Origin of the sequence: Cellulophaga baltica, assembly GCF_018861125.1 — a bacterium.
Taxonomy (GTDB): domain Bacteria; phylum Bacteroidota; class Bacteroidia; order Flavobacteriales; family Flavobacteriaceae; genus Cellulophaga; species Cellulophaga baltica_A.
Map to the genome: position 1 here is coordinate 57,672 of NZ_JAHKQN010000004.1, position 57,671 is coordinate 115,342.

Sequence of the window (57,671 nt, forward strand, 5' to 3'; positions counted from 1 at the left end):
TGCCTTGTTTATGAAAAAGCTTTTAGCAGTACATATCTTAATTTTCATTAGTATATTATATACTTCATGTACTGTTTTACAGTGGCGAAAGACCGATAAAGAATTAAAAGAAAAGTTTGACAAATTAAATATTGAGAGTACAATATCATATTTTAAAGTTGACAGCCTCAATTTAAAAACACGTATTTTTTCGGTTACTCCAAAAGAAAATAACAACATAAATTTTGTGTTTTTTCATGGTTCTCCAAGTTCTTTATCTGCTTGGGAAGGTTATTTAGCTGATTCTATTTTAAGAACGGAAGCAAATATGTACGCTATTGACAGGCCTGGATATGGTTATTCTAATTTTGGTGATGAGATGACCTCAATTGATAAACAAGCCCAAATAATGAGTACCATAATTAATGAAAATCAATTAAAAAATGTGATTGTAGTTGGTTCTTCTTATGGAGGACCTTTAGCTGCAAGGGTAGGTTATTTAAATAAAAATGTAAAAGCTGTTGTAATGATTTCTCCCGCAATTGATCCAGATAACGAGAAGGATGTCTGGGCCGCTCGTTTTACACAGTGGTTTTTAACAAGGTGGTTAGTTCCAACTGCTTATAGAGTCGCTGGTGATGAAAAAAAGGTACATGCTGAAGAACTAGCATTATTAGAAAACGATTGGAATAAAATAACTATCCCTGTCTTACATTTTCATGGTGATAAAGATGAGTTAGTGCCCTATGAAAATATAAACTACACTAAAGAAAACTTTAAAAATATTAAAATAATTACAGTCCCTGAAAAAGGGCATGAAATTGCTTGGAAACACCGAGAAATTATTATTCCGTATTTAATACGTCTTGCCAAAAAAACACAGGTAGAAAATTAAAACAAAGCTATTTGAAGTCAACTGTTTTATATTCAATTATTTCAACTGTTATTTATCACAAATATTATTTTAAACTTATTTATTTCTATAATTAATAGTATTATTGATTTAAATTAAAAAAATCACAATTTAAATCAAGTATTAATTCTACTTATTTTAAATTATGAAATGAGTCAGAGTACCCTAAATAACAAAAAAACCAACCATGATGAAACAGGTTATAATTGTCATATGCTCATTACTTTTAGTACTTTCATGCAAAGAGAAATTACACAAAAAAATTATACTTGTAAACGACATTACTGAACTAAAAGAGAGTATAAGTAAAGTTGTTCCTGGTGATGAAATTGTATTAAAAAATGGCATTTGGAATAATGTAGAAATTAATTTTTATGCACTTGGCACTAAAGAAAGTCCTATTATATTACGTGCTGAAACTCCTGGAAAAGTTTTTATTGAAGGGGTTTCATACCTGCATTTAGGAGGAGATTATTTAATAGTTGATGGATTATATTTTAGAAATGGTTATACCCCAAAAAGTAGTATTATTAGATATAAAATTGATAATGATATTACTGCTACAAATAGTAAAGTTACTAATACCGTTATAGAAAATTTCACACAACCAAACCGATTTACCAATGACCATTGGATTGAATTTTTTGGAAAAAACAATCAACTAGATCATTGCTATATCTCAGGAAAATCTAATGACGGAGAAACATTACGGGTATTTTTTACTGGTAATAAAAATATAAATAGCCATCACCAAATAGTGAATAATTATTTTGGACCACGCCCACGAAAAGGTGGACCAAGAGCTGAAACAATTCGTGTTGGGGACAGTAAAACTCGTTTTGTTCCTGGTTATGTAAATGTTTCAAACAATTATTTTGAAGCCTGTAATGGCGAGGTTGAAATCATATCAGACAAAACAAACTTCAACTCTTATAAAAACAATATTTTTTATAAATGCGAAGGTTCACTTGTATTGAGACATGGTAGCTATGCTACTGTAGATGGTAATATTTTTATAGGCGATGATGATTCTGACTTTTACGGTGGTATAAGAGTTGTAAATGCCGGGCATTGGATTACCAATAACTATTTTTACAAAATTAAAGGAGAGGCTTTTAGATCACCATTAGCAATGATGAACGGGATACCAATGACACCTTTAAACCGTTATTTACAAGTTTCTGATGCTGTTATTGCTCATAATACATGGGTAGATTGTTCGTCACCTTGGCAAATTGGTGTTGGCCAAAACTTAAAAAGCGCTACTGTACTTCCTGCAAGTGAAATCCGTTCTGCACCGCCAATACGCAGTATTATTGCAAATAATATTATTTACAATACGCAAGAAGACAAAATACCGGTTATAAACCACAGTGAAATGAGTGGTATTTTATTTAAAAATAATTTAATTGATAATAATGGTGCTACATATACCGAATATGATGTTTTAAAAAACACATCAATAAAAATGAAAAAAATCAACGAATGGTTATATGCACCTGAATCTTCAAATAATAAATTATTAACTGAGGTTTTTGAAGGTTACGATTTTGAAACTATAAAAACAGATCTTTTTGGTACCAATAGAAATAATAATAATAATAATATTGGTGCTATTACAGATTTAGCAAACGCAGAAAAATTTAAAATAGATGAAAAGAAATTTGGTCCTAACTGGTTTAATACCGAAAAAAATATTGCTGAGCAAAAACTAATTACCGCTACTGCAGTTGATGGTGATTTATCTCAAAAAATAAAAGAAGCAAATTCAGGAGATATTATAGAATTGATTGATAGTTTATATAGACTTAAAAACACTATAAATATAAACAAAGACATTATCATCCGTTCTAAAAACAAAGACAATAAAGCAACAATAGTTTTTACTAAAAACAGTGATTCACTGGCTTTTGCTATGCATCCAGAAGGAAATTTAAAATTAGAGAATTTAATATTAAAAGGTGATGGCTCTATAACTGCATTTGCTCCATTAAAAGAAAATATGGCATCTGCATACAATTTATCTGTAGAAAACTGTTCGGTAGAAAATTTCAATTATATTTTAAAAGCAACAAAAGGTTCATTTTCTGATGCTATCTCATTCAAAAGTTCAATTCTAAAAAAATGCAAAAATGGCATTGTACTTTCTTCAGAAGAAAAAGGAGATTATAATGCTGAAATGGTAACTTTTGAACGTTGCGAATTTAAAAATATAGAACAAAATGTAATTGATTTTTTCAGAGGTGGTTATGATGAATCTACTATCGGAGGAATTTTAACGGTTACAAACAACACATTTGCTAATTGTGGTAAAAATGAAAAAGATGCTATTTTATTAAAAACAAAAGGCATTATAAATGTTGAACTCACAGCAAATACATTTAAAAATAACAGCCCTAAATACACCGCTGTTTTATGGGGAGAAAAGAACAATCATCATAAAAACAATACCATAATTAACTCAGGTGATATAAAAGTTGAAGACCAACAAAAACTAAAAATCCTATATTAACATTAAAATCTTTCTATTCAATAAAATATTTATTTAAACTAATTTTGTCTAAAACTGTATAGTATAGATATTTTTAAAAATGGTGAATAGAAAATTAGCTTTAAAAATTAGAAAAACACACCGTTATTTAGGGCTGTTTTTGGGAATTCAATTTTTATTCTGGACTATTAGCGGACTTTATTTTAGCTGGACAGATTTAGATGAGATTCATGGTGATTATTTTAAAAACTTAAACTACCAACCAAAATCCTTTAGTGGTTTAATAAGCCCTTCAGATATTGCAACAACTGAAGACATTCATACTATCGAATTAAGAGATATAAGCAATACTCCTCATTACTGGGTTAATAAAAACCAACTTTACAATGCTTTAGACGGAAGCAAAAAAAGTAACATTACGGAGCAAGAAGCATTATACATTGCCAAAAACCACATGAAAGCTGATTTAGAAATATTAGCAATTAAACAAATAAGCGAAACAGATAAACATCATGAATATCGTGGCAGATTATTACCCGCCTATGTTATATCATACAAAACTGATGAAAACCTAAAAGCTTATATTTCTACTAAAGATGGCAAATTTCAAACTGTAAGACATAAAAATTGGCGTTGGTTTGATTTTTTATGGATGACGCACACCATGGATTATGAAGGTAGGGATAATTTTAATACTATTGTTCTAAGAGCTTTTTCACTCCTTGGTTTAGTTACTGTTTTAAGTGGTTTTCTACTCTGGTATACATCATCAAAATCGGTAAAAAAAATTACTAAGAAAAAAGATTAAATCTATTTTACTAGTTTTTTACCCAAAGCAAATAAGCCAAATACGAAAGCCATTAGTAATAAACCAAAAGCTTCTCTACCTTTTTCGATATTTTTTATATCACCTTTTCCTATTTCAAAACCTTCAAATTTATCAGGAAATACATACGAAAAACCTAAGAAAGCACATAGCATAAAAATTAAAAGCACTCTCATACTTAGCATATCTATAAGAAATAAAATAGTTATTACCATAGCAACAACATAAATAAGCATCCAAATAATTGGATCAGGATCATTGTATTGTAAAACAGCGGAAACTAAGAATAATAAACAAAAAAATTATCGCTAGTGCTTTAAATAAAATACGCATAGATAACTGATTTTTACTTAAAAATTAAATTACCCTGTAAGATACTATTTTGATGTGATATTGTTTCCTTGTACATTTGAATAGAATTAAACTAGATATGTTAGGACTTAAATTACCAACGGACCCAAGATGGGTGAATATTGTTGAAAAGAATATTGACGAAATTCTTACGGATCATGCGTATTGTGAACAAAAAGCAGCAAGTACTGCTGTATCATTAATTGTTTCTTTTCCTGAATATACTGAACTAGTACAAGAAATGGTTGCTTTAGTCCGTGAAGAAATGGGTCATTTTAAAATGGTTCATGATCGTATTATTGCTCGTGGTAATGTATTGGGTAGAGATCGAAAAGATGAGTATGTAATTGCTTTGATTAAATTTTTCCCAAAAGGTGGTAGTAGAACTACGCAATTGGTACATCGTTTATTATATGCTGCTTTAATTGAAGCACGTAGCTGTGAACGTTTTAGACTATTATCAGAAGAATTAAAAGATAAAGAGTTGGCCGAATTTTACCATAAATTAATGGTTAGCGAGGCAGGCCATTATACTATGTTTTTGAAATTTGCTCGTAAATACGGTGATGAAACTGAGGTAAATCAAAAATGGAGCGACTTATTATCTTTTGAGGCTGAAATAATGAAAGACCTAAGTAAGAAAGAAAGTATACACGGATAAAAATTTATTTATCCGCGTAGTATAATGTTTTTATAATACCATCTGAAAGCCCAATTTTTGGAACATGAATTTTTTTAGCGCCACACCATTTCGCCGCTGATAAAAATATTTTGGTTGCCGGAATAATAACATCGGCTCTATCAGGGTTTAAACCTAATTCTGATATTCTTTCTTCATAAGTAAGACTATCGAGAAAATTATATTGCGCCTTTAACCACAGTGCTGATAAGGCTTCACCTTCTTTTCTACCTGAAATTTTATGTAGTTTATTAATGTTTCCGCCTGATCCAATTATAGATACCTGATCTATGGTTTTCATCTGCTCTTTAATCCATTCTTGCAGTTTTAACCAAGTACTTTCGCCTACCATATTATTTAATAAACGTACCGTACCTAATTTGAAAGATTTAGAAACTTTAATTTTCCCTTGAGTAAAAAATGTAAACTCCGTACTACCACCACCAACATCAATATACAAGTATGATTTACCATCTTGCATTAATTGTTTTAAATCTGTTGATGCAATTATTGCTGCTTCTCTTTTACCATCAATTAGCTCAATGGTAATTTCAGCCTCTTCCTTTACACGCTGAATTATTTCTAATCCGTTATTTGCTTCACGCATTGCAGAAGTAGCACAAGCCATATACTTTTCAACCCCAGCTACATTCATCAATAACTTAAACGCTTTCATAGTATCAACTATTCTATCTGCATTACGGTCTGAAATTTCCCCAACAGTAAAGGAGTCTTCTCCTAAACGAACAGGAACCCTTACTAAAGAGCTTTTCCTAAATTGCGGATTCTTACTTTTTTCTTCTATTATATTGTGCGTTAATAATCGAACAGCGTTAGAGCCAATATCAATTGCCGCATATTTTCTAACTTTCAATATATTGTTTTTAAGATTCTAATTTTGCTTGGTAATAATTATATAATTCAAATTGAGAACGCAATTCTGGCCCTTCAATTTTTCTATATGCATTGTCTTGTTCTTTAGAAAAAATTCTTGCTTTTAAATTATCTTTCCAAGTTATTTCAAAAGTTTCAATCAATTCTTGTTTAATATCTTTATCATAAATAGGGCAACCTACCTCTACTCTATAATCTAAATTACGTGTCATCCAATCTGCAGAAGATATATATACCTTAGGATCACCATCATTTGCAAAAATAAACTGGCGTGTGTGTTCTAAAAACTTATCTACAACACTTATTGCTTCAATATTTTCACTCATCCCTTTTACACCTGGTATTAAACAACAGATACCTCTAATAATTAATTGAATTTTTACACCTGCATTACTAGCTTCGTATAATTTGTCTACCATTTTATACGATGTAAAGCTGTTCATTTTTATTTTAATGTACGCCTCTTTACCTGCTTTAGCATTTTCAATCTCTGTATCAATTAATTTTCTAAATACATTTTTAGTATAATGTGGTGATACTATTAAGTGCTTGTATTTATTAATTTTATAAGTAGTTTCAAAAAAGTCAAATACTTTATTTAATTCTTTCAACAACACATCATCTGCAGTAAACAAGGTGTAATCTGTATAAATACGCGCTGTAGCCTCATTAAAGTTACCTGTACTTACAAAACCATAACGCTTAATTTCATTGTCTTCTTCACGCTCAATCAAACAAATTTTACTGTGTACTTTTAATCCCGGAACACCAAAAATTAATTTAACACCTTCAGCCTGTAATTGCTCCGCATATTCAATATTAGCTTGCTCATCAAAACGAGCTTGCAATTCAATTTGCACGGTAACTTGTTTCCCATTTTTAACTGCATTTATTAATGATGCCGCTACTTGAGAGTTATTTGCTAATCGATAAACTGTTATTTTAATTGCTTTTACTTTTGGGTCTAATGCCGCTTCACGTAAAAATTTAATGATGTATGAGAATGTGTGATACGGTGTATATTGTAAATAATCCTTTTGAGCAATACTCTCAAACAAGCTACCTTCTAAACTAAACCCTTTTACTGGCAATGGTTTTATTTTCTCATACAGTAAATCTTGCCTACCTAAACTTGGGAAGCCCATATAGTCACGCCTATTATGGTATTTACCACCAGGAATAACACTGTCTGTACCTTCAATATTCATTTTCTCTTTCAAGAAACAAAGTGTATCTGCAGCTATATTTTTATCGTAAACAAAACGAACAGGATCACTTATTTTTCGATGCTCTACACTGCTTGATATTTTCTCAATAAAACTTTTACTTAAGTCATTATCAATATCTAATTCTGCATCACGGGTAATTTTTATCATGTGTGCAGATATCTCTTGATATTCAAACATTGTGAAGATACTATCTAAACAATACCTAATTAAATCATCTAAAATGATAATATAATCTTTACCGTCTTCCTTTGGTAATACTACAAAACGATCGATTCCTTTTGGGATTTCAATTAAAGCATATCTATTTTTTGCTTCGCGCTCACCAGGTTCTTTATTTAATACAATTTTAATAGCTAAATAAGCAGCAGTATCTTTTAAAACTGGAAATTCACGAAGATCATTTAAAATAATCGTCATCAAAACAGGACTTACTTTATTTGCAAAATAATTTTTTACAAATTCGTCTTGTGATGGTGTTATTTCTGTTTCATCAATAATATAAATATTCTCATCTTCAAGCTCATTCTCTACTTCTTTAAGAATATCTAGACTTTCTGTTTGTTGCTGAATTACAACTTTAGTAATCTCCTCTAAAAGATCTTTTGCAATCTCACCACCCAAAGCACTTTTACCAGATTTACCAGCTTCAACAATACGCTTTACCGTTGCGTAACGTACTTTAAAAAATTCATCTAAATTATTAGAAAAAATACCTAAAAAACGAAGGCGTTCAATTAATGGCACTTTTTTATCAGCACTTTCTTGAAGAACTCGTTTGTTAAATTCTAACCAACTAATTTCTCTATTTATATATTGATTTTTATCTTTTATCATTCTTATTTTAGTTGTTTTGGGAATATGGTTGTTTCTATTTTGCCTTTAGATATTTCACTCCAATTATCAATATCAAAATTCATTTTTACCAAACCTGCTGTTGGCACATTACCAATGTAATAATTTCCCCAAGTTGTTGCAATTTCAGTAAAAGCGTGGTTATGACCAAATATCATTACTGTATTTAAATCGTTATTCAATTCTTTCACAAAACTCATAACCGATTCTCCTGAAAAATCATATAAATCTTTTATTATTTGAAATTTTGAAAAAGGAAAATCTAAGGAACGTAACATAATCATTGAAGTATGTAAAGCTCTATTTGCAGGGCTTGAATACAAAGCATCAATTGTTAAATTAGTTTTTATAAATTCTGACGCTACTAAATGAGCATCATTTACTCCTCGTTCATTTAATGCTCTATCTATATCTGAAACAGGCAAATCCCACGATGATTTTCCGTGGCGCATTAATATTAGTGTTTTCAAATTGTATAACAGTTTTAAATTATTATAGCATATTTTTAAGGTGCTAAACGTTCGATTTTCCAATCGATACCAACTAAAGTATATCTTATTCTATCATGTAATCGGTTTGGTCTTCCTTGCCAAAACTCTACTGAAATAGGCTTTACAATATACCCTCCCCAATTATTAGGTCTATGAATTTCTTTAGACTCGTATTCTTTTTCTAAATTTTTAAGCTTTTCTTCTAAAACAGATCTTGATGGTATTACACTACTTTGATTTGATACAATTGCCCCTAATTTACTTCCATCTGGTCTTGATTCAAAATAGCCGTCTGATAGGTTCGCTGCTACTTTTTCAGCTTTACCTTTAATAATGATTTGACGCTCCATATTTGGCCAAAAAAAAGAAACACAAACGTTGGGGTTTTCTTCGATAGCTTTACCTTTTTCACTATCGTAATTTGTATAAAAAATAAACCCTTCATGGGTATATTTCTTAAGCAATACCACTCTACTTTTTGGAAAGCCATCTAATCCAATAGTTGAAACCGTCATTGCATTTGGTTCATCAATACCATCAGATGCTTCAGTTTCGTAAAACCATTTTTGAAAAAGCTCAATTGGATTATCAGATATACTCTTTTCTTCCAATTCACTTTTAGCGTAAATTTTTCTATAATTCCCTAAGTCTTTTTGCATTTTTTAGCACTCTAAATCAAGTTTAACAAAGTACTGAAAAGATAGCAAAACACGAAAAATATAGGTGTTATTTATACGATAAATGTGGGTTATTTTTAGTGTGATATTTATTTATCACTAAAAAGCTGTCAACATATTAAAACACAAACTCTTTTCCATCATCAGCTAAAAGCACATGCTCAAAAATTTCAGATGCTTCAACTTTGAAAGGCTCTATAGATTTATAACGTGTAGAATAATGCCCCAAAATTAATTGACCTACATTAGCTTGTTTTGCAATTGATGCCGCTTCTTTTGCCGTAGAATGCCTAGTTTTAGGCGCGATTGCTGCTTGTTCTTCTAAAAACGTAGCTTCATGGTACAAAATATCAACATCTTTTATAATAGGAACAATATCTGGTTTATAAGCGGTATCACTACAAAAAGCATAACTTTTTGGTATTGGCGGATCAAAAGTTAGTTCTTTATTTTCAATGGTTCTACCATCATCAAGGATAATATCTTTCCCGTTTTTAATATTTTGAAAATAACACTTTTCAATACCATAACTATTAGCCACTTCAACATTTAAGGTTCTAGAGCCAACTTTTTCTTTAAATAAGAATCCATTGGTATAAACCCTATGCTTCAACGGTATTGTTTCTACCGAAACTTTGTCATCTTCATAAACCAAAACTGAATCCTTACTTGTCAGCTCATGAAAAACAAGATTGTAATTAGTATATGAATTACCCAATTTTAATAATAGATTAATGGACTCCTTAATACCTTTTGGTCCGTAAATGTGCATTTCGGCTTCACGACCCAACAAGCGAAATGTTGACACCAAGCCTGGTAAACCAAAAAAATGATCACCATGTAAGTGCGAAATAAAAATATGGTTAATTTTAGAAAATCTAATTTTATGCTTACGTAACTGCACCTGTGTGCCTTCTCCACAATCGATTAAAAACATATGGTTCTTAATTTCTAATACTTGTGACGTTGGGTTCGTCATTGTTCGTGGTGTAGCTGCATAACAACCAAGTATCGTTAATTTCATCAAAGTTCATCTATTTTATTAGGATCTGTAAGCTTATAACCCCAAATCCCTCTCAATTTCTTCCATTTCAATAATATCTTTTGCTTCTTGAACTGTTGGCGCAATAGCTAACTCTTCAGGAGCGTCATCATAAGAAATGCGTTCACTTACCAAAACAAATGACTTTTTTGTTGCTCTGTGTTTGTTTGAAATTTCTAAAAATTCCATGACATCGTCAGTAGCCAATTCTGAAAATGAAAAAAGGTTTACAATTATATGGTTGCTCTTAATTTGATCATAACCGCCTAATAAATTCTCTATAAAGGTTTTTAAAGTTGCATTTTCTTGATGAACAATAGTTGTTGTTCCATCTGAATCAAAAATCATACGTTTTTATTTTATTTTTGAAGCTAATAAATATATTACTGCCATCCGAATTGCAACACCATTTTCTACTTGATTAAGTATGATAGATTGTTTTGAATCGGCAACATCACTTGTAATTTCAACTCCACGATTTATTGGTCCTGGGTGCATAATCACAATCTCTTTATCTAAACTTTCTAACAGTTTTTTATTTACACCAAATTGTTGTGTGTATTCCCTAGTTGTCGGAAAATAACTGATATCTAATCGTTCATTTTGTATGCGAAGCATGTTTGCCACATCACACCAATTTAACGCTTTACGTAAATCTGTCTCCACTTCTACTCCTAAAGACTCAATGTATTTAGGAATTAGTGTTTTTGGTCCGCAAACTTTTACGTTTGCTCCCTGCAATTTTAATGCAAAAATATTTGACAACGCAACTCTTGAATGTAGAATATCGCCAACAATTACAACATTTTTACCAGCCACATCTCCCAATTTCTCACGAATAGAATATGAATCTAACAATGCTTGTGTTGGGTGTTCATGTGCGCCATCACCTGCATTTACAATAGCCGCTTTCACATGTTTTGACAAAAATATTCCTGCTCCTGGATTTGGATGACGCATAACAACCATATCTACTTTCATAGATAAAATGTTGTTTACCGTATCAACCAAAGTTTCTCCCTTTTTAACAGAAGATTGCCCTGCAGAAAAATTAATTACATCGGCAGACAAACGTTTTTCAGCAAGCTCAAATGATAGTTTTGTACGCGTACTATTTTCAAAAAAAACATTAGCAATTGTAATATCACGTAAAGAAGGTACCTTTTTAATCGAACGATTAATAACTTCTTTAAAATGATCGGCAGTTTCAAAAATAAGCTGAATATCTTGTTCTTTAAGATATTTGATTCCTAACAAGTGGTTTACACTTAATTCGCTCATAATTGTTATTTCCTAATTAATTTAAGCTGTTGTATTAATTAAATAGACAGTGTCTTCACCGTCATTCTCTTTCCACATCACCTTAACTTTTTCATTATTTATAGCATCTACTTGTCGACCTCTATAATTGGGCTGAATGGGTAAATGCCTACTAAATCTCCTATCAATCAATGTCAACAGTTCAATTTCTAATGGTCGCCCAAAAGACTGTATTGCTGTTAATGCTGACCTAATACTGCGGCCTGTATACAAAACATCGTCTACAAGAACTACATTTTTATCTTCTACTAAAAAATTGATGTTGGTTTTATTCGCTTCAAGTGGTTTATCACCTCTACGAAAATCATCTCTATAAAAAGTAATATCTAAAAAACCTAAATCTATATGCTTAACACCGTAGTCCGATTTTAAAATATCGTTCAAACGTTGAGCTAAATAAATACCACGTGGCTGTAAGCCAATTAAAACGGTATTCTTAAAATCTAAGTGGTTTTCTAAAAGCTGACAAGCCAAACGATGCAGGATAATATTTATCTCTTTTGAAGAAAGCAATACTTTTTGACTCATGCCTAATTTTTGTGTGATTACAAAAATATCAAATTAATATTATAATAGCTAAAACAAATTAGAATTGTGATTGTTTTGTTTGAATAAAAAAAAGCCTGAACAAATGTCCAGGCTTCTTACAATCTACATTAAGCAGACTTAGATTTTAACACAAGGTTGAATTACTTCTTACCTTCCATTTTATCCTTTAACGCTTGTAATGCTTCGTTAGCATCACCTAAAGTAGGCTTAGCTTCATCAGCAGCAGCGGCAGCTTTTTTAACAGCCGCTTTTACATTACGTTTTTCTTCTTCTCTAAAGATAGCAGTGTGACTTGCAACAACTCTCTTGAATTCTTTATTAAACTCAATGATTTTGAATTCTGCTGTATCACCTTTACCTAATTTAGTACCATCTTCTTTTTCTAAATGACGCGTAGGTATGAAAGCCTGAATGTCATCATTAAAGTCAATAGTAGCTCCTTTATCAACAACCTCTGCAATAGTAGCAGTGTGAGTTGTATCTAAAGCAAACTCAGTTTCGTACTTATCCCAAGGATTTTCAGTTGTTTGTTTGTGACCTAAAGATAATTTACGTCCTTGAACATCCAACTCTAATACTTCAACTTCTAATTTATCACCTACAGATACGAATTCTGATGGGTGTTTGATTTTCTTAGTCCAAGATAAATCAGAGATATAAATTAAACCGTCAATTCCTTCTTCTAATTCTACGAATACACCAAAGTTTGTAAAGTTTCTAACAACACCTGTGTGCTTAGAACCTACTGGGTATTTAGTAGTAATATCAGTCCAAGGGTCTGGAGTCATTTGCTTGATACCAAGAGACATCTTACGATCGTCACGATCCATAGTTAATACTACAGCTTCAACCTCATCACCAACTTTTACGAAATCTTGAGCAGAACGTAAGTGAGTTGACCATGACATTTCAGAAACGTGAATTAATCCCTCAACACCTTCAGCAACTTCAATAAATGCACCGTAATCAGCAATAACAACTACTTTACCTTTTACTTTGTCACCAATCTTAATTTCATCAGATAAAGCTTCCCAAGGATGCTTCTCTAATTGCTTAAGACCTAATTGAATTCTTGATTTGTTATCATCAAAATCAAGGATTACAACGTTTAATTTCTGATCTAACTCAACAACCTCGTTCGGGTGGTTAATTCTAGACCAAGAAAGGTCAGTAATGTGCACTAAACCATCAACGCCACCTAAATCAATAAACACACCATAAGAAGTAATGTTTTTAACAACACCTTCTAATACTTGTCCTTTTTCTAATTGACCAATGATTTCTTTTTTCTGTTCTTCGATATCAGCTTCAATAAGTGCTTTATGAGAAACAACAACGTTTTTAAACTCGTGGTTGATTTTCACTACTTTGAATTCCATAGTTTTACCTACGTACTGATCGTAATCTCTAATTGGTTTAACGTCAATTTGAGAACCTGGTAAGAATGCTTCGATTCCGAAAACATCTACAATCATACCACCTTTAGTTCTACACTTAACAAAACCATTAACGATTTCTTCTTTGTCATGCGCAGCATTAACTCTATCCCAAGCCATGATAGTTCTGGCTTTTCTATGAGATAATACTAATTGACCACTTTTATCTTCACGAATGTCGATAAGTACCTCAACTTTATCACCAACTTTTAAATCTGGATTGTAACGGAACTCATTAAGTGAAATAACACCTTCTGATTTTGCGTTAATATCGATAATAGCTTCACGATCTGTAATGTAAACTACAGTACCTTGAACTACTTCTTCATCCATAGTATCTACAAAGTTTTCAGCTACTAATGTTTCAAACTCTTTAAGTTTTTCATCATCAACTTGCTCAATACCTTGCTCGTACTTTGTCCAGTTAAAGTTTTCTAAAAATTCTTGAGGATCTTGTACAGGTGCCTGTACTTTTGCTTCAACAGCTTCTGCTGCCTCTGCTGGTTTGTTTTCTTCAGCCATTTGCTGATTAATAATTTGTATTTTGTAGCTCTAATAAGAGTTAAACACGCACTACAAAAGTGTTATACATTATTTTTTATAAAAAAACCCTTTTTCCTCTTACTTTACTTGTTTGAAAAAGGTGTGCAAAAATACAAAGTTTATATTAAACACACAAACTAATTACCTAACATGAAAGCGGATAACATTAATTAATATTTTAATAGCATTAAATAGACTATTATTTTATACTTTATTTTGTATCTTTCAGTTATCATATTAACTATTAAAATATATAAACATGAGCGTAAAAGCTAAATATCAAGGCGTTTTAGACCTTGGAGAAGAATTAGGTATTAAAAATGGAGATGTATCAGAAGATGCTGGCGTTTTGAAAATAAAAGGTGAGGCTGCAACTCCCTACGAAAAAAATTTAATCTGGGATAAGATTAAAGAAATTGGTGGTGAGAGTGCTTCAGATGTTAAAGCGAACATTTCTGTTACTGATGAATCTGTGTATCATAGGCATACAGTAAAAAGTGGTGAATCTTTAAGTAAAATTGCTAAAGAATATTATGGTGATCCAATGAAGTATAAGCAAATTTTTGAAGCTAACACTAACATCTTATCTAATCCAGATGTTATACAGCCAGATCAAGTTTTAGTTATACCAAACTTATAAAAAATTGATTTTACAAAACTAAAAAGGCACTCATTTGAGTGCCTTTTTTTATTGCTTTTCCATAACGCGTTTTGCGTAATTTAATATTCGTTCAAATTGCTCTTCTAAGCCCATATCACTATTATCAAACTCTATAGCATCATCAGCTAATTTTAACGGTGATACTTCACGATGAGAATCTAAATAATCCCTATGCTCAACATTTTTAAGTACTTCATCAAAAGTTACATCATCTCCCCTATCTAACAATTCTTTATATCGTCTTGATGCTCTTTTTTCTGCAGAAGCTGTCATAAACAATTTTAATGCCGCATTAGGGAAAACAACAGTACCAATATCTCTACCATCCATCACAACACCTTTTTCTTCTCCCATTTTTTGTTGCATTTCAACTAGTTTAAAACGCACCTGTTCAATAGCAGCAATTTCACTTACATTACGTGAAACTTCTAAGGTTCTTATTTCTTTTTCAACATTTTCACCATTCAGATACATTTCAGCAAAACCTAAAGCATCATTGTATTCAAATTTTAAATTTATTTTTGGTAGCAACTTTACTAATGCTTCAGTTTCGATTGTTTTTTCTTCAATAAAACCATTTCGCATTGCAAAAAGTGTTACTGCTCGGTACATTGCACCGGTATCTACATATACGTATTCTAAAGCCTTCGCAAGCTGTTTTGCTATCGTGCTTTTTCCTGTGGATGAATATCCGTCTATTGCTATTGTGATCTTTTGCATACTATAAATTTAAAAAGAAATTATAAAAGTATACTACTTGGTATACTTAATGTTCACATAAAAAAAGGGTAATTATTTAACTTATAATTACCCTTTTCTATTAAAATTTATTATTAATTATAAGCTCTTCGCATTTTTTACATCTTGGTTTGTAATTGCTAATGCTATAACCTCATGCATTTCATTTACATAATGAAATGTTAGTCCTTTTAAATAATCTTCTTTTATTTCAAGAATATCTCTTTTGTTTTCTTCACAAAGAATAAGCTCTTTAATTTTTGCACGTTTAGCAGCTAAAATCTTTTCTTTAATTCCACCAACAGGTAATACTTTACCTCTTAATGTAATTTCACCTGTCATCGCTATATTTTTCTTCACTTTCTTTTGTGTGTATAATGACACTAATGAAGTTAACATAGTTATACCTGCACTTGGCCCATCTTTAGGTGTAGCACCTTCTGGTACGTGAATATGCACATTGTATTTTGAAAATATTTCAGAATCAATTTTAAAAAGTTCTGCATTAGACTTTATATATTCCATAGCAATGGTTGCAGACTCTTTCATCACCTTACCTAAATTACCAGTAATAGAAAGTGTTCCTTTACCTTTTGATAAGATAGACTCTATAAATAAGATATCACCACCAACGCTTGTCCAAGCTAAACCTGTAACAACACCTGCAACATCATTATTTTCATACTTATCACGCTCCATACGAGCAGGGCCTAAAATCTCAACAACATCATCAGAAGTTAATTTTTCATTATGTTCCAACTCCATAGCAATATTTTTAGCTGTATTACGAACAACTTTTGCTACTTGTTTTTCTAAACCACGAACACCAGATTCTCTTGTATAACCCTCAACAATTTTTTCTAATTGCGGTTTCCCAACTTTTAAATCTTTTGTTGATAAACCGTGTTCTTTTAATTGCTTAGGTAATAAATGTCTTTTTGCAATCTCAACCTTTTCTTCAATAGTGTAACCACTTACCGGAATCATTTCCATACGGTCACGCAATGCTGGTTGAATATTACCAATATTGTTAGCTGTTGCCACAAACATAACTTTTGACAGGTCATAACCCATTTCTAAGAAATTATCATGAAACTCACTATTCTGCTCCGGGTCTAATACTTCAAGCATTGCTGAAGAAGGATCACCTTGATGACTATTTGATAATTTATCAATCTCATCTAAAATAAAAACCGGATTTGATTTTCCTGCTTTTTTAAGACTTTGAATAATTCTACCTGGCATAGCACCTATATAGGTTTTTCTATGACCGCGAATTTCAGCTTCATCACGTAAACCACCTAATGACATACGCACGTATTCTCTACCCAAAGCTTCTGCAATAGACTTACCTAATGATGTTTTACCAACTCCCGGGGGACCGTAAAAACAAAGTATTGGCGACCTCATATCGTTACGCAATTTTAAAACTGCTAGATATTCAATAATTCTACGTTTTACATCTTCTAAACCATAGTGGTCTCTATCTAATATTTTTTGTGCTCTTGCTAAATCAAATTTGTCTTTAGAAAACTCGCTCCATGGCAATTCTAAAAATAAATCTAAATAATTTCTTTGAATACTATATTCTGCAACTTGCGGATTCATGCGTTGCATTTTAGCTAACTCTTTTGTAAAGTGGTCACCTACTTTTTTAGACCATTTTTTCTTTTTGGCCTTTTTACGCATTACCTCTATTTCTTCTTCATACGAAACACCACCACCCAATTCTTCTTGAATAGTTTTCATTTGCTGATGCAAAAAATATTCTTTTTGTTGCTGATCTAGATCTGTTCGAACCTTAGACTGAATATCATTTTTCAGTTCTAATTTCTGAAGTTCAACATTCATATACTTTAACATTGCTAAAGCACGCTCTTGTAAATTCGGAATTTCTAATAACTCTTGTTTTGTTTCAACATCTACACTTAAGTTAGATGAAACAAAATTTATTAAAAATGAATTGCTCTGAATGTTTTTTATAGCAAATGAAGCATCGCTAGGTATGTTTGGGTTGTCTTTAATAATTTTTAAAGCCAACTCTTTAACTGAGTCAATAATTGCCTCAAATTCAGGATTCATAGGTTCTGGTCTCACTTCTGATGATTCACGAACAGTAGCAGTCATATAAGGTTTCTCCGTAAGCACCTCCGCCACTTCAAAACGTTTTTTACCTTGTATAATTACCGTCGTATTACCATCAGGCATTTGTAAAACACGTAAAATTCGTGCTACAGTACCCAAAGTATTGATATCATTTATACCTGGGTTCTCAACCTCTGCGTCTTTTTGAGAAACAACCCCAATAACTTTAGTTCCATTATTGGCATCTTTAATTAATGCTATTGATGAATCTCTACCTGCAGTAATTGGAATAACAACACCAGGAAACAACACTGTATTACGCAATGGTAAAATTGGTAAAGTTTCTGGTAATTTCTCACTATTCATCTCCTCCTCATCTTCAGGAGTTAATAGTGGTATTAGTTCAGAATCTTCATCAATACCATGTAACGACATATTGTCAAAATTTGAAAATTTAGAATTTCCCATATATTCATTTCGGTCATTCTGTCACCGTGGCGCAGAAATCTTATTAGTAAATAATTATTAAACAACTTTAATAAAGCCTGTAAACATTAGGCTCACAAGTATTAAACTGTTTTTTCTCTTTAATATTGGGCAATTCTTATGCCAACAAAGAAAAAGTTTTTTAAAAAAAGTGTAACATTACATTAAATACGCCATCATTACTACAAAACAACCACTTTTTGAGCCACAAAAAAGACCATATTGATGTTTTATTACAATTGTGTTTAGCAGGAAAACAAAGCGCACAACTCGAAGTTTATAATCGGTATTATAAGGCCATGTACAATACTGCCTTTAGGATTATTAAAGATAATGCAATCGCAGAAGATATTATGCAAGAATCGTTTTTAAGTGCTTTTACAAAATTAGAAAGCTTTAAAGCTGAAGTTGCTTTTGGCGCTTGGCTAAAACGCATAGTAATAAACAACAGTATTTACCAGTACCGAAAGCAACAGAAAAATAATGAAGTTGTTTTAGATGATGTAATTTATAAGGTCGAAGACAATGACGGTATTGCTACTGATTATGTGTTTACAGAACAAAAGGCTCAAAAAGTGATGGAAACCATGAAACAGTTAAAAAACAATTACAGAATTTCTTTGACCTTACATTTAATAGAAGGATATGATTATGAGGAAATAAGCGCAATAATGAATATTAGTTATGCAAGTTGTAGAACTACCATTTCAAGGGCAAAAGACAGTCTGCGTAAAAAAATGATGGTAAATGGATAAAAAGAAAGATATAATAGACGAATTATTTGATCACCTAAATGGAAGTTTCGATTATGAAACTCCAAGTGAAGGTCACCAACAACGATTTTTAGATAAACTCAACGGTGTTAAAGCTATAGAACCTACAATTAAAAAAAGTAATACTTACAAATATTTAGCTTTTGCCGCATGTTTTGTAATGCTTCTTAGTTTAGGGTATACCTACATAAACACCTCAACTACAATTGAACAACAAGTGGTAGAAATATCACCAGAAATATCAAATACTGAATTCTATTTTGTAAATATTATTGAACAAGAAGTAGCAAAATTAAAAAGTGAAAATTCACCTGCTACCAAAAAAATTATAGCAGATACGATGCTTCAGTTAAAAAAATTAGAAACTAATTATAAAGGCTTAGAGAACGATTTAATTAACGGCGGGAATAGTAAATTAATACTGAGCGCCATGATTATAAATTTTCAAACAAGAATAGACTTGTTAGAAGATGTCTTAAAACAAGTTGAAGAAATTAAAAATATAGATCATGAAAATACAATTATATAAAATAAGCTTAATTATACTACTCTTTGCTCCTATTTATCTTTTAGCAAATGACAACTTTAAAGGCAAACACACAAAAGAAAAAACCATAAAAAAGGAATTTTCGGTTAATTCTGACGCTTTATTAAAAGTAACCAACAGTTACGGAAACTTAAATATTACTTCATGGAATGAAAATCGTGTTGTTATTGAAGTACATATAAAAGTAAATGGAAATAACGAAGAAAAAGTTAACAACAAACTTGATGAAATAAACATTGATTTTGAAGCTACAAATAGTGTGGTTGCTGCTAAAACAATCTTTAATGAAAACAAAAGTGGCTGGAACTGGGGCTGGGGAAGCACCAGTAATGTAAATATGCAGATTGATTACAGTATTAAAATACCAGTAAAAAATAACATTCAATTACATAATGACTACGGAAATATTATTTTAGATAGAATTGACGGACATGCTAAAATATCGTGTGATTATGGTAGGTTAGAAATTGGTGAATTACGCGGTAGGAACAATCAATTATCATTTGATTACACCTCTAAATCTACAATTGGATATATAAATAGTGGAAAAATAACTGCAGATTATTCTGGTTTCACTATTGAAAAAGCAGGAGATTTAGATATTAATTCCGATTATACCAACGGAAGCATCATAAGTATGAAAAACCTAACTTACAATAATAACTATGGAAAAATTGAAGTTGGGACTGCCACAAATATTGAGGGTAATGGTGATTACAATCATATAAAATTAGGAACCGTACATGGTAATGTAAGTATAACATCAGATTATGGTGGCATTCAAATAACTACAATGGCTAAAGATGCTGGTGACATAAAAATTAGATCAGATTATACCGGCATTAAAATTGGTTACCACCCTAATTACAATTTCAATTTTGAAATAAGTACTGAGTACGCAGGTGTTAATGGAAAAGATAACTTTGAAATTAATGTAAGTAGAGAAGATTCTAGCGAAAAATATTATAGTGGATACTATGGAAGCTCCGCTTCAAAAAAGCTTATCAATATTACTAGCGATTACGGAAGTATTTCATTTACTAAAAATTAGTAATAACATCAATAAAAAATCGAATAGTCATCAAGGCCTCTTGATTAAGAGGCCTTTTATTTTGTACTTGCTTGCAAATCAGTTTTCCATTTATTCCAATCATCAATGAAATAATTTAAAATAATAGGACTATCAAGTGTATTCACTTTTGTTTTCTTAATTGCAATATCTTTTGGAAACTCAAAAGCCATTTGAAATTGAGAATCAGTCAAAAACTTTAAATCTTTTGGTAAAGGTGATTTTACCCTCCCCTCTTCTATTTCAACATCACTAGCTATTACAAAACCCCAATCACCAAATGATGGGATATAAGAATGATATGGCTTTACATACTTAAAAATTGGTGATAAAGTATTATTTATACAACTAAAAACAGAATTTGAAAAATATATTTCTCCAGACTGAGTAACGAATAATCCATTTTTATTAAGTCGTTGTTTCGCTAAAAGAAAAAATTGTTTACTATACAATCTTGCCAAAGCCTCGTTTGTTGGGTCTGGCAAATCTGCAATTATGATATCATATCCTTTTGATTCATTATGCAAAAAAGTGAAAGCATCTGCCGCAATAAGGTTAACCCGTTTATTTTTAGCTGCACCTTCATTTATCTTCATAAAATATGGATCTTTTTTAGCCAAATAAAACATAGTACTATCAATATCAACAACATCTATATTTGTAATTGTTGGATGTTTCAAAACCTCTCTACTAGCTAAATTTTCACCACCTCCCAAAATCAATATTGATTTTGGGTTTTCATGCAAAGAAATTGGAATGTGAACTAGAGGCTCATGATACCTATATTCATCAGAGGATGAAAATTGAATTACTCTATTTAAATACAACCTTACATCTTCTTTCTTTTTTGTAACAACAATTTTTTGATAAGGTGTTTGTTCATTTAAAACAATTGGATTTTTATAAATAGCTTGATCCCAAATTTTCAAAAATCGTCCTCCAAAAACAACCAATAAAATAAGTATTGCCATAGAAGTTAAACCAAAAAACATTGTTTTTTTTGATTTTTCTAATAGAAAATGATTCAAAATTAAACCTAAAAAAATATTAATTATTCCAAAAATTAAAGAAGAATAATACAACCCTACAAAAGGCAATAAAATAAAAGGGAATAACAATGTGGCAATTAAACCACCTATATAATCTAATGATAAAACATTAGATAAATTATTTTTAAAATCAACTTCATTTGACACAAAAGTTAATAATGGAACCTCCATTCCTGTCAAAAGGCCTATTAATAATATAATAACCAAACATATAATTTGTAACGCAAGAGCGTTTACTGATACAAAAGAAAAAAAAAGTAACGGAACTGATATGCCGCCAATTAACCCTAATAAAAATTCTACGTGCACAAAAAACTTTAAGGGCATTTCCCTTAAATATTTAGATAAAAATGCTCCAATACCCATTGAAAACAAGTAAACACCTATAATAACAGAGAACTGCCTAACACCATCACCTAAAAAATATGTAGCTGTAGTACTTACCAAAAGTTCATATATAATAGAACAAAGTCCAGCAATAAAAACAGCAAACGAAATAAGTATTCCTTTTCTCATAAAATTTTGTTAAGTTTGATTATCGTTACACTAAAGAAAACAATTCCAAAGATGAATAAAAAAATGATGACTGGATTAGCATTTTCAAGAAAATTAATGTTAACCACCGCTTTAAGTAGTTCTGTTTTATTAACCAGTTGTGGCGATAATGACGGAAGTCCTAAAATTAAAGATTCTGAAGAAAAAACAATTTACGAAGCTACAAAGGGCACTGTTACAGAAGTTGAAGAAATTGAACCTGGTGATGATTATAAAATTATTGATGAAAGCATTATTGACAAAAGAGAAAACTCTATTGCTATTGTACATGGCTTAGATGGACAGATAGATACCTTATCATTAGCTAAAATTGATAATAATTCAAATGAAACTAGTTATCGAAATAGATCTGGTTTAAGAACAATTTTGCATTATTCATTAGCTTCATCTTATTTTAATAGAAACTTATCAAACGTTGCACCAAATTCTAGTTATTATAAAGATGCTACTGCTTACAATAAATCTACTGATTTAAAAAACGATTTAAAAAGTTCCGCTACTACTAGAAAAATTAGAGTACCAGGAGCATCATCAAAAGGATACGGAAGTGGAAAATCGTTTAGATCATTTGGAGGATAATCGTTTTAAAGAAATAAAGCGATTAAAAAAAAAACATGTTTCACACCACTTACTTTGGTATTTAAAACAAGATTATTTTACTGAAGAATTACTCGGTCTCCATAATTTTGAAATTGAAAATTTTAAAAAACTAAGTGTAGCCGCTTTTAAATTATTCCAAAAAGCTACCGAAAAAATAATTAATGAGGATAAATTAGGAGATATAGGTATACCTTATTTTTTCCACGACTGTATCCGTCACACTTGGAAAAACAGAGATAAACACCCATTCTTATATGGAAGATTTGATATCAACGGTGGTATTAAACAAAGAGAAACCAGTGTTATAGAATTTAATGCTGATACCTGTAGTACTCTACCTGAAACTATTCATTGGCAATCATTACAAAATAAAGAATTAAAAGGTAATAACCATAGTCAATTCAACAACTTAGCAACTGACATTGGGAATATATTAGAAAACTTAAAAAGCACCATAAATCACTCCAATCCTTTTATTTTAGGATCTTCTTTTGGTTATGAGGAAGATGTTTTAAATGTAAATTCTATATTAGATATCGCGCATGAAAAAGGGTACAAATCATTTTATGTAAACCTAGAAAATGTAGTTTTCTCAGAAGAAAATGGAATTCTTTATGAGATAAATGGTGAATATCAAATAGTAGATGTATGGTTTAAAATGATTCCGTGGGATTGGATGTTTAATGAAGAGCCAAAACTTGCTAAAGAATTGTCAACCATAATTTGTAAAAATCTTTGTAAAGTTCTAAACCCACCCTATAGTGCTATTTGGCAAAACAAAAAATTTATGGCTTATATAACTGAGCACTTCCCAAATGATAAAATTTCTCAAACATTACTAAGCACACCTTATTACAATGATTTTGTTACCAAACCTGTTTATGGGAGGTTAGGTGAAAACATTTCAATAAATGGTATAATAAATTCAAAATCTAAAGGAGACTTTGCAGAACAAGAAGTTGTATACCAAAAATACTACCCTTTAGAAAAGGATATGGAAAATTATTATTATCAAACTGGATTATTTTTTACTGATAAACCATCAGCTTTAAATTTACGTGCTGAAGAAAATCCAATTATATCAGACGATTGCACATTTATTTCTCATTATATTATTTAGAAGTTAATTTTAATTGGTTTACCAATTCTAACGAACCTCTTTTTAATTTATTCAGCTCTATCTTGTCTGATTCAAAAAGCTTCTCCAGTAACTTAGTAACTAAGCTTGTATCAAAATTTTTACAAGAAAACACATCAACAGCCGCATAATTGTGCTCTGGCCAAGTATGTATACTTATATGACTTTCTGCTAACAAAATAAAACCTGTCACACCGATAGGTTCAAATTGTTTAAAAGCTTCATTTAGCTCTTCTAAATCAAGCGTAGCAGTTATCGTATGTAACGTTTCTTCGACATATGGAACAAAAGAAAGCTTTTCCTTATTACAATTATAAACATCCCAAGTTGCATGTATACCTATGAACAAAATATATAATTTAGGGTTTGTATTATTCTGTCCCTCTCGACTCAGAAACTAATTTGATAAATTCTATTGGAGAAAATAATTTTTGAAGCACCTCATAACTAGCACCAGATTCCATTTGTATTGTTTCAGGTAAAGTTTCCCTCGGACCATAATCCCAAGTAATTGGGTTTATTAAGTCTTTTACAATAGCATAATCACCTTCAAGTTCTATTCCTAAAAATTCAACAGTATTCGTATTAGCCATTTGATACATGGCATATGAATTATTATTTCCGTAATATTCACCCGCCATTAAGTATTCTGTTAAGGTTGGATTAACCATGTAAACATCTGAGACAAAATTGAAATTTACAATACTATCATTTTTTAAAGTCAAAGAATGATTCCCTTTTCCCATTTCTACCCAAACAACTTGTTCTGCAGGTATTTCAACTTCTAAGGAATCTACCCTAATGATTACGGGTTCTGTTGTTGGGTTATCAATAGCTAAATCAACACTACCACTACCACAAGAGACTGATAGTAACGATAAACTTAAAAAAGTAAATAAATATTTCATTGTTAATGGTTTACTGGTTGTAATAGGTTATTCTATTATTGCTAATATACTTAATAATTTTCAGTTTTAACATTTTCTTTTGACACACGTAATAACAAAATAATACCTGCTAAAAAAAACACGAACAAAAATAATATTGCATAACGCATACTACTTACTTGATCTACCACAGCAAAAATGATCATACCAATAACAATTCCTATTTTCTCTGCTACATCATAAAAACTAAAATAAGAAGTAGTATCATCCGTGTCTGGTAAAAATTTAGAATAAGTTGACCTTGCTAATGATTGTATTCCCCCCATTACTAGACCAACAAGCCCTGCTGCTATATAGAATTGCAAAGGTGACACCATAAAAAAGGCATAAAAACACAAACATAACCATATTGCATTAATAACAATAAGGGTTTTTATATTACCGAATTTAGCAGATGCTTTTGATGTTACAATTGCTCCAATAATAGCCACTAATTGTATTACTAGAATACTAATAATTAAACCTGTGGTTTTCTCAGAATCTGTTGCCCAAGCAATTTCTTTTTCTCCAAAATACACAGCCATTAACATGATTGTTTGCACAGACATGCTGAATACAAAAAATGCTCTTAAATACTTTTTTAATCGTAAATCAAGTTTAAGTTTAACCCAAACTAACTTTAATTCTTTTAAACCATTAAAAACAACATCTTTGGTTACTTTATGACCAGATGAAACTCCTTTTGGTAATACATAAAATGTATACTGACTAAAAACAAGCCACCACAAACCAACAGTTATAAAAGAAATTTTCATAGCTTCAAATTTTGCTTGATTTAATGTAGCTTCAGTGTCACCGACATCAAACCCAAAGGTTTCTGGCATCATTACCATTGCTAAATTTAAAATCAACAACAAAACACTACCCACATAACCTAATGAAAAGCCTTTAGCACTTATAGCATCTTGTTGTTCTTCAAAAGCGATATCTGGTAAATATGAATTATAAAAAACTAAACTGCCCCAATACCCTATCAATCCCATAAAATAGTACAATAAACTGAGATGAATTTGCTCTAAACTAAACCAATATAAACCAATACAACCTACACTTCCCACATAGCAAAAAAACTTCATAAAAGCTTTTTTATTCCCCACATAATCCGCAATACCTGATAAGATTGGAGATAAAATGGCGACCCCTAAAAATGTAAACGCTGTTATAATTGATATCAGTACAGTTTGTTTCATTTGAAACCCAAAAGCACTCACTAATTCTTCAGAAGACGTAAATAAAGCTGCGTAAAATATTGGAAATATTGAGGATGCTATCGTTAAGGTATAAACCGAATTTGCCCAATCATAAAATGCCCAAGCATTTAATAATTTTTTGCTCCCTTTTGGTGCTTGTACTTTTGCCATAGTTTGGTTGCTATAAATAAAAAAGCTGTCCTTTATAAGAACAGCTTAAATATATTACTATTTAACAGAGTTAAAAATTTTATCTATAAGAAGTTACACCAAATTTTGCTGCTTCTGCTTTTGCAGCAGGTGCCCATTCTGTAAGATTTGCAATACGCGTATCGTTTGATGGATGTGTACTCATAAACTCTGGCGTAGATGACGCACCACTATTAGCTTTCATTCTCTTCCAAAGTTCCGCAGCTTCATCAGGATTATAACCTGCAATTGCCATAATTTGCAAACCAATTCTATCTGCTTCAGTTTCATGACTTCTACTAAAAGGCAACATACCTAAAACATTAGTTCCTGCCCCGTAATATTGATTAAATAAGTTAAGTGAATTTTGATCTTTTATAGCAACATTACCTACTACTTGACCTATTTGCTGTCCGTAACTAGCTGTCATACGCTGTGCACCATGATCTGCTAATGCGTGAGCAACTTCATGACCCATTACTACCGCAACACCAGTTTCTCCTTGACAAATTGGCAAGATACCTGTGTAAAATACAATTTTACCACCTGGCATACACCAAGCATTAATTGTTTCATCTTGCACTAAGTTATATTCCCATTTGTAATCATCTAAATATCCAGGATATCCGTTTGCAGTTAACCAACGCTCTGCAGCTGATGCAATTCGTTGTCCAACTGTTGTAATCATTCTAGAATCTGCAGTATTATCTACTGTTTTATTCTCCGTTAGAAATTCATCGTATTGTGCAAATGCTGTAGGGAATATTTGACTATTCGGAAATGCATTTAACATCTTTTTGCCAGTAAATGGGTTAGTTTTACAAGCAGTAACTCCTAAAAATATAGCAGCCACTAAAATAATCTTTCTCATAGTTAATGTTTAATTAAATAGCATACTAAGTATATTTTGACTTTTCAGCTGAATTGGTTTTGTTTATATTTTAAATTTACAAAAAATTATTTACCTACTATTTGAAGCGTGGTAAAGTCTTTTTTAATTATTAAGGTATTATGTTCCGATAAATTAATATCTTCAAGTGTAACTGGAACACTATCAACAACTATTGAAGCTATTTCAAAAGGCAATCCATGAAATTTAATTCGCATAGTTTCATAACTAGTTATAAAAGTACCGTCTTTAAATTGTTGGATAATTAATTCATTCTCTTTACCGTTTAATTTTAGGTTACGAAGACTATAACGACCTTTTTTATAATCAAAACCGTCTTGTGCATCTTCGTAAATTGTAGAATTTTCAACACCTAATTTATAATACACATCAAGTTTTAATTCTTCTATTTCAAGCTCATCAACATATTGTTGAACCGGATATTTAGGAATTATAGCGCCTTCTTTTACAAACATTGGTATCACATCAATATCAGCAGGAATCCATTTTTCCAATCCTCCAATAATAATTTCTTTCGTCCAATAATTATACCAATTACCACGTGGCATGTACATTCTACGCCCTTTTGCATTAGGTTCTTGAATAGGGCACACTAATATTTGTTCTCCAAAGATAAACTCATCAGTTCTAAAATGTGTCTGCGGATCTTCTTGATCAAACATTACTAAAGAACGAAGCATTGGATGCCCTTCTTTAGAATACCTATAAAACATGGTGTATAAATATGGTAAAAGCTGATATCTTAATTCAATATACTTTCTTACAATATCAGTAACTTCTTCTCCAAATGACCAAGGTTCTTGATCACCGTGATCACCACTAGAATGTACCCTACAGAAAGGATGAAAAATACCTAACTGTACCCATCTTGCAAATAACTCACCATCAGGTTGTTCTGCAAAACCACCAATATCAGAACCCACAAATGAATATCCACTCATACACATACGTTGCACTTGCACATTTGCGATCCATAAATGCTCCCAAGTAGCAACATTATCACCTGTCCAAGTACAAGCATAACGCTGTGTACCTGAATATGCTGCTCTTGTAATCACAAATGGTCTTTTAGGATACACATGCTTTTTCACACCATTGTAAGTGGCTCTCACCATTTGCATACCATAAATATTATGGGCTTTACGGTGTGTGCAATTATTACCATCATAATCATGACGTGTGTCTAAAGGTGCTGTTTTTGTTGGCACTTCCATTACAGCTGGTTCATTCATATCATTCCACACTGCATGAACACCAATTTCAGCCATGAACTCTTTATACAATTCAGCCCACCACTTACGAACTTCCGGGTTTGTGAAATCGGGAAAATTACACTGGCCTGGCCAAACTTTACCATGCATATATGGGCCATCACCACGCTTACAGAAATAATCATTTTCCATAGCTTCTTGATACACCCAATAATCACGGTCAATTTTTATTCCGGGATCAATCATGACTACAGTTTTAAAACCATCTTCATTTAATTCAGATATCATTCGTTTTGGGTCCGGAAACAGTTTTTTATCCCAAGTAAAACATCTAAAACCGTCCATATAATCTATATCTAAATACAGACCATCACAAGGTATTTTTAAATCTCTAAACTTTTTTGCCAATGCTTTCACATTACTTTCAGGGTAATAACTCCATTTTGATTGTTGAAAGCCTAAAGCCCAAAGTGGTGGTAAATCTGGTGTTCCTGTTAAATCAGTATACAACCGAATTACTTTTTCCATATCTGGACCATAAATAAAGTAGTAGTTCATTTCACCACCATCAGCCCAAAAACTAGTAACGTTTCTTTTCTCTTGTGCAAAATCAAAAAATGACCTAAAAGTATTATCAAAGAAAATTCCGTAGGCCTTATTATCGGTCATACCTACATAAAAAGGGATTGCTTTGTAAAGCGGATCTTGATCTTTACCATAAGCATAAGAATCTGTCACCCAATTATTTACTCTTTTACCTCTTAAATTTAGATGAGTAGCTTTATCTCCTAAACCAAAAAAACTATCTCCTGTTTTAGTGATTTTACTCATTTTCACAAAGTTACCTCCGTGCTCGTAATTTTCTTCCCAATGAAAACCAAGCTCATCTTCATTAATAATATTGCCTTCTAAATCTGATATTTGAACCCTAAGTGTTTTTTTATCGACCAAAACTTTCATTCTGATAGTTTCAATTAAATATTCTGTATCAGTTTCTTCTACTTTTAAATCATCAAAACCTCGAATACCTGTTTTACTTATTGCATATGAAAAGTCAGGTTCAAAATTATAATCTGTAGCATACCTAAACCTTATGGCACTATTACGAAGTACTGTAATTTGCAACACAACGCCATTTGCAGTTGTAAAGTATATTTTATCTATATCTTGTTTAAAATCAACAATTTCATTCGGATATAAATTTCCTTTATATTCAAGTTCTGTATTAGTAATCATACTTCTTTACTTAAATTAACTAACAAAAAAAGTTATTATGCGTGAATAATAAAAATTTTTTAAAGCCTATTCGTTATCACACGATAGGTTTATAATTTATTATTGTAATATAATTACACTTAAAGGCGGTAACGTTATTTCAATTGAGTTGTTGAAATTGTGCCAAGGTGTTGCTGTTATATTAATATTTTTATTTGCTACCCCCGATCCTCCATATTCTAAAGCATCGCTATTAAAAACTTCTTTTACAGTTGTGTTTTTAGGAATACCTATTCGGTATTTTTCTCTAGTTATTGGTGTAAAATTACAAGCAACAATAACATCATTTTTAGTATCATGACCTTTACGGATATACGTTAAAACTGAACTTTCAGCATCTCCATAATCTATCCATTGGAAACTATCAGGGCTAAACTGCTTTTCGTAAAGAGCTGGATAATTTTTGTAAAAAATATTTAAATCTTTCACCATTTTTTGCACTCCTGCATGAAAATCATATTGTGTTAAATGCCAATCTAAACTATTTTGGAAGTTCCATTCTGACGATTGCCCGAATTCACCACCCATAAATACCAAATTTGTACCCGGATGTGTAAACATGTACCCAAAAAGTAACCTTAAATTTGCAAAACGTTGCCACTCATCACCTGGCATTCTATACAAAAGTGACTGCTTACCGTACACAACCTCATCATGAGAAAAAGGCAACATAAAATTTTCAGAAAACGCATAAGTTAAACTGAAAGTAATATCATTCTGGTGGTGTTTTCTATAGATTGGTTCTTTTTTAAAATACTCTAAAGTATCATGCATCCAACCCATCATCCATTTCATACCAAAACCTAAACCCCCTAAATCTACAGGTTGCGAAACCCCAGTAAAAGCAGTTGATTCTTCTGCTATAGTTTGAATGCCCTCAAAACTAGCATACAGTTGCTGGTTCATTTCCTTTAAGAGCGAAATAGCTTCTAAATTTTCGTTATTGCCATATATATTTGGTTCCCACTCCCCTTCTTCACGTGAATAATCTAAATAAATCATTGATGCTACAGCATCAACACGTAAGGCATCAACATGAAATTGATCCATCCAAAACATAGCATTACTTATTAAAAAAGCTCGGACTTCATTTCGGCCGTAATTAAAAATCAAGCTTTTCCAGTCAGGGTGATAGCCTTTTTTTCTATCAGGGTGTTCGTATAAGTGAGAGCCATCAAAAAAGCCTAAGCCATGTGCATCCTCGGGGAAGTGTGAAGGCACCCAATCTAAAATTACTCCAATATCATTCTGGTGTAGTTTATCTACTAAAACTTTAAATTCCTCAGGAGTCCCGAAACGTGAAGTTGGTGCAAAATACCCTGTTAGTTGATAACCCCAAGACGGATCATATGGGTACTCCATTACAGGCATAAATTCTACATGCGTAAAATTCATTTCTTTTACATATTTTACTAAATCATCAGCAAGTTCTAGATAAGTCAAAAACTCATTATCTTTCTTTCTTTTCCAAGAACCTAAATGTACTTCATAAACTGAATATGGCCTATCAAGCCCATTTTTTTCTTTACGGTAGCCCATCCAATCGGTATCTTTCCAATCATATGCACCATCCCAAACAACAGAACCAGTTTTTGGGGGTGTTTCACAATAACGGGCAAACGGATCTGCTTTTTCTGTAGTAACCCCAAAATTATTAGAATTGATGCTGTATTTGTACAAAGTACCTTTAGTTATCTCTGGTATAAAACCTTCCCAAATACCACTTTCATCCCAACGAACATTTAATTGATGTGTCCCTTTTTGCCAAAAATTAAAATCTCCAATAACACTTACACTATGAGCCGATGGTGCCCAAACAGCAAAATAAGTACCTTTAACACCATTAACTTCTACTATATGGGAACCCAACTTTTCGTACAATTGAAAGTGTTTTCCTGCTTTAAAAAGATTAATATCAAATTCCGTTAATAAACTAAAAGCTTCTACGTTTGGCATAAGATAATTTTATATACTGCAATATAAACAAGTTTAAAATAATAGTTTGCTATTTATTTCGTTCTTTTATTAGATGAATCAAATTAAAAAGTGGAACGCTTTTTGATTATCTTAAAACTTAAACTCGTTTAAATTTAATAAGAACACTCAAACAAAATAATTATGAAAAGATTTACTTTTATTGGAATGCTATTTTTAGCCATATTAATAACTTCATGTTCAGGGAATGATGGATTTGACGGCCAGGATGGTCTTGATAGTATTCAAGGGCAAGTTTTTGAAGTAGAAAACGTTGATTTTAATTATGATGCAACAGGTAATTTTTATTCTACACGTTTAACATATAGTGATTTTACAAGTTTTGAAGTACTTGAATCTGATGCAGTATTATTATATGTCTTAGATGAAGAAATTGAATTAACTGATGGGCTAGCTGACAACTGGACATTAGTACCAGTTAGCTATTTTCTTGACGGAGGTACTATTCAATATACTTATGCTCATAACTTCGTAGACATGGACTTATATATTAATGGAAATTTTGATATGTCGGCAATTGACACTTTTTATACAGATGATCTTGTTTTCAGAGTCGTAATTTTACCAAGCTCATTTGCAAGTTCTAAAATTGACACCTCTGACATCAACGCAGTGTTAGCTCGTTTAGGTGTTGAAGAAGATGATATTATAAAAGCTTCTCTATAAAAAAACCACATTTTTAGACTACAAGCCTCGGTTTATCGTTAAACCGAGGCTTTTTATATAATTTATGTTTTGTTTACAAAAATATTAACAACTGTTTAGTTAAAAGACACGTAAATTAGATAAAAAAGAAACTATGTATAAAAAATTACTTTTAGGTCTTGTACTTATTATCACCAGTTGCAAAGGCGTTTCGCAAGAAAAAGAAATGGCAATGGAAGGTAATAGCAAACAAGAAGAATTTGAAATTACAAAAACAGATGCAGAATGGCGCAATGAGTTAGACGCCATGGAATATTTTATTTTACGTGAAGCGGGTACAGAAAGAGCATTCTCTAGCGAATTATTAAAAAATAATAAAAAAGGAATTTACGTTTGCGCTGCTTGTGGTACAGAACTTTTTAAAAGCGAAAATAAATTTGATTCTGGAACAGGTTGGCCAAGTTTTGATCAAGAAATAAAAGGTAATGTCGCCTATGATGTGGACTACAAAATTGGTTACAAAAGAACTGAGGAGCACTGTGCTACATGTGGTGGACATTTAGGTCATGTTTTTAATGACGGACCTAGTGATACAACAGGCGAAAGACATTGTATTAATGGTGCAGCACTTAACTTTGTAGCTCGTAACTAAGCACAGAAAATAAAGTATGACTAAAAAGTACAACATTAATAAATCGGAAGCTGAGTGGAAAGAACTTCTTTCACCTGAAGAGTACACTATTTTAATAAAAAAAGGTACTGAATATCCGCATACTGGTGCATATAATATGCATTTCGACAATGGAGAATACCATTGCAAAGCTTGTAATGCTAAACTTTTTGAAAGTGACCATAAGTTTAAAAGTAGTTGTGGTTGGCCCTCTTTTGATAAAGCTATTGACGGCGCTATAGATTATATAAAAGACACTAGCCACGGCATGACAAGAGTTGAAACTGTATGCGCAAATTGTGGCGGACATTTAGGTCACGTTTTTAATGATGGGCCTATGGAAACTACAGGACATAGGTACTGTATAAACTCTGCAAGTATTGGTTTTGAGCCAGAGGCTAAATAATACATTTATTGATTAACTATATTTTACGCTAAATTATTTACACTAATTTAGCGTTTTTCTTTATAAGAGAAACGCCAAATGAATTAGCAACTAATGTACAAAACTGAACGAATACAATTTCAACCGTTACAATCAGAATATATTTCTGATTTAGAGAAAATGCTTTGCGAGAATCATATTGTAATGAAATCTGCTTTTAAAGGTCGTGTATTTACTAAAGAAGAATTTAAAGAATTAATTAAAAATGAATTTATTTTATCTAAAAATGACATTTTAGGTTTTCGATGTATAACCTCAATATCTGAGAATAAATTAATAGGTATTTCTGGTTTGCATAAATTCAAATACTTTGATAAAGAGTATTACGAATTCGGTTTTATACTACATGAGAACTATTGGGGAAAAGGTTTAGCTACCGAAATTGGCAATTTCTGGACAAACTACTCAAAAAATGAAATAGGCCTAACAGAACTTTTTGCTACAGTGAGCCCTAAAAACCTAGTCTCAAAAAGAGTTTTGGAAAAATTAAACATGAAACCTTTTGCAACTTCAAATTTTGAAGGAAGAGGAGATAGATTAATTTTAAGAAAAGAGCTTTAAAACTATTTTATATATAATTCACCACAAACTATTATACAAAAAAAACCACCCAATCGGGCGGTTTTTTTGTATAATCAAATGAATTTTAAAATCTATTCAAAATCACATTCTTTACCTAAGCTTTCAAACTTAGCCAATTCTTCAATTAACCCGTTATTTACCTTACCAAAAACCTCATAAGCAATTTTACCTAATGGTAAGTGTACAGGAGCTTCTTCTAATTGGGCTAATTTATAAATAGCGTCTGCTGCTTTTGCTGGGTCACCAGGTTGGTTACCACTTAAACCTTGTAAGCTAGTGATACGCTCACCTACTGTACTCTCGTAATCAGCAATTTTTGTATTATCGTAAGCCGCTGAACTTCCTGCCCATTCAGTTCTAAATGGCCCTGGTTCAACATTAGTTACTTTAATATTTAATGGTTTTAACTCCGCAGCTAAAGCTTCTCCAATACCTTCTAAAGCAAATTTAGAACCGTTGTAAATTCCTAAACCTTGAGAACCTATACGCCCTGCAATAGAAGTAATATTTATAATATGACCAGAACGTTGCTTACGCATTTGAGGCAATACTTCTCTAATAGTAGTTAAAACACCAAATACGTTTACTTCAAATTGTCTTCTAACTTCTTCATCAGAAATCTCTTCAATACTTCCCATAATACCGTAACCAGCATTGTTGACAACTACATCAATTTTTCCGAATTTATCGTAGATAGTTTTGATACCATCAACAATCATTTGTGTTGAAGCAACATCTATAAGTACACCAAAAGAGTTGCCTGGGTTTTCATTATTAAACGCCTCTACTTGTTCTTGTTTTCTAAAAGTACCAACTACAATTTGTCCTTGTGATAATACTTCTTTAGCTAACTGTTTACCTAAACCTGATGATACACCAGTGATAAACCATACTTTTTTATCTGTACTCATTTTTTGTGATATTGAATGTTTGAAAAGAAACCTTGTTATTTTCTACAAAACTACAAAAGTTATACTAATCTCTAGTACCGATTAAGGATTTTAAATCTAATTAATACCTTGATAATCTGAATTACATATAATTCGAAAATTGATTAAAAACATGACCTAAACTTATTTAATTACTAGTATTAATGATACTTTTAAAACATGAGTAAAGAATCTGATCATTTTTATTTAAAAAAATCTGAACCCGATAGAAGTTGTTTTTTGGCTTTACGGCAAATTATTCTTCATGAAGATAATCTTATTACAGAAACTATTAAATACGGAATACCCTGTTTTTGCTATAAAAATAAAATAGTTTGTTATTTAAATACTGATAAAAAAACAAAAGTACCTTACCTATTAATGGTTGAAGGAAAACATTTAAATCACCCTAAATTAGAAGCAGGAAATCGTGTTAAAATGAAAATTTTTAAAGTCAATCCTCATATAGATATTCCCATAAAAGAAATTCAATTACTATTAAATGAAGCTTTAGATTTGTATAAAAATGGAATTATTAAAACAAAAGACTAAACTATTACAAGCATTAAAATGAGTATTACTAATTCTACTTTACAAGAAATTTTCAGCGCAACTTCTTTCTCTATAGCAGAAAGTAATCTTATTACCTCAAAATTTGAACTTAAAAAACTTAAAAAGGGGGATACGCTTTTACATGCTAACGAAATAGTTTACAACCAATATTATGTAAGTAGTGGTTGTTTACGCACTTATTACATTGACAAATTAGGAAAAGAACACACTCTACAATTCGCGATAAAAGATTGGTGGATTAGTGATTACACAGCTTTTTTTTCGACTACAAAAGCAGTTATGACTATTGAGTGTATTCACGATGCAATTGTTTACAAAATATCAAGAGAAACAATGGAAAATCTGTATAGTGAAATCCCTAAATTGGAAACATTTTTTAGAAAAAAAATGGAGAAAGGTTTTAGTGCTTTTCAAAAAAGAATTCTGGCTACGCTTTCACAAACTGCAAAAGAACGCTATGTTTCGTTTGTACATTCGTACCCTAACATTGAGCAAAGTGTCAAAAATTACCACATTGCATCATATTTAGGCATTACTACAGAAAGTTTGAGTAGAATACGCAAAGAAATAAGCAAATAAATTGTTTATTACCATACATCAATTTTCTTGAATGATACATGCTCTAATTTTGTTAAAGCAAGCTATTTAAAAATATATAACAGTTATTATTTTCTATTAGCGTTGGATTTTTTTTGCTTGTAATTTTATTATAAAATCAAAGTATAATTTAAAAAAATACCACATGAAAAATATATTATTTGTTTTAACTAGTCATGATGAATTAGGAAATACAGGAGAAAAAACAGGGTTTTGGGTTGAAGAATTTGCTTCACCATACTACTTATTAAAAGATAAAGGTATTAATATTACAATTGCATCACCTAAAGGCGGGCAACCACCAATTGACCCTAAAAGTGCATCTGAAGATTTTCAAACACCTGCAACAGAACGTTTTTATAATGACAAAGAAACACAAGAAATTTTAGCTAAAACAGTAAAATTAGATACTGTTAATGAGGCTGATTTTGATGCTGTTTTTTATCCTGGAGGTCACGGTCCTCTATGGGATTTAGCTGAGGATAAAAATTCCATTACTTTAATTGAATCATTCTACAACAATAACAAGCCGGTAAGTGCAGTTTGTCACGCGCCTGGCATTTTCAAGAACACTAAAAATACTAGTGGTTCTCCATTAGTAAAAGGTAAAAAAGTGACTGGTTTTACTAATACTGAGGAAGAGGCCGTACAATTAACCAATGTTGTACCCTTCTTGGTTGAAGATATGCTTATATCAAACGGAGGAAATTATTCTAAAGGTGAAGATTGGGCACCTTATGCTGTAGAAGATGGTTTATTAATTACGGGACAAAACCCTGCATCATCTGAGTTGGTTGCGGAATTATTACTAAAAAAATTAGCTTAATAAACCTTACACAACCAAAGTAAGCTAAAGCGGTTTGAGTTAATTCTCAAGCCGCTTTTTTATTGCATCAAATTACAACTAAACCAAACTAAATCAACATTTTGAAAAGTTTTACAATTCATCTTTTGCATTTTAATGTGTATCTTAACAAACCTAAAAGAAACCACCATGGAAAACAAAACCACCGAAGAACTTCAATCAGAATTAAAAATGGCCAAAAGTGTCACAGGTGCATTAATTGGAGTACTCACTGTTTTAGTGGCTGCTTGTATTTACGGGTTACTTTCAAAAGGGAATAACACCACCTTTTTTGCTCTTATAGCTGTAGCTGTTTCATGTAGTGCTATAGTACCAATACAGCTTACCACTATAAAAAAAATAAAAACAGAATTAAGTACACGAAAAATGAGCTAAAAAAATTGCTATCGTAAATTGCTTATAATTAAAACTATAGCTTTTATTATTAATAATTTTAATATAATGTCTCAACTTGATGCTTATTCTATATATTATTTTTAGCAATTAATATTTATAATTTATTAAAAGACACATTATGAAAAAGATGTTTTTATCAGTATTCTTAATTTTTTTTCTTGTAAGCGCACTGGTCTCATGTGGCGATTCAACTAAGAAAAAAGCACAAGAAGCTACGGAAACATATGTTATAAAAGATGTAGATTCTTCTTTATTTTTAGCTGACGCAAACAATCTTAATATTGAGGTTGTAGACTGTACATTAAGCGATGGCACTAAAACAAAATGTTACCAAATAACAACATTCGGAATTCCAAAAGATCATGAAATGGGACCTTGGTGTCCGCATACTATTGATGATGGACCTGAGAAAGGTGGTAAATGATTTAAAGATGGTAAAATATACGAAGTAGACGGTGAATTTATAAAAGAACTACCACAACTTTATCACGATGATTTTTGGAAACTTTACAATGAAGATGGTACTATTATTAAAACGGATAGTCAAGAAGATTGCATAAAATTAATGGGTGCTCAACTTAAAGATGAGTTTATTAACTATTGTATTGAGTGCTTACCTGAGTATGTAAGTAATTTATCAAAAACATACCTATTACCTATTACACCAGTTAAATTAGAAACACCTATTAATTTTTCCGGAAATCCTCAAGGTGGTGGTGGCGACAGACCTGATGGATCACGACAAGGTGAAGAAGGTACTGGTGAAAAACCACAAGGTCCACCTCCTGGTGGCAGTGAAGGTGACGAGAAAAGAGGACCTTCACAAAGAGGTGTTGCTTTTAACGGTGTTGCTTTTGACGCTCCTGCCCCACTTCATATTATTTTAAAAGGATATACAATTCCGCCAATTGATGATGCTGGTGGCCATATTAATTTAGATAGTGGTTATCATTACCATGCCGCTACAGGTAAAACAAAAGAAGAAGCACAAAACGATCACCACGCTCCTATGATTGGCTACGCTATGGATAGTCATGGTTTATACGGACAATTAAATGAAGATGGTAAAGAACCAGATGATTTAGATGACTGCCGTGGTCATTATGATGAGGTAAGAGGTTATCATTACCATGTTGATGCTGCAGGTAATAACAATATCATTAACTGTTTTAGCGGTGCAACTGCAAGTAAATAAAAAAATTGTAACACATAAAAAACTCACTAAGAGTAATTACTCTTAGTGAGTTTTTCTGCTATTAGGCTACTATTTATTTTCCTCCATCTAATTTATCTTGTAATTTTTTAAGCGCGTCCCATTTACCTTCAAAAGCTAATTTTGCTTGTTTTGGCCATGTACCGGGCTTATGCATTTTATAACGTGGTCCAGCAGTTAACAAAATAGCTTCTAGTGTTTTTACTTTAGCTTTACTCAAGAGCTCAAAAGTACCAATCCCGTTTTCAGTTAAAATACTTGCTATTTTGGGGCCAACACCTTCTATCTTTTTTAAATCATCTCCTTTAGCTTTTTTTACGGCTCTTTTCTTTTTAGGTGCAGCAGGCTTTTTCGTCTCACTCAAATCTACAATACTATTTGAAACTCCATCAAAAGGTGAAGCTACATAATCATCAGCCTCACTATCATTAAACCATCCATTAGTAGCACATAAATAACGGAACTCATAACGTTTTCCGTTCTCTAGCTTTATACTTTTTACAAAAGAATTTTTTTCTTTCTTCATTTGGCAAGCAGTATCAATACTTTCCCAGTTATTAAAATCACCCAACAATGAAATTTGAGTTGAACTTGGCACTTCTTCAGTTGCAACTGTAAACGTAACTAATGTATGTGAACCCTTGTCTTTTGTTTTTTTAACTAATGCCATTTCAAAAAAATTTAAGTGTACTATAAATGTACTATATAAATCACTCATTACTAAAATTTTATATTAAGAAATTGTTGATTTAAAGTTTTCTGAATTTTAAGTTCATTTTCAAACCTTGTTTTTAATAAAATGGAATAAAAATTATTAATTAAATATCAAAAAAATACCGTTTAGACTAAAATTTAAAAAAGTCAATAATTTTGAAAACTACATAATCCATAAAAAAAAGATACTGGTTCAAATAATTTTGTGAATTATCCATAGTAAACCTACTTATTTTCAAAATCTGTTTACGGCTTTGCATTTGGTTTTGTAACTTTGCAACTTCAAATTAAAATTTCAAAAAATATAAATATGAGCAATTTTGATGTTATTGTTTTAGGAAGTGGACCAGGTGGTTATGTAACTGCGATTAGAGCTTCTCAATTAGGTTTTAAAGTAGCTATCATTGAGAAAGAATCTCTTGGTGGAATTTGCTTAAATTGGGGTTGTATACCTACTAAAGCATTACTTAAATCTGCTCAAGTATTTAACTATTTACAACACGCAGAAGATTACGGTTTAAAAGCTGATAACGTAGAAAAAGATTTTGACGCTGTTATAAAAAGAAGCCGTGGTGTTGCTGATGGAATGAGCAAAGGGGTTCAATTTCTAATGAAAAAGAACAAAATTGAAGTTATCAATGGTTTCGGAAAAATTAAGCCCGGCAAAAAAGTAGTTGTTACTGATGAAGCTGGTAAAGAAACTGAATATAGCGCTAAAAATATTGTTATTGCTACGGGCGCAAGAAGTAGAGAATTACCTAGTTTACCACAAGATGGTAAAAAGATAATTGGATACCGCCAAGCATTAAGCTTAAAAGAACAACCTAAGAAATTAATTGTAGTTGGTTCTGGAGCAATTGGTGTTGAGTTTGCATATTTCTACAACTCAATGGGTACTGATGTTACTGTTGTTGAGTATTTACCAAATATAGTTCCTGTTGAAGATGAAGATGTATCTAAACAATTAGAACGTAGTTTTAAAAAATCAGGTGTTAAAGTAATGACTTCTTCTGAGGTTACTAAAGTTGATACTTCTGGTGAAGGTGTAAAAGTAACTGTAAAAACAGCTAAAGGCGAAGAGCAATTAGAAGCTGATATTGTACTATCTGCAGTTGGTATTAAAACAAATATTGAAAACATTGGTTTAGAAGATGTTGGTATTATTGTAGATCGTGATAAAGTTTTAGTAAACGATTTTTACCAAACAAATATTCCTGGTTATTACGCAATTGGAGATATTACTCCTGGGCCAGCTTTAGCGCACGTTGCTTCAGCTGAAGGTATACTATGTGTTGAAAAATTAGCTAACATGCATGTTGAGCCATTAGATTATGGTAACATCCCTGGTTGTACATATGCAACTCCTGAAATTGCTTCTGTTGGTTTAACTGAAAAACAAGCAAAAGCTGAAGGTCTTGATATTAAAATAGGTAAATTTCCATTCTCAGCAAGTGGTAAAGCACAAGCTGGCGGAACACCAGATGGTTTCGTAAAAGTTATTTTTGATGCAAAATATGGTGAGTGGTTAGGTTGCCATATGATTGGTACTGGTGTAACTGATATGATTGCTGAAGCTGTTGTTGCTCGTAAATTAGAAACTACAGGTCACGAAATATTAAAAGCAATTCACCCACACCCAACAATGAGTGAGGCTGTTATGGAAGCTGTTGCTGATGCTTATGATGAAGTAATTCACCTATAATACAGCAAAAACATATAAATTTTAAAAAATGCTGTGCTTTAAAACCACAGCATTTTTTATATCAATAAATACAAAAAAAATTATGCTTAAAATATTTAGCCTTACTGCTGTTTTAGAAGGAATCTCTTATTTATTACTTTTTGGAGTAGGAATGCCATTGAAATATCTTTTTGATATTCCTGAACCAAACATTTTTATAGGTTATGCGCATGGCTTTTTATTCATTGCATATGTAGCACTAGCTGCAATTTTTTGCATTGAAAGAAAGTGGAGTATAAAACGATTTATTATATTATTCGTTGCTGCACTTTTACCTTTTGCTACTTTTTATGTAGATAAAAAATATTTGAAACCTTTAATGGGTTAACTAAACTGTCAGGACTATTCTAAAAAACTCTGAATAGCTAAATCATAACTTTGCAAGCCAAAACCTAAAATTACTCCTTTGGCTACTGGTGAAATGTATGATACATGCCTAAACTCTTCACGTTGGTGTGTGTTTGATATATGTACTTCAATTACCGGTGTTTCAACTGCTTTAATGGCGTCACCAATACCTACAGAAGTATGCGTATAGGCTGCTGCATTTAAAACAATGCCATCATAAGAAAAACCAACCTCTTGTATTTTTCCTATAAGTTCACCTTCAATATTAGACTGAAAATACTCTAATTCTACATCTTTGAATTTGAATTGAAGTTTTGCAAAATAATCTTCAAAAGTGTCTGAGCCATAAATTTCTGGCTCACGCTTACCTAGTAAGTTTAAATTCGGACCGTTAATTATCAATATTTTCATAAGGCTAAATTATGAAATAAATAGCAGAAAATTATAGCAAATCTTTAATTAACGATAACCAATGAAGTATACTCTCCCTTATTTAAATTACTTAACAAATCAATTACTTTATCACCTATTGCAATTTCAATTTTGGCAGTATTAGGTGCTATATCACCTATATTATCAGCTCTAAATTTTAGAATATTTTCTCCTTTATTTAGTTTTAAATTAATTTCTTTTTTAGATTTTTTAATAGCATAATTATTAATTAGATTTTTACCATTATAAAAAATTGAAATTTTATCACCATCAAGTTTTCCCGCATCCCAAATTGCAAGCGAAAGAGTTTCATTTTTTGCAAAAATGGTGGTCTTTTCACCAGATTTTAACACATTCAAGCCATTTTGATCAATCAAATTAACTAAGCTTATATTTTCTTTTATACTGTCTGAAACTTTATTGGAGCGTTGAATTTTCTTATCCGCTTTTTTAGCCAATTTTTCAATCTTTTCCATGTTTTTCAACATGATCTCACCATCAATACAAGACTCCCCATCACTGTACTTACCCGAAAACGGTCCTTCGATAATTTGCTGGCCGTTACTATTTTTTAATTTCCCTGTAAAATGAACAAAACAAAAATCGTACGTAGTAATATCAGACTTAGTATACTCTACACCTACTTCTTTAAAAAAGATAGACTTTTCTTTTTCACTATAAGAACCTTCCAAATATGATTTTGTCTCGTGAGCACCACCCATATTGGTAACAGTATATCCTTTTACAGAATTATCTTTTAAAATTTCAAAATTTACTCTGTAAGAAATAAAAGCGCTATCATTAAGTTTGATTACTCCTAAATATTCTTGTTGTGCATTTACATTTGAATATGTTAAAAAAAACAAAACAAAAACTGTAAGAAAATACCTGTTCATTGTAATTAATTTCTATATTTGAAGAAACCAAAATTATAATTAATTATGAGACTAAGATTATTTTTACCTGTTTTATTATTTTTATTTGCGCTTTCAAGTGTTGAAGCTTCTTTTCCTGTAAAGAGAGCAACTACAAATCAAGAAACGACAATTACTGATGATTCTGAAGGAGAATTATTTTCACCTGCTGCCGTTGCTGCTGGTTACGACAAATGGGTAGCCGTTGCTTTTTGGTTCTTTTTAGGACTTTTTGCAGCACACCGTTGGTACGCTAAAAAACCTATTGGAGCTAACATTTTATTTATTCTAACTTTAGGTGGTCTTGGTATTTGGGCAATAATTGATTTAATAAGAATTTTAACTGATAGTTTTCAATAGATAAACATCACTTTAAATAACTAAAAAACCGAGATTTTCATCTCGGTTTTTTATTATTCAAATAAATTACTTGATAATTAATTTATCACATATCTAATACCTAAACCAAAAGCTCCAACTTCAGTAGTTAAATCTCCTAAACCAAGAAAAGGTCTCCAATCAAAAGAAAATACCAAGGGTACAGTTGCATTTTTGTATTCTAAACCAACTGTTGGTCTTAAAGCAAGTTCAGTATCTCCACTAAAAAAAAGAATAGAGGCTCCACCACCAGCAAACCAATTTAAACCTTCAGCACCTTCAATACTTCCGTGGTATTCATATAAACCAGTAAGCGCTGTAACTCCTGATTCAAATAATATTTCACCTTCAATAGCTGATTCTGGAGCAATAAAGAATTTAGCACTAGGTCCAACGAAAGTAAATCCTGAGCCAAAATCTAAACCTAAACCTACAGCGGTATTGTAATTTGATTGTGCATTAATACTCATAAAACCCATTGCAAAAAAAGCAATTACCAATGTTAATTTTTTCATTTTTAAAATTGTTTACATTATTTATAAATCAAATCTATTTCTTTTTAAAATTAACCCCAAAATAAAAAGAGAATTTACGACCAAAGGTCATTTTTTTATAAATGTATAAGCAAGTATTTTATTGGGCTATAAACTTTAAAACTCCAAAATAGTATCTTTGAAATATGAAATGGAGTACCGCTATTAAAGATTATCAAGACTATTTAAAAATTGAACGTGGCTTAGCAACAAACTCTATTACTAATTATTGCTTAGACATTCAAAAACTAAATTTATTTTTAGAAGAAAATAATGTAAACGTCTCCCCTATTCATATTACTAAAGATGTAGTACAGCAATTCATATACGAGATTGCTAGCGAGGTAAATCCAAGATCACAAGCGAGAATTATATCTGGTTTAAAAAGTTTTTTTAGCTATTTAATTTTTGAAGATTACCGAGAAGACAATCCTCTTGAACTTATTGAGGCTCCTAAAATTGGCAGAAAACTACCGGATACTCTTTCTGAAGAAGAAATAAACGATTTAATAAATGCCATAGATCTTTCAACCAATGAAGGTGAAAGAAACCGTGCTATGCTTGAGACTTTGTATGGTTGCGGACTAAGAGTTTCTGAATTAATAAACCTACAGATATCAGATTTATTTTTTGATGAAGATTTTATAAAGGTAACGGGTAAAGGTGACAAGCAACGTTTTGTTCCTATTAGTAATATCAATAAAAAATACATCAATATTTATAAAAACGAAAAAAGAGTACATCTAAAAATCCAAAAAGGTTTTGATGATATTTTATTTTTAAACAGACGAGGCAAGCAACTTACCCGAGCCATGATTTTTACCATCATTAAACAACTGGCAAAAAAAATAGAATTAAATAAAACGATTAGTCCGCATACTTTTAGACACTCATTTGCGACACATTTACTACAAAACGGTGCAGATTTGAGAGCTATTCAACAAATGTTAGGCCATGAAAGCATTACTACTACTGAAGTGTACATGCATGTTGACAGAACTCACCTTGCTGCTGTGCTGAATGAATTTCACCCTAGAAAATAAAAGTCGGATTAAAATTTAACTTTAGTTCCTAATTTTATTAAGCTACCAATATCTAAATTAGAAAAGCTCTGGTTTCCAACATTTGTTTGATTGATGACTTGCAGTGATACACTATCATCAACATTATAACCTAAACCGATTATAGCTTTTGAATTTTTAGCAATATTACCACCAAAAATTTCTCTTTGTATACTTTTTTCATAACCTGCAAATGCATTAAAATTAGCGGTAAGCTTTGTTTTATATATAAATTGAAATCTTGATATATCACCTACTGAATTGGTATCATAATTACCGTTTATCATTAAAGAGTTATTCTCGTTTACTCTCCAATCTACAGTAAAATTAGAATGTTGCTCATCATTAGAGTAATGCATATAACCAAATGAGTTAATGTAAATAGATTGTACATCAAATATATGATCGGAGCTAATACCGCTTGACTGGCCAAAAACAATGTTACTACTAAATAAAACAAGTGAAACGAAAAATTTTAACATCCTGAAATTGTATTGGTTATACATTAAAAGTAAGTGAAAACCTACTAAACAATACAAATACACCAGAATATTAGCCAAGTTTTAACATTGAAGCTGTATTACTGTTTATAAGAAAATAATAAATTACCTAAACCTATCGTAGTCTCTTTGATAAGGTCTTATAATTAAACGCGCTTCACGATCAAAACGCACGTAATTGTATACCCAATTTATAAAAACAATCACTCTGTTTCTAAAACCTATTAAAAAGAAAAGGTGTACAAACATCCAAACAAACCACGCAAAAACTCCTTGAAACTTATAATTCTCTAAATCTACAACAGCCTTATTTCTACCCACTGTTGCCATGCTCCCTTTGTCATTATACACAAAAGGTTTTAAAGGTTTATTTTCTAAAAGTCGCACCAAATTAAAACCTAAGTTTTTACCTTGTTGTATCGCTGGTTGTGCCATCATTGGATGTCCTGATGGCGTTTTTTCTGTTATCATACCAGCAACATCACCAATAGCAAAAATGTGATCGTGGCCAACTACTTGGTTAAACTCATTTACTTTTAGTCGATTACCACGTACTAATAGTTCTTGTGCATCCAAACCTTTTATTGAGGCACCTTTTACGCCTGCTGCCCAAATTAGTGTTGCACACTCAAAAGACAAATCTGTTTTGGTAGTTGCAACTTTTCCATCATAAGACAGTACTCGCGTGTTTTTCCAAACATGAACACCTAATTCTTCTAAAAAGTCTTCTGCCTTTTTTGAAGCTTTATCACTCATCTCTTTTAGTATACGATCGCCAGATTGTACTAAGTTAATCTCTGCTCTACGCGTATCTAAGTCAGGATAATCTTTTGGTAAAATTCCTTTTTTAATCTCAGCCAAAGCACCAGCCAACTCTACACCTGTTGGGCCGCCACCTACAATTACAAAATTCATTAATGCATCACGTTGGTGCAAATCATCTGTCAATAAAGCTTGTTCAAAATTTTCGAGTATTAAACTTCTTAGGTTTAATGATTCAGGAATAGATTTCATAACCATTCCGTTTTCTTCAATCTCCTTATTTCCAAAAAAGTTTGTTTCCGCACCAGTAGCCATCACTAAATAATCGTACTTGACAGTACCAATATTCGTTTCTAGTTGTTTTTCTTCTGTTTTAACTTCTAAAACATTCGCTAGTCTAAAGAAAAAATTAGGATAGTCTTGTAAAATTTTACGAATTGGGTATGCGATAGAATCTGGCTCTAAACCACCAGTAGCTACTTGATACAACAAAGGTTGAAAAGTATGGTAATTGTTTTTATCTAAAAGAACAACCTGTACTTCTTTCTTACTCAACTCTTTTGCCAGTGCAACACCAGCAAAACCACCACCAATGATGATTACTCTAGGAAAACTACTTTTGGGTATATTCAATGCGCTCATTAAAACCAAATTTAAACAAACCTGAGTAGCTTACATAAAAGAAATTGCTATTTTTATGTAGACATAACTAATTACCACTATTATGAAAAAATTACTCACCACTACTCTTATCACTATTCTCTATTTAAATTTTGGTATAGCACAAACTTCAGAAAAGAAAGTTTTGGAAAAATTAGATACCAAAAGTACTGCGTACACTAAAATTGCTCAAAGCATTTGGGATTATGCCGAAATGGGGTATCAAGAGGAAAAAAGTAGCGCTTTGTTACAAAAAACATTAGCCGATGAAAATTTTAAAATTGAAAAAGGAGTTGCTGGTATTCCCACTGCTTTTATCGCTGAGTACGGATCAGGATCACCTGTAATTGCTATACTTGGTGAATATGATGCATTACCTGGTTTATCACAAAAAGCTGTTTCTCACAAAGAGTCTTTAGGTAAAACTGCTGGCCATGCCTGCGGACATCATTTATTTGGCACAGCATCAACTGCAGCTGCAATAGCGGTAAAAGATTGGATAAAAGCGAATAAGGTTAAAGGTACTGTTCGTTTTTATGGTTGCCCAGCTGAAGAAGGTGGTTCAGGTAAAGTGTATATGGTTAGAGAGGGCTTATTTGATGATGTTGATATTGCTCTACATTGGCACCCAAACAATGCGAATGCAGCAAGTGCTGGTGCCGCATTGGCTAATAAATCTGCTAAGTTTAGGTTTTATGGTGTTTCTGCTCATGCTGCTGCCGCACCTGACAAAGGAAGATCTGCATTAGATGGTGTTGAAAGCATGAATATGATGGTAAATTTAATGCGCGAGCATATTCCGCAAGAAGCAAGAATACATTATGTAATCACTGATGGTGGTAAAGCTCCAAATGTAGTACCTGATTTTGCTGAAGTGTATTACTATGTTAGACATAACCGAAGAGATGTTGTGATTGATATTTTTGATCGTTTGCTAAAAACTGCCGAAGGTGCTGCTTTAGGTACTGGTACTACTATGGATTATGAAATGATTGGTGGCACCCATGAATTATTACCAAATTTAACCTTGCAAAAAATTATGCATGATAATTTAACTAAAGTTGGTGGTGTTAGTTATACTGATGAAGAAAAAAAGTTTGCCAATGAAATTTCAATCACATTAGGTTTAAAAGAATTTGACGAAGAAAAAGCATTAAAAATTATGCCGTATACTACTGAAGCTAGAGCTTTTGGCTCTACAGATGTTGGTGATGTTAGTTTTGCTGTGCCAACTGCAGGTTTGAGTACGGCAACTTGGGTACCAGGAACAGCAGCTCATAGTTGGCAGGCTGTTGCTGCAGGTGGTACAAGTATTGGTTACAAAGCTATGATGAATGCCGCTAAAACATTAACCTTAACCGCAATTGATGTATTGAACAATCCTGATGTGGTGAAAAAAGCTAAAGAGGAATTGATTGAAAAAAGAGGTGAAGATTTCACTTATATTCCTTTATTAGGAGATAGAAAACCCGCTTTAGACTACAGAAACTAATGAAATACAGTTAATTAGCTTTCAAAATAGATAAACCGATAAAAAATTATCGTTTTTTTTAATTTTTACTGTAACAAAAAAACAAAAACAGCTACTTATATAATACATCAACCAATTTAATGTGAATAAAAATTTAGAGCATGCATTTGTAACGGAACTTGAGAGCAATCAAAATATTGTTCACAAAGTTTGTACGTTGTATACAAATGATAAAGATGCACATAATGATTTGTTCCAAGAGATTACCATTCAATTATGGAAAGCATATCCAAAATTTAGAGGTGATTCAAAATTTAGTACTTGGATGTATCGTGTGGCATTAAACACCGCAATAACACTTTACCGAAAATCTAAAAAAAGAGTACAAACTTTAGATTATGAATCTGTAATTTTTAAAATAAAAGCAGACGAATATGACCCAACTGAAGAAGAACAATTAAAATTAATGTATAAAGCCGTAAAGCAATTGAATGACATTGATAAAGCGCTGGTTTTTTTATACTTAGAAGATAAGAATTATTCTGAAATTTCTGAAACCCTTGGTATTTCTGAAGTGAATGCTAGAGTAAAGATGAACAGAATTAAGACAAAATTAAAAACAATATTAAATCCATAACCTATCTATGATGGATGAATTAGAACTATTAAAAAAAGATTGGCAAAAAAAGGAGGTTGCGCATCCAAAACTATCGTATGAAGATATATATAAGATGCTCTTAAAAAAATCTTCGTCGGTCGTAAAATGGATTTTTATAATTAGTATTATAGAATTTACCATTCCGCATTTGTTATACCTTTTACCTTCGGTTAATGATGGTGTAAAAGTGTATGACAGTTTGGGGCTTAAAACTCCCATGCTAATTTTAACCGTTATTCAATATATTGTAATTGCTTATTTTATTATTCAATTCTACAAACGTTACAAAGAAATTTCGGTGCTTGATAATGCCAAAAAGTTAATGTCTAAAATTATCAAGACTAGAAAAACGGTAAAGAACTACATCATTTTTTCATTAATAATGATTGTTTTATTTTTCACCATAACTACCATTGGTATTTATGTAAATGATGATTTTATACAAAGTCTTGAATTATCAGGTCAAGATATTAGCCATATCTCATTAGAAAAACTAAAAAGCATCAAGCTAATTGCTATGTTAACAGTTGCCGGTACAGGTGTATTTTTAACCCTTGGCATTGGAGCAATCTACTTTTTACTTTATGGGTTTTTGATTAAAAAGCTGAACAGAAATTATACTGAGTTAAAAAAGCTTGAAATTTAAGCATTCCATTCACGAGCTTTATTTTCTTCTTCTAATTCTGCTAATGCTTTAGCTGAAAGTACTTTTAAGAACGAAGGGTGTTGCTCAATGGCATATTCTAATTTTTCAATAATAGCATCAAAAGATTCATTCTCGTAGTCAATATCTAACGGCTCTTTAATAACCATTGATTGTAGAATACCTTTCTTTTTAATACGAAGTCCCTTTTTATCAAAAGAACGTCTAAAACCATCAATAACTACAGGTACAACAACTGGCTTGTATTTTTTAATAATATGCGCTGTTCCTTTTCGTAGCGGTTTCCAAGGTGTTGTTGTTCCTTGTGGGAAAGTAATAACCCAACCATCATCAAGTGCTTTACCAATATTAGAAATATCACTCATTTTTACTTGACGGTTCACATCTTTACCCTCAGATCTCCACGTACGTTGTACACTTACTGAACCTGCATAGGCTAAAATTTTTGTCAGTAAACTTTTTTTCATCGTCTCTGCCGCCGCTACATAATACATGTTAATTTTCGGGTTCCAGATGTATCCTACATTTTTAATTGTATTATCTCTACCTTTTAAGCTGGCATTAAAAACATGAAACATCGCAACAACATCAGCAAAATAGGTTTGGTGGTTACTTACAAACAGTACATTTTCACCAGGCAATTTTCTAATAATTTCAGCACCTTCTATTTCTAGTTTGTTAAAACCTTTATATCTACGGTGACTAATAAGCGCTAAAATGCGTATTATCCATTTCTTTATAAATAGTAAATGTCCGAACGGATTTTTCTTGAATAGGGGCATTAATTTTGGTTTTGAGCAAGCAAATTTACAAAATATGGTTTTATAGTACTTGTTTTAATAAGTCTTTTACTTCGTGTAATACCATTGCAGTAGCTCCCCATACCGTGTAACCATTTAATTTAAAAGCAGGTACAGCAATATTTTTTGCATAAGAAGTTGTTAAAATTTCATCTATCATAACGCTATCATCCATAAAATCGGTTAATGAAACCTCTACAATCTCTTCTACTTCATTCACTTCTTTTAAAAAAGGTTGCGGATTTTCATACAAACCAATAAATGGTTGCACTTCAAAATTACTAGGCGGAATATATATTTCGGTAAGCTTTTTTACTACATGCACATGTGCTGGCAAAACACCAACTTCTTCATGTGTTTCTCGTAATGCGGTTGCTAATAAAGTAGCATCTTCTTCTTTAGCTTTACCCCCAGGAAAAGATACTTGGTTAGAATGTACACCTTTATAGGTAGTTCTTAAGGTGAGTAATAAATTAGTATTTTGTAATTTATCAGGATAAAAAAGAGACAATACAGCGGCTTTACGAGCCATTTTTCTATCTACTTTTAACTTTTGCAACTCAATTACGCGATTTTCGGGCGCCATTTTGTAATGAGAATCTTCTCCTGGAAGCGGAAGATTTTCTATTTTTGAAATCCGTTTAGAAAATTCATCAAAATTCATGATACGTTATAAATTCTCGGTTTCTGTACTGATTGCATTTGTTGCACTCTTGTCATGCAAAGATACATCAAGCAAAAAAAACCAAAACCAACCTACTACCAATTCTTCTGTTAAAAATGAAAAAGACAGTATTTTTGCTGTAGCAGAGGAAGAAAAAGAATTTATTTTAGATGAAGAAAACGCTATTCCTTTTTTCTTTGAGTATGAAAAAACATTAAAAGAAGATAAGGTTAAAATTACTACTAACTTAGGTAGCTTTACCATTCAGCTATATGATGATGTGCCTTATCACCGTGCAAATTTTGTTTACCTAACTAAAAAAGGCTATTTTGATAATACCATGTTTCATAGGGTGGTAAAAGATTTTGTGATTCAAGGTGGTAATTCTGACAATGTAGAAACAGGTAAAAAGCGACAAAAAATTGGACATTACCTTTTACCGCCCGATACTCGAAAAGGCCACAGACACAACCGTGGCGTTATCTCTATGCCGAGTAGTGAAATTGACAATCCGCATAAACTAGCCTCACCTTTCGAGTTTTTTATAGTAGTAACGAAACCAGGCTCATACCATTTAGATAAAGATTATACAGCTTTTGGGCAAGTAATTGGAGGTATGGATGTAGTTGACAAAATTAACAAACAACCTGTTGATGGTCGTGATTGGCCCTTACAGAATGTGTACATTTTAAAAGCCGAAGCTTTTTAGGCCACACTACTTTTATAAATATTAGGCAAAGCAATTTTAAAACGTACCGCTAGTAATCTAATACTTATTACAATTACAATACCACCAATGTATGGGTATGCTGCATCTATTGGTAATTTCTCAAGTAAAAAATAACCAAAACCACCACACAAACACGCTGTAGCATACACTTCTTTTCTAAAAATTACAGGAATTTCATTACACAATATATCACGGATTACACCACCAAAGCTTGCCGTAATTGTGCCTAAACCAATACACATAATAGGTTCTAAACCGTAAGACAGCCCTTTTTGTATGCCTACCATCGTATACAAACCAATACCAATGGTATCAAATAAAAATAACGATTTTCGTAAATATTTAAGCTGGTCACGAAAAATTATAGCCACAATTACACTACCTATAATACTATACATATAAATATTTTCTTGCAACCAAAAAACAGGCTTATCACCTATTAAAACATCACGTAGTGTACCACCACCAACCGAGGTAACAAAGGCAATAATAAAAACCCCAAAAATATCAAGCTTTTTATTCATTGCTAGCATTACCCCTGAAACTGAGAAGGCAACCATTCCTAAAATATCAATAGTTAAGTTAAATAACTCCATAACACTGTGGCATAAAAACAGCTATAAACTACTAATAAACAGTTTACTACTGCGTAAATTCTTGTTTTTTAAACGGCCGCAAATATATGTTCATTTAAAATTATAATTACCTATAAATTGTATATTTTTTTTAAAAAAAATTAGCGCTTATTTTGGTGTGTTAATTTTCTTACTACCTTTAAGCTAAGTACATAAAAACCAACCGATATGAAAACCATTTTTTTTGCCTTTACTCTACTCTTTAGTATGAGTAGTAACGCACAAAATATTAAAGGTGCTTGGGAAAGATATTACACCTCTGATACTGGCGAACCTTTAAAAAATGTGGTCATTTTTTCTGATGGCTACCAAGTACTAAGCACCTACCATGCTAAAACAGGTGCTTTTATTAATTGCAATGGTGGTACGTATAGTTTTAAAGATAATACGGTTAGTGAGCATGTGGAGTTTGATAGCAACAGACCGGAGCGCATTAATACTGATGTTAGTTTTCAAGTAAAAGTTACGGATAGTACATTTACTAAAGTAGAAGGCAACCTACAGTTTACAAAAATAGACGATGGCACTCCCGGAGCTTTACAAGGCGCTTGGCTAATGTCTGGGCGAGTGAAAGATGGCGCAATACAACAGCGCGATACTAGCAGACCCCGAAAAACCATGAAATTACTTTCTGGTACACGCTTTCAGTGGATTGCGTACAATACCGAAACCAAACAATTTATGGGCACTGGCGGTGGCACATATACTACGGTTGGTGGTGTATATACCGAAAATATTGACTTTTTCTCAAAAGACAGTACCCGAGTCGGCGCTAGTTTGCAGTTTAATTTTGAATTAAAAAATGATAATTGGCACCATACCGGCAACTCTAGTAAAGGTAAACCCATACATGAAATTTGGAGCCGTAGACAGTAATTTTATAGCTTTTGCGGAAAAACCGCAATTAGGTGTAAAAACAAACTGCTATATTTAGCTTTCAAAACTTTCCCCACAGAATAAATTATTAAAATACAAACTGAAGGCACACATACACGTTCGTTGGGTGCAATTTAAAAAAACTATGGGAAATGATTTAAACATTAAGTCTTCAACAATCGAAAAAGGAATTGAACTTGCCAAAGACTTTTTAGATAAATTAATTATGCCAGCTGTTGAGGAAACCGGTCTTTTGATTAAAGAAAAAGTTACCTATTGGAAATTCAAAAATCAAGTAAAGGTTTTAAATAAAGCAAAAGAATACTGTGAAAAGCACGGAATTAAGCCTAAAACAGTTTCCTTTAAATTACTTGTCCCGTTATTAGAAACTTCAGCCCTTGAAGAAGATGAAATCTTGCAAGATAAATGGGCTATACTTTTGTCCAATATGGTTGACTCTAGCCAGAACATTGAAAACCATGTTTTTCCATATATTCTAGGACAATTATCTACCAAAGAATTTCTTCTTTTAGAGAAAGTTGTTCTTGAAAGAAAAGAGCGACTAAAGAACCTTTTATTGGAGTACGAAGAATATAAAACCAATCGACCAGAAAAAGAAAGAAAAATAAAAGAACAAATATCTGAATTAGAAAAACAGATGGAAATAGAATCTAATGGTAAGGAATACTTTTATTCAGATAAAATGTGGGAATTAAGAAAAGAAAAATCTGAATTTGAATCTGAACTTAGAAATTTAGGACATAAAGAATGGTCATATAAATGGAATGTTCAAAAACCAGAAGAATTTCCTGATGGTAGTCTTCGTGAATTTGAAGTGTCCAATCTTAGTAGGCTTGGATTAGTTAAATATGTAAAAGAAAATCTTTCTAATTCAAATACCTTGGAAATTCCTAACAATCCAAATGAAGAATATTTAGTTGTTGATTTTGACATTGAAGTTGATTATGAAGAAAAATATTTATTAACCGAACTTGGGGAGTTGTTGATTGATGCCTGTTCTGAAAAGAAAACTGCACCCAACAATACCTAAACGTAATGCGGACTTTAGGGAAAAACCGAAAGGTCTGTGTATATTTATTGTGTCGCTAAATCTTATGGATTTAGCTTTGGACAAGAAAAAATAAAACTAAACAATAAGCTTTAGCTTCGTGCGCAGACGGAAACGAAAAGTTTCCTTACTACCGCACTACGCTTAGCCGAGACATTACCAGCAATTACAAAAATGACCCTTAATTTAATTTCTCACATAGAACAATTTAATAATCACTATTTGATAATTAGTGGGTATTCTGGTAATTATACCTTGAGTGTTTTAGATAAGACATTAAAAATAATTACTGAGTTTAGTTTTGATAATGTTGACATTTGGAATGCTAATTTTCATATAGATGAAAATAAAGTATTGATTTCGATTGCTACAACAGAAACGTTTAAAAATGAAAATACCAAATATCAAGGATTCAATACTTTGTGGTATGAAGTTTATTTCAAAAAAAGTATATTATCGAAACAAAAGATTATTTTCCAACATATAGAAACTTGGACACAATCAGATTTCACGAGCATAAAAAGTTATCGTGATAAAAATTTAAGGTATTGGGTTGGACTAAAACAAAATAAAAAGAAATTCAAAGAAAGACGAACCTTTATGAATTTTGCAACAACTTCTGATTTAAAGCAATTACCACAACTAAACAAACCAATACTTGTTCATAATAGCGCGAAACACAAATTTGATTTTATTGTTTCTGAGGAAAATTTATTCATAAGTATTATATCGGAAAAATGTACTCTAATCAAGACAAACTCAAAAGGAGAAAATATTCAATTACAAGAATTAAACATTCCTTTGAAAAAGCTCCACGAATATGCTGATTGTAGATTAGTAGAAATAGAAAATAAAGTATTTAGTTATTTCTGGACGACATCTCAGGAATACTCAAAAAAATATCAATTTGAGTTATTTGGAACAGAGAATTTAAAAGATAATTTTTATTCAGGTAAAATCTTAAAACTCATAGATTCTGACTTTGTACATTCTGTTACTTGGAATAAGCCGGAAATTGTTAGCTATAAAAAGGTCTTTGAGGAATCAAAAAAATATTATTCTGAAATTAATGAAAATGGCAAACTCATTAATGAAAAAATAATTGAGAACGTGACTCCAATTCATTTTGGTTTTGACAATGATTTAATTTGTTTTTCGACTGACAAAAAAGAACTAGAAATAATAATCAGAAAATAAAAAAGCTGGTAACAATGTATAAAAAACATAGGGCGATTTTGGCTTGCCGAAAGGTCTGTGTTTATTTGCAAGGTCGCCAAATATAAAATTTGGCATTTATAGTAGAAAAGATAAAAGCAAAATATTTATATTTAGCTATGTAATAAACCGAAATGTATCGCTTATCACCTGCCCTACGTTTCTTATACTGAACGTTGTAAAACATTTAGAAAAACTGAATTGGAAAGAATTAAATAACGACATTTATTTTTGGGATGGTTCTTGGCGAGACATCTTCATTCCTGATACGGACAGAAATGACTGGAAAATTTTTGTGGACTTCATTAATGAAAGATTTGATATTAAATGGTTCAACGAAAACACTCAAAAAACTGAAACGAAAATCAATTTTGATAGATTGATTGAATTTTGGGATAAAAAAATTGACTGGAACAATACTGCAAATATTTATTTAGATAATATTCAAATCAACACGCATTTTTTCACGGAGGACGAAATTGAATGCGATATTGACCCAAGAGAATTTAATGGAATAAATGACCACGAAAAACTGATGGAGTTTCTGACCGAATTGTCTAATCGATTAAATAAGCGGATAAAAATAACGCCTGAAAATTGCCCTGAAATTGAACTCGTCGGAATTGAAAAAAATAATGTATCAATAAATCTTAATTCGCCTTCGGACAGTTGGCCGATAAGGATAAAGAAATAAAAACGTTTTACAACAAAGAACTGAGATAAAAAACAAACAAAATCTTCGTTAAATTTAGATACTATAATTCTAGGTTTACATTAAATTTTAGTACTTCAGAACCGCCTACTTTTCAAATACTAACTGTTGAGCTTTATTATGACCTATTCTATAAAAAAATGCATATTTCAAAACGAAAAAAGAAAAATGAAAAAAATAATATTTATCTTATTTAGCCTTTTACTAACTATTAGTAGTTGTAAGAATAAAAAAACAGCTGATACCATAACTTCAGAAGAAATAGAAGAATCCGACTCAAACAAATACAATAAAATATTTAGTAAAATTGAAGACGTTTTAAAGGAAAACAATGTTCCATCTCTTTCCATAGGAATCGTTAACAACGGAAATCATATTTATAAGTCTTTTGGTGTTACCAACAGAAACAGTAGTATTAAAGTTGATGAAAAATCTGTTTATCAAATAGCTTCGTTAAGTAAAATGATGACAGGTATTATTGCTAATAATTCTATTTTAGAAGGAAAAATTAATCTTAACGAACCTATTACAAAGTACTTATCTGACAAACTAAGCAAAAAGGCTATTGAAAGGTTAAGTGAGGTCAAAATATCTGATTTACTTTATCATACAAGTGGATTACCTCGAGACCCTATATACAGAGAAGCCAGAGAAAATGGAGCAGTAAAATTTGATTCTGTTAAAGGAATTACATATATGTCTGAAGAAGACTTAATACAAGAGCTAAATGAAGTCTCACTCGAAAATATTGCAGGCAACAAATATGAGTATTCCAACTTGGGTTATAGCGTTTTAGGATACATTCTTGAGTTAGTCAATAATAAAGATTTTGAGCAATTGGTAGAAGAGTATATCTCAAACAAATATGAATTAAAATACACTTTTGTTAATCCGACTCAGTATAAAAACAAAATAGTTACTTCTTACAAAGATGATGGTGATAGAACTATTGAACAAAAAAAATTCAATTTCGGAAAACAAACTTCAGCAAGTGGTATCTATTCAAATGTTGAAGACTTGACTTTACTTATGGAGTTGCAAATAAAAAGTTTTAGAAGTCAAGCCAAAAATTCATTAGTTCCTGCAAGTTTTTCGAATAAAGCCTATACTAGAAGGCAAAAAGAAAATATTGCTTATGGATTTGGACTATTTAGGTTTTCACAGAATAAAGATTGGACATTTTATCAACACGATGGTGATGCAGATGGCTTTAGCAGTGATTATTATTTCTCACCTGAAAAAAACATAGGCTTAGTTTTTTTATCATCAAGTGGAGGCAATTGGTTTGGACCATTGGCAAATGAAATATTCTTTGAAATTGTGAATGACATTAAATAACGAAAACACAACAAAAAACTGAGGTAAAACAATTCTTTTTAAATTTAAGCAACTAAACTTAGCCGAGACCTTTGTGCTTAATTTGAATAAAAAATATTTTATGAAATTAACCTTTAACATTTTTAGTTTTTTACTTATTTCACAATTATCATTTAGTCAGATAAAAACCGAAAAAAGTTCATTGGAATACA

Annotated in this window: 62 protein-coding genes and 1 pseudogene (1 of these 63 only partly in view); 34 read left to right on the plus strand and 29 right to left on the minus strand. The window is 31.5% G+C overall.

Going from position 1 to position 57,671, the window contains the following annotated elements:
• The first annotated feature begins 10 nt into the window (after window positions 1–10).
• From KO500_RS00345 to KO500_RS00355, 3 genes are all read left to right on the plus strand, one after another.
• Entirely contained in the window at window positions 11–874 is an 864-nt protein-coding gene (locus KO500_RS00345) for an alpha/beta fold hydrolase (RefSeq protein WP_215954504.1), read from the plus strand.
• A 205-nt stretch (window positions 875–1,079) separates the two neighbouring features.
• Window positions 1,080–3,404: a chondroitinase-B domain-containing protein gene (locus KO500_RS00350; RefSeq protein ID WP_252732393.1), complete on the plus strand. Its 2,325-nt coding sequence runs from the start codon at window positions 1,080–1,082 to the stop codon at window positions 3,402–3,404.
• 79 nt (window positions 3,405–3,483) lie between these two features.
• Window positions 3,484–4,191 (plus strand): PepSY domain-containing protein, encoded by a 708-nt coding sequence (locus tag KO500_RS00355; protein WP_215954505.1) that lies wholly within the window; start codon window positions 3,484–3,486, stop codon window positions 4,189–4,191.
• Window positions 4,192–4,193: 2 nt separating this feature from the next.
• On the opposite strand, the pseudogene KO500_RS00360 reads toward KO500_RS00355, so the two are convergent.
• Window positions 4,194–4,487, minus strand: a pseudogene (locus KO500_RS00360) (transmembrane 220 family protein); the annotation flags it as partial.
• A gap of 152 nt (window positions 4,488–4,639) precedes the next feature.
• Between KO500_RS00360 and KO500_RS00365 the strand changes: the two are divergent.
• Complete coding sequence (locus KO500_RS00365) at window positions 4,640–5,221, plus strand: tRNA-(ms[2]io[6]A)-hydroxylase (protein WP_215954506.1); 582 nt, start codon at window positions 4,640–4,642, stop codon at window positions 5,219–5,221.
• A 4-nt stretch (window positions 5,222–5,225) separates the two neighbouring features.
• On the opposite strand, the gene KO500_RS00370 is transcribed toward KO500_RS00365, so the two are convergent.
• The 9 genes from KO500_RS00370 to rpsA all read right to left on the minus strand — a co-directional run bounded on the left by KO500_RS00370 (window position 5,226) and on the right by rpsA (window position 14,251).
• Entirely contained in the window at window positions 5,226–6,113 is an 888-nt protein-coding gene (locus KO500_RS00370) for a Ppx/GppA phosphatase family protein (RefSeq protein WP_215954507.1), read from the minus strand.
• A 10-nt stretch (window positions 6,114–6,123) separates the two neighbouring features.
• On the minus strand, window positions 6,124–8,196 hold the full coding sequence (gene ppk1, locus KO500_RS00375) for a polyphosphate kinase 1 (protein WP_215954508.1): 2,073 nt from the start codon (window positions 8,194–8,196) through the stop codon (window positions 6,124–6,126).
• Window positions 8,197–8,198: 2 nt separating this feature from the next.
• Entirely contained in the window at window positions 8,199–8,684 is a 486-nt protein-coding gene (locus KO500_RS00380; RefSeq protein ID WP_215954509.1) for a SixA phosphatase family protein, read from the minus strand.
• A 35-nt stretch (window positions 8,685–8,719) separates the two neighbouring features.
• A complete protein-coding gene (gene pdxH, locus KO500_RS00385; RefSeq protein WP_215954510.1) occupies window positions 8,720–9,364 on the minus strand; it encodes a pyridoxamine 5'-phosphate oxidase in 645 nt (214 codons plus the stop codon).
• A gap of 136 nt (window positions 9,365–9,500) precedes the next feature.
• Complete coding sequence (locus tag KO500_RS00390; protein WP_215954511.1) at window positions 9,501–10,406, minus strand: ribonuclease Z; 906 nt, start codon at window positions 10,404–10,406, stop codon at window positions 9,501–9,503.
• 33 nt (window positions 10,407–10,439) lie between these two features.
• The gene (locus KO500_RS00395) at window positions 10,440–10,772 is read right to left on the minus strand and encodes a ribonuclease Z (RefSeq protein ID WP_215954512.1); all 333 of its coding nucleotides are present in this window, start codon (window positions 10,770–10,772) and stop codon (window positions 10,440–10,442) included.
• Between the two features lie 6 nt (window positions 10,773–10,778).
• On the minus strand, window positions 10,779–11,705 hold the full coding sequence (locus KO500_RS00400; RefSeq protein ID WP_215954513.1) for an aspartate carbamoyltransferase catalytic subunit: 927 nt from the start codon (window positions 11,703–11,705) through the stop codon (window positions 10,779–10,781).
• A 21-nt stretch (window positions 11,706–11,726) separates the two neighbouring features.
• Window positions 11,727–12,272, minus strand: coding sequence for a bifunctional pyr operon transcriptional regulator/uracil phosphoribosyltransferase PyrR (pyrR, locus tag KO500_RS00405; RefSeq protein WP_215954514.1), 546 nt, complete (start codon window positions 12,270–12,272; stop codon window positions 11,727–11,729).
• A 161-nt stretch (window positions 12,273–12,433) separates the two neighbouring features.
• Window positions 12,434–14,251 (minus strand): 30S ribosomal protein S1, encoded by a 1,818-nt coding sequence (gene rpsA / locus KO500_RS00410; RefSeq protein WP_215954515.1) that lies wholly within the window; start codon window positions 14,249–14,251, stop codon window positions 12,434–12,436.
• A gap of 280 nt (window positions 14,252–14,531) precedes the next feature.
• Here rpsA and KO500_RS00415 point away from each other — a divergent pair, with 280 nt between their 5' ends.
• On the plus strand, window positions 14,532–14,912 hold the full coding sequence (locus tag KO500_RS00415; protein WP_215954516.1) for a LysM peptidoglycan-binding domain-containing protein: 381 nt from the start codon (window positions 14,532–14,534) through the stop codon (window positions 14,910–14,912).
• A 48-nt stretch (window positions 14,913–14,960) separates the two neighbouring features.
• On the opposite strand, the gene cmk is transcribed toward KO500_RS00415, so the two are convergent.
• Together cmk and lon are read right to left on the minus strand one after the other, a co-directional pair.
• Entirely contained in the window at window positions 14,961–15,653 is a 693-nt protein-coding gene (gene cmk, locus KO500_RS00420; RefSeq protein WP_215954517.1) for a (d)CMP kinase, read from the minus strand.
• A gap of 117 nt (window positions 15,654–15,770) precedes the next feature.
• Window positions 15,771–18,224, minus strand: coding sequence for an endopeptidase La (lon, locus tag KO500_RS00425; protein ID WP_215954518.1), 2,454 nt, complete (start codon window positions 18,222–18,224; stop codon window positions 15,771–15,773).
• A 218-nt stretch (window positions 18,225–18,442) separates the two neighbouring features.
• Between lon and KO500_RS00430 the strand changes: the two genes are divergently transcribed.
• Genes KO500_RS00430 through KO500_RS00440 form a run of 3 tightly spaced genes read left to right on the plus strand, consistent with a single transcriptional unit; the run spans window position 18,443 to window position 20,613 of the window.
• A complete protein-coding gene (locus KO500_RS00430; RefSeq protein WP_215954519.1) occupies window positions 18,443–18,997 on the plus strand; it encodes an RNA polymerase sigma factor in 555 nt (184 codons plus the stop codon).
• The gene (locus tag KO500_RS00435; RefSeq protein ID WP_215954520.1) at window positions 18,990–19,544 is read left to right on the plus strand and encodes a hypothetical protein; all 555 of its coding nucleotides are present in this window, start codon (window positions 18,990–18,992) and stop codon (window positions 19,542–19,544) included. Before KO500_RS00430 ends, KO500_RS00435 begins: the two co-directional genes overlap by 8 nt.
• Window positions 19,525–20,613 carry a DUF4097 domain-containing protein gene (locus KO500_RS00440; protein ID WP_215954521.1) on the plus strand — a complete coding sequence of 363 codons (1,089 nt, stop codon included), beginning with the start codon at window positions 19,525–19,527 and terminating at the stop codon, window positions 20,611–20,613. Before KO500_RS00435 ends, KO500_RS00440 begins: the two co-directional genes overlap by 20 nt.
• 56 nt (window positions 20,614–20,669) lie before the next feature.
• Here KO500_RS00440 and KO500_RS00445 read toward each other — a convergent pair whose 3' ends face one another.
• Window positions 20,670–22,196, minus strand: a complete 1,527-nt coding sequence (locus KO500_RS00445) for a polyamine aminopropyltransferase (protein ID WP_215954522.1) — start codon at window positions 22,194–22,196, stop codon at window positions 20,670–20,672.
• Window positions 22,197–22,247: 51 nt separating this feature from the next.
• Here KO500_RS00445 and KO500_RS00450 point away from each other — a divergent pair, with 51 nt between their 5' ends.
• Entirely contained in the window at window positions 22,248–22,814 is a 567-nt protein-coding gene (locus KO500_RS00450) for a hypothetical protein (RefSeq protein WP_215954523.1), read from the plus strand.
• Window positions 22,783–23,955: a glutathionylspermidine synthase family protein gene (locus KO500_RS00455; RefSeq protein WP_215954524.1), complete on the plus strand. Its 1,173-nt coding sequence runs from the start codon at window positions 22,783–22,785 to the stop codon at window positions 23,953–23,955. The genes KO500_RS00450 and KO500_RS00455 overlap by 32 nt, the downstream gene beginning before the upstream one ends.
• Here the strand turns inward: KO500_RS00455 and speD are convergent.
• The 6 genes from speD to glgB all read right to left on the minus strand — a co-directional run bounded on the left by speD (window position 23,948) and on the right by glgB (window position 31,651).
• A complete protein-coding gene (gene speD, locus KO500_RS00460) occupies window positions 23,948–24,322 on the minus strand; it encodes an adenosylmethionine decarboxylase (RefSeq protein ID WP_215954525.1) in 375 nt (124 codons plus the stop codon). The two genes, KO500_RS00455 and speD, sit on opposite strands and share 8 nt — an antisense overlap.
• 22 nt (window positions 24,323–24,344) lie before the next feature.
• Window positions 24,345–24,881, minus strand: coding sequence for a hypothetical protein (locus KO500_RS00465; protein ID WP_215954526.1), 537 nt, complete (start codon window positions 24,879–24,881; stop codon window positions 24,345–24,347).
• Between the two features lie 50 nt (window positions 24,882–24,931).
• Window positions 24,932–26,281: an MFS transporter gene (locus tag KO500_RS00470; protein WP_215954527.1), complete on the minus strand. Its 1,350-nt coding sequence runs from the start codon at window positions 26,279–26,281 to the stop codon at window positions 24,932–24,934.
• A gap of 79 nt (window positions 26,282–26,360) precedes the next feature.
• Window positions 26,361–27,170 carry a M48 family metallopeptidase gene (locus KO500_RS00475; protein ID WP_215954528.1) on the minus strand — a complete coding sequence of 270 codons (810 nt, stop codon included), beginning with the start codon at window positions 27,168–27,170 and terminating at the stop codon, window positions 26,361–26,363.
• An 86-nt stretch (window positions 27,171–27,256) separates the two neighbouring features.
• Complete coding sequence (locus KO500_RS00480; protein ID WP_215954529.1) at window positions 27,257–29,656, minus strand: glycoside hydrolase family 31 protein; 2,400 nt, start codon at window positions 29,654–29,656, stop codon at window positions 27,257–27,259.
• Between the two features lie 99 nt (window positions 29,657–29,755).
• Window positions 29,756–31,651: a 1,4-alpha-glucan branching protein GlgB gene (gene glgB / locus KO500_RS00485; protein WP_215954530.1), complete on the minus strand. Its 1,896-nt coding sequence runs from the start codon at window positions 31,649–31,651 to the stop codon at window positions 29,756–29,758.
• A 162-nt stretch (window positions 31,652–31,813) separates the two neighbouring features.
• On the opposite strand from glgB, the gene KO500_RS00490 reads away from it, so the two are divergent.
• The 4 genes from KO500_RS00490 to KO500_RS00505 all read left to right on the plus strand — a co-directional run bounded on the left by KO500_RS00490 (window position 31,814) and on the right by KO500_RS00505 (window position 34,011).
• A complete protein-coding gene (locus KO500_RS00490) occupies window positions 31,814–32,356 on the plus strand; it encodes a collagen-like protein (RefSeq protein WP_215954531.1) in 543 nt (180 codons plus the stop codon).
• Between the two features lie 133 nt (window positions 32,357–32,489).
• A complete protein-coding gene (gene msrB, locus KO500_RS00495) occupies window positions 32,490–32,987 on the plus strand; it encodes a peptide-methionine (R)-S-oxide reductase MsrB (RefSeq protein WP_215954532.1) in 498 nt (165 codons plus the stop codon).
• Between the two features lie 16 nt (window positions 32,988–33,003).
• Window positions 33,004–33,411: a peptide-methionine (R)-S-oxide reductase MsrB gene (gene msrB / locus KO500_RS00500; RefSeq protein WP_215954533.1), complete on the plus strand. Its 408-nt coding sequence runs from the start codon at window positions 33,004–33,006 to the stop codon at window positions 33,409–33,411.
• A gap of 93 nt (window positions 33,412–33,504) precedes the next feature.
• Window positions 33,505–34,011 (plus strand): GNAT family N-acetyltransferase, encoded by a 507-nt coding sequence (locus tag KO500_RS00505; protein WP_215954534.1) that lies wholly within the window; start codon window positions 33,505–33,507, stop codon window positions 34,009–34,011.
• A gap of 92 nt (window positions 34,012–34,103) precedes the next feature.
• Here KO500_RS00505 and KO500_RS00510 read toward each other — a convergent pair whose 3' ends face one another.
• Window positions 34,104–34,943 carry an oxidoreductase gene (locus tag KO500_RS00510; protein ID WP_215954535.1) on the minus strand — a complete coding sequence of 280 codons (840 nt, stop codon included), beginning with the start codon at window positions 34,941–34,943 and terminating at the stop codon, window positions 34,104–34,106.
• A gap of 198 nt (window positions 34,944–35,141) precedes the next feature.
• On the opposite strand from KO500_RS00510, the gene KO500_RS00515 reads away from it, so the two are divergent.
• From KO500_RS00515 to KO500_RS00540, 6 genes are all read left to right on the plus strand, one after another.
• A complete protein-coding gene (locus KO500_RS00515) occupies window positions 35,142–35,513 on the plus strand; it encodes a DUF1801 domain-containing protein (protein WP_215954536.1) in 372 nt (123 codons plus the stop codon).
• Between the two features lie 18 nt (window positions 35,514–35,531).
• The gene (locus KO500_RS00520; protein WP_215954537.1) at window positions 35,532–36,113 is read left to right on the plus strand and encodes a Crp/Fnr family transcriptional regulator; all 582 of its coding nucleotides are present in this window, start codon (window positions 35,532–35,534) and stop codon (window positions 36,111–36,113) included.
• A gap of 163 nt (window positions 36,114–36,276) precedes the next feature.
• The gene (locus KO500_RS00525; protein WP_215954538.1) at window positions 36,277–36,957 is read left to right on the plus strand and encodes a type 1 glutamine amidotransferase domain-containing protein; all 681 of its coding nucleotides are present in this window, start codon (window positions 36,277–36,279) and stop codon (window positions 36,955–36,957) included.
• Window positions 36,958–37,125: 168 nt separating this feature from the next.
• Window positions 37,126–37,371: a hypothetical protein gene (locus tag KO500_RS00530; protein WP_215954539.1), complete on the plus strand. Its 246-nt coding sequence runs from the start codon at window positions 37,126–37,128 to the stop codon at window positions 37,369–37,371.
• Window positions 37,372–37,510: 139 nt separating this feature from the next.
• The gene (locus KO500_RS00535) at window positions 37,511–37,816 is read left to right on the plus strand and encodes a hypothetical protein (protein ID WP_215954540.1); all 306 of its coding nucleotides are present in this window, start codon (window positions 37,511–37,513) and stop codon (window positions 37,814–37,816) included.
• Window positions 37,817–37,957: 141 nt separating this feature from the next.
• The gene (locus KO500_RS00540) at window positions 37,958–38,587 is read left to right on the plus strand and encodes a YHYH protein (RefSeq protein WP_215954541.1); all 630 of its coding nucleotides are present in this window, start codon (window positions 37,958–37,960) and stop codon (window positions 38,585–38,587) included.
• Window positions 38,588–38,660: 73 nt separating this feature from the next.
• Here the strand turns inward: KO500_RS00540 and KO500_RS00545 are convergent, their stop codons facing one another.
• Window positions 38,661–39,323 carry a helix-hairpin-helix domain-containing protein gene (locus KO500_RS00545; RefSeq protein ID WP_215954542.1) on the minus strand — a complete coding sequence of 221 codons (663 nt, stop codon included), beginning with the start codon at window positions 39,321–39,323 and terminating at the stop codon, window positions 38,661–38,663.
• Between the two features lie 306 nt (window positions 39,324–39,629).
• Between KO500_RS00545 and lpdA the strand changes: the two genes are divergently transcribed.
• On the plus strand, window positions 39,630–41,021 hold the full coding sequence (lpdA, locus tag KO500_RS00550; RefSeq protein WP_215954543.1) for a dihydrolipoyl dehydrogenase: 1,392 nt from the start codon (window positions 39,630–39,632) through the stop codon (window positions 41,019–41,021).
• Window positions 41,022–41,103: 82 nt separating this feature from the next.
• Complete coding sequence (locus KO500_RS00555; RefSeq protein WP_215954544.1) at window positions 41,104–41,388, plus strand: DUF3817 domain-containing protein; 285 nt, start codon at window positions 41,104–41,106, stop codon at window positions 41,386–41,388.
• A gap of 14 nt (window positions 41,389–41,402) precedes the next feature.
• On the opposite strand, the gene aroQ is transcribed toward KO500_RS00555, so the two are convergent.
• Entirely contained in the window at window positions 41,403–41,819 is a 417-nt protein-coding gene (gene aroQ, locus KO500_RS00560; RefSeq protein WP_215954545.1) for a type II 3-dehydroquinate dehydratase, read from the minus strand.
• 44 nt (window positions 41,820–41,863) lie between these two features.
• Window positions 41,864–42,736: a hypothetical protein gene (locus KO500_RS00565; RefSeq protein WP_215954546.1), complete on the minus strand. Its 873-nt coding sequence runs from the start codon at window positions 42,734–42,736 to the stop codon at window positions 41,864–41,866.
• 45 nt (window positions 42,737–42,781) lie between these two features.
• Here KO500_RS00565 and KO500_RS00570 point away from each other — a divergent pair, with 45 nt between their 5' ends.
• Complete coding sequence (locus KO500_RS00570; protein ID WP_215954547.1) at window positions 42,782–43,114, plus strand: TM2 domain-containing protein; 333 nt, start codon at window positions 42,782–42,784, stop codon at window positions 43,112–43,114.
• Window positions 43,115–43,191: 77 nt separating this feature from the next.
• Here the strand turns inward: KO500_RS00570 and KO500_RS00575 are convergent, their stop codons facing one another.
• Complete coding sequence (locus KO500_RS00575) at window positions 43,192–43,647, minus strand: hypothetical protein (protein WP_215954548.1); 456 nt, start codon at window positions 43,645–43,647, stop codon at window positions 43,192–43,194.
• Window positions 43,648–43,811: 164 nt separating this feature from the next.
• Here KO500_RS00575 and xerD point away from each other — a divergent pair, with 164 nt between their 5' ends.
• Entirely contained in the window at window positions 43,812–44,708 is an 897-nt protein-coding gene (gene xerD / locus KO500_RS00580; RefSeq protein ID WP_215954549.1) for a site-specific tyrosine recombinase XerD, read from the plus strand.
• Between the two features lie 8 nt (window positions 44,709–44,716).
• Here xerD and KO500_RS00585 read toward each other — a convergent pair whose 3' ends face one another.
• Together KO500_RS00585 and KO500_RS00590 are read right to left on the minus strand one after the other, a co-directional pair.
• Window positions 44,717–45,208: a hypothetical protein gene (locus tag KO500_RS00585; protein ID WP_215954550.1), complete on the minus strand. Its 492-nt coding sequence runs from the start codon at window positions 45,206–45,208 to the stop codon at window positions 44,717–44,719.
• A 123-nt stretch (window positions 45,209–45,331) separates the two neighbouring features.
• Window positions 45,332–46,621, minus strand: a complete 1,290-nt coding sequence (locus KO500_RS00590) for an NAD(P)/FAD-dependent oxidoreductase (protein WP_215954569.1) — start codon at window positions 46,619–46,621, stop codon at window positions 45,332–45,334.
• Window positions 46,622–46,712: 91 nt separating this feature from the next.
• Between KO500_RS00590 and KO500_RS00595 the strand changes: the two genes are divergently transcribed.
• From KO500_RS00595 to KO500_RS00605, 3 genes are all read left to right on the plus strand, one after another.
• A complete protein-coding gene (locus KO500_RS00595) occupies window positions 46,713–48,140 on the plus strand; it encodes an amidohydrolase (RefSeq protein ID WP_215954551.1) in 1,428 nt (475 codons plus the stop codon).
• A 121-nt stretch (window positions 48,141–48,261) separates the two neighbouring features.
• Complete coding sequence (locus KO500_RS00600) at window positions 48,262–48,756, plus strand: RNA polymerase sigma factor (protein ID WP_215954552.1); 495 nt, start codon at window positions 48,262–48,264, stop codon at window positions 48,754–48,756.
• Window positions 48,757–48,766: 10 nt separating this feature from the next.
• Window positions 48,767–49,423 (plus strand): hypothetical protein, encoded by a 657-nt coding sequence (locus KO500_RS00605; RefSeq protein WP_252732395.1) that lies wholly within the window; start codon window positions 48,767–48,769, stop codon window positions 49,421–49,423.
• On the opposite strand, the gene KO500_RS00610 is transcribed toward KO500_RS00605, so the two are convergent.
• A complete protein-coding gene (locus tag KO500_RS00610; protein WP_215954554.1) occupies window positions 49,420–50,223 on the minus strand; it encodes a lysophospholipid acyltransferase family protein in 804 nt (267 codons plus the stop codon). The genes KO500_RS00605 and KO500_RS00610 overlap by 4 nt on opposite strands.
• A 40-nt stretch (window positions 50,224–50,263) precedes the next feature.
• Window positions 50,264–50,905, minus strand: a complete 642-nt coding sequence (locus KO500_RS00615) for an NUDIX hydrolase (protein WP_215954555.1) — start codon at window positions 50,903–50,905, stop codon at window positions 50,264–50,266.
• Between KO500_RS00615 and KO500_RS00620 the strand changes: the two genes are divergently transcribed.
• Window positions 50,904–51,614 carry a peptidylprolyl isomerase gene (locus KO500_RS00620; protein WP_215954556.1) on the plus strand — a complete coding sequence of 237 codons (711 nt, stop codon included), beginning with the start codon at window positions 50,904–50,906 and terminating at the stop codon, window positions 51,612–51,614. The genes KO500_RS00615 and KO500_RS00620 overlap by 2 nt on opposite strands.
• Here the strand turns inward: KO500_RS00620 and KO500_RS00625 are convergent.
• Window positions 51,611–52,231, minus strand: a complete 621-nt coding sequence (locus KO500_RS00625) for a trimeric intracellular cation channel family protein (RefSeq protein WP_215954557.1) — start codon at window positions 52,229–52,231, stop codon at window positions 51,611–51,613. The two genes, KO500_RS00620 and KO500_RS00625, sit on opposite strands and share 4 nt — an antisense overlap.
• A gap of 207 nt (window positions 52,232–52,438) precedes the next feature.
• Between KO500_RS00625 and KO500_RS00630 the strand changes: the two genes are divergently transcribed.
• From KO500_RS00630 to KO500_RS00655, 6 genes are all read left to right on the plus strand, one after another.
• The gene (locus KO500_RS00630; protein ID WP_215954558.1) at window positions 52,439–53,146 is read left to right on the plus strand and encodes a membrane or secreted protein; all 708 of its coding nucleotides are present in this window, start codon (window positions 52,439–52,441) and stop codon (window positions 53,144–53,146) included.
• A 145-nt stretch (window positions 53,147–53,291) separates the two neighbouring features.
• On the plus strand, window positions 53,292–54,197 hold the full coding sequence (locus KO500_RS00635; RefSeq protein WP_215954559.1) for an Abi-alpha family protein: 906 nt from the start codon (window positions 53,292–53,294) through the stop codon (window positions 54,195–54,197).
• Window positions 54,198–54,389: 192 nt separating this feature from the next.
• A complete protein-coding gene (locus KO500_RS00640) occupies window positions 54,390–55,412 on the plus strand; it encodes a hypothetical protein (protein ID WP_215954560.1) in 1,023 nt (340 codons plus the stop codon).
• A 43-nt stretch (window positions 55,413–55,455) separates the two neighbouring features.
• Entirely contained in the window at window positions 55,456–56,124 is a 669-nt protein-coding gene (locus KO500_RS00645; RefSeq protein WP_215954561.1) for a hypothetical protein, read from the plus strand.
• Window positions 56,125–56,310: 186 nt separating this feature from the next.
• Window positions 56,311–57,480 carry a serine hydrolase domain-containing protein gene (locus KO500_RS00650; RefSeq protein WP_215954562.1) on the plus strand — a complete coding sequence of 390 codons (1,170 nt, stop codon included), beginning with the start codon at window positions 56,311–56,313 and terminating at the stop codon, window positions 57,478–57,480.
• Window positions 57,481–57,580: 100 nt separating this feature from the next.
• A protein-coding gene (locus KO500_RS00655; RefSeq protein WP_215954563.1) for an alpha/beta hydrolase crosses the window boundary here: on the plus strand, window positions 57,581–57,671 show its beginning. The gene runs 821 nt beyond the window's last position; the window shows 91 of its 912 coding nt (coding positions 1–91); the start codon lies at window positions 57,581–57,583; its stop codon lies off the right edge, out of view.

Coding starts and splice junctions, on each gene's coding strand:
- aroQ (WP_215954545.1), bottom strand. CDS start 41,819: ATGAAAATATTGATAATTAACGGTCCGAATTTAAACTTACTAGGTAAG.
- pyrR (WP_215954514.1), bottom strand. CDS start 12,272: ATGAGTCAAAAAGTATTGCTTTCTTCAAAAGAGATAAATATTATCCTG.
- ppk1 (WP_215954508.1), bottom strand. CDS start 8,196: ATGATAAAAGATAAAAATCAATATATAAATAGAGAAATTAGTTGGTTA.
- cmk (WP_215954517.1), bottom strand. CDS start 15,653: ATGCAAAAGATCACAATAGCAATAGACGGATATTCATCCACAGGAAAA.
- pdxH (WP_215954510.1), bottom strand. CDS start 9,364: ATGCAAAAAGACTTAGGGAATTATAGAAAAATTTACGCTAAAAGTGAA.
- KO500_RS00545 (WP_215954542.1), bottom strand. CDS start 39,323: ATGAGTGATTTATATAGTACATTTATAGTACACTTAAATTTTTTTGAA.
- KO500_RS00350 (WP_252732393.1), top strand. CDS start 1,080: ATGATGAAACAGGTTATAATTGTCATATGCTCATTACTTTTAGTACTT.
- KO500_RS00525 (WP_215954538.1), top strand. CDS start 36,277: ATGAAAAATATATTATTTGTTTTAACTAGTCATGATGAATTAGGAAAT.
- KO500_RS00630 (WP_215954558.1), top strand. CDS start 52,439: ATGAAAACCATTTTTTTTGCCTTTACTCTACTCTTTAGTATGAGTAGT.
- KO500_RS00470 (WP_215954527.1), bottom strand. CDS start 26,281: ATGGCAAAAGTACAAGCACCAAAAGGGAGCAAAAAATTATTAAATGCT.
- KO500_RS00585 (WP_215954550.1), bottom strand. CDS start 45,208: ATGTTAAAATTTTTCGTTTCACTTGTTTTATTTAGTAGTAACATTGTT.
- KO500_RS00345 (WP_215954504.1), top strand. CDS start 11: ATGAAAAAGCTTTTAGCAGTACATATCTTAATTTTCATTAGTATATTA.
- KO500_RS00415 (WP_215954516.1), top strand. CDS start 14,532: ATGAGCGTAAAAGCTAAATATCAAGGCGTTTTAGACCTTGGAGAAGAA.
- KO500_RS00465 (WP_215954526.1), bottom strand. CDS start 24,881: ATGAAATATTTATTTACTTTTTTAAGTTTATCGTTACTATCAGTCTCT.
- KO500_RS00400 (WP_215954513.1), bottom strand. CDS start 11,705: ATGAGCGAATTAAGTGTAAACCACTTGTTAGGAATCAAATATCTTAAA.
- KO500_RS00450 (WP_215954523.1), top strand. CDS start 22,248: ATGAATAAAAAAATGATGACTGGATTAGCATTTTCAAGAAAATTAATG.
- KO500_RS00610 (WP_215954554.1), bottom strand. CDS start 50,223: ATGCCCCTATTCAAGAAAAATCCGTTCGGACATTTACTATTTATAAAG.
- glgB (WP_215954530.1), bottom strand. CDS start 31,651: ATGCCAAACGTAGAAGCTTTTAGTTTATTAACGGAATTTGATATTAAT.
- KO500_RS00390 (WP_215954511.1), bottom strand. CDS start 10,406: ATGAAATTAACGATACTTGGTTGTTATGCAGCTACACCACGAACAATG.
- xerD (WP_215954549.1), top strand. CDS start 43,812: ATGAAATGGAGTACCGCTATTAAAGATTATCAAGACTATTTAAAAATT.
- KO500_RS00620 (WP_215954556.1), top strand. CDS start 50,904: ATGATACGTTATAAATTCTCGGTTTCTGTACTGATTGCATTTGTTGCA.
- KO500_RS00535 (WP_215954540.1), top strand. CDS start 37,511: ATGAAAAAGATGTTTTTATCAGTATTCTTAATTTTTTTTCTTGTAAGC.
- KO500_RS00605 (WP_252732395.1), top strand. CDS start 48,767: ATGGATGAATTAGAACTATTAAAAAAAGATTGGCAAAAAAAGGAGGTT.
- KO500_RS00650 (WP_215954562.1), top strand. CDS start 56,311: ATGAAAAAAATAATATTTATCTTATTTAGCCTTTTACTAACTATTAGT.
- lpdA (WP_215954543.1), top strand. CDS start 39,630: ATGAGCAATTTTGATGTTATTGTTTTAGGAAGTGGACCAGGTGGTTAT.
- KO500_RS00490 (WP_215954531.1), top strand. CDS start 31,814: ATGAAAAGATTTACTTTTATTGGAATGCTATTTTTAGCCATATTAATA.
- KO500_RS00595 (WP_215954551.1), top strand. CDS start 46,713: ATGAAAAAATTACTCACCACTACTCTTATCACTATTCTCTATTTAAAT.
- KO500_RS00565 (WP_215954546.1), bottom strand. CDS start 42,736: ATGAACAGGTATTTTCTTACAGTTTTTGTTTTGTTTTTTTTAACATAT.
- KO500_RS00555 (WP_215954544.1), top strand. CDS start 41,104: ATGCTTAAAATATTTAGCCTTACTGCTGTTTTAGAAGGAATCTCTTAT.
- KO500_RS00640 (WP_215954560.1), top strand. CDS start 54,390: ATGACCCTTAATTTAATTTCTCACATAGAACAATTTAATAATCACTAT.
- KO500_RS00475 (WP_215954528.1), bottom strand. CDS start 27,170: ATGAGAAAGATTATTTTAGTGGCTGCTATATTTTTAGGAGTTACTGCT.
- KO500_RS00480 (WP_215954529.1), bottom strand. CDS start 29,656: ATGATTACTAATACAGAACTTGAATATAAAGGAAATTTATATCCGAAT.
- lon (WP_215954518.1), bottom strand. CDS start 18,224: ATGGGAAATTCTAAATTTTCAAATTTTGACAATATGTCGTTACATGGT.
- KO500_RS00540 (WP_215954541.1), top strand. CDS start 37,958: ATGGGTGCTCAACTTAAAGATGAGTTTATTAACTATTGTATTGAGTGC.
- KO500_RS00625 (WP_215954557.1), bottom strand. CDS start 52,231: ATGGAGTTATTTAACTTAACTATTGATATTTTAGGAATGGTTGCCTTC.
- KO500_RS00615 (WP_215954555.1), bottom strand. CDS start 50,905: ATGAATTTTGATGAATTTTCTAAACGGATTTCAAAAATAGAAAATCTT.
- KO500_RS00435 (WP_215954520.1), top strand. CDS start 18,990: ATGGATAAAAAGAAAGATATAATAGACGAATTATTTGATCACCTAAAT.
- KO500_RS00530 (WP_215954539.1), top strand. CDS start 37,126: ATGGAAAACAAAACCACCGAAGAACTTCAATCAGAATTAAAAATGGCC.
- KO500_RS00575 (WP_215954548.1), bottom strand. CDS start 43,647: ATGAAAAAATTAACATTGGTAATTGCTTTTTTTGCAATGGGTTTTATG.
- KO500_RS00515 (WP_215954536.1), top strand. CDS start 35,142: ATGAGTAAAGAATCTGATCATTTTTATTTAAAAAAATCTGAACCCGAT.
- KO500_RS00510 (WP_215954535.1), bottom strand. CDS start 34,943: ATGAGTACAGATAAAAAAGTATGGTTTATCACTGGTGTATCATCAGGT.
- KO500_RS00395 (WP_215954512.1), bottom strand. CDS start 10,772: ATGATTTTTGATTCAGATGGAACAACAACTATTGTTCATCAAGAAAAT.
- KO500_RS00445 (WP_215954522.1), bottom strand. CDS start 22,196: ATGAGAAAAGGAATACTTATTTCGTTTGCTGTTTTTATTGCTGGACTT.
- KO500_RS00635 (WP_215954559.1), top strand. CDS start 53,292: ATGGGAAATGATTTAAACATTAAGTCTTCAACAATCGAAAAAGGAATT.
- msrB (WP_215954532.1), top strand. CDS start 32,490: ATGTATAAAAAATTACTTTTAGGTCTTGTACTTATTATCACCAGTTGC.
- KO500_RS00355 (WP_215954505.1), top strand. CDS start 3,484: ATGGTGAATAGAAAATTAGCTTTAAAAATTAGAAAAACACACCGTTAT.
- KO500_RS00365 (WP_215954506.1), top strand. CDS start 4,640: ATGTTAGGACTTAAATTACCAACGGACCCAAGATGGGTGAATATTGTT.
- KO500_RS00520 (WP_215954537.1), top strand. CDS start 35,532: ATGAGTATTACTAATTCTACTTTACAAGAAATTTTCAGCGCAACTTCT.
- KO500_RS00440 (WP_215954521.1), top strand. CDS start 19,525: ATGAAAATACAATTATATAAAATAAGCTTAATTATACTACTCTTTGCT.
- rpsA (WP_215954515.1), bottom strand. CDS start 14,251: ATGGCTGAAGAAAACAAACCAGCAGAGGCAGCAGAAGCTGTTGAAGCA.
- KO500_RS00570 (WP_215954547.1), top strand. CDS start 42,782: ATGAGACTAAGATTATTTTTACCTGTTTTATTATTTTTATTTGCGCTT.
- msrB (WP_215954533.1), top strand. CDS start 33,004: ATGACTAAAAAGTACAACATTAATAAATCGGAAGCTGAGTGGAAAGAA.
- KO500_RS00505 (WP_215954534.1), top strand. CDS start 33,505: ATGTACAAAACTGAACGAATACAATTTCAACCGTTACAATCAGAATAT.